The sequence below is a fragment of the Streptosporangium sp. NPDC048886 genome (genome assembly GCF_055586905.1).
In genome coordinates this window covers 1-52,363 of the sequence record NZ_JBVJHH010000022.1, presented here as the reverse complement: position 1 = coordinate 52,363, position 52,363 = coordinate 1, and the positions used below count along the sequence as shown (strand labels likewise).

Annotated in this window: 64 protein-coding genes and 2 pseudogenes (1 of these 66 cut by a window edge); 31 read left to right on the top strand and 35 right to left on the bottom strand. The window is 69.9% G+C overall.

What is annotated here, in order from left to right:
- A protein-coding gene (locus ACZ6R6_RS26515; RefSeq protein ID WP_470097626.1) for an SDR family NAD(P)-dependent oxidoreductase crosses the window boundary here: on the bottom strand, positions 1–299 show its beginning. It extends 658 nt beyond the left edge of the window; only the first 299 of its 957 coding nucleotides appear in the window; it begins with the start codon at positions 297–299; its stop codon lies beyond the left edge, outside the window.
- Between the two features lie 54 nt (positions 300–353).
- On the opposite strand from ACZ6R6_RS26515, the gene ACZ6R6_RS26510 reads away from it, so the two are divergent.
- On the top strand, positions 354–773 hold the full coding sequence (locus ACZ6R6_RS26510) for a MerR family transcriptional regulator (RefSeq protein WP_470097624.1): 420 nt from the start codon (positions 354–356) through the stop codon (positions 771–773).
- A 173-nt stretch (positions 774–946) separates the two neighbouring features.
- On the opposite strand, the pseudogene ACZ6R6_RS26505 reads toward ACZ6R6_RS26510, so the two are convergent.
- The 4 genes and pseudogenes from ACZ6R6_RS26505 to ACZ6R6_RS26490 form a co-directional block, all read right to left on the bottom strand.
- Positions 947–1,240, bottom strand: a pseudogene (locus ACZ6R6_RS26505) (transposase); the annotation flags it as partial.
- A 291-nt stretch (positions 1,241–1,531) separates the two neighbouring features.
- The gene (locus ACZ6R6_RS26500) at positions 1,532–2,407 is read right to left on the bottom strand and encodes a sigma-70 family RNA polymerase sigma factor (protein WP_470097622.1); all 876 of its coding nucleotides are present in this window, start codon (positions 2,405–2,407) and stop codon (positions 1,532–1,534) included.
- Entirely contained in the window at positions 2,404–2,796 is a 393-nt protein-coding gene (locus tag ACZ6R6_RS26495) for a VOC family protein (RefSeq protein ID WP_470097620.1), read from the bottom strand. Before ACZ6R6_RS26495 ends, ACZ6R6_RS26500 begins: the two co-directional genes overlap by 4 nt.
- A 484-nt stretch (positions 2,797–3,280) precedes the next feature.
- Entirely contained in the window at positions 3,281–4,186 is a 906-nt protein-coding gene (locus tag ACZ6R6_RS26490; RefSeq protein ID WP_470097618.1) for an AraC family transcriptional regulator, read from the bottom strand.
- A gap of 76 nt (positions 4,187–4,262) precedes the next feature.
- On the opposite strand from ACZ6R6_RS26490, the gene ACZ6R6_RS26485 reads away from it, so the two are divergent.
- Both ACZ6R6_RS26485 and ACZ6R6_RS26480 read left to right on the top strand, forming a co-directional pair.
- A complete protein-coding gene (locus ACZ6R6_RS26485) occupies positions 4,263–5,120 on the top strand; it encodes an alpha/beta fold hydrolase (protein ID WP_470097616.1) in 858 nt (285 codons plus the stop codon).
- 18 nt (positions 5,121–5,138) lie between these two features.
- Positions 5,139–6,419, top strand: a complete 1,281-nt coding sequence (locus ACZ6R6_RS26480; RefSeq protein WP_470097614.1) for an FAD-dependent monooxygenase — start codon at positions 5,139–5,141, stop codon at positions 6,417–6,419.
- Positions 6,420–6,605: 186 nt separating this feature from the next.
- Here the strand turns inward: ACZ6R6_RS26480 and ACZ6R6_RS26475 are convergent, their stop codons facing one another.
- On the bottom strand, positions 6,606–6,989 hold the full coding sequence (locus ACZ6R6_RS26475) for a YybH family protein (RefSeq protein ID WP_470097612.1): 384 nt from the start codon (positions 6,987–6,989) through the stop codon (positions 6,606–6,608).
- A 163-nt stretch (positions 6,990–7,152) separates the two neighbouring features.
- Between ACZ6R6_RS26475 and ACZ6R6_RS26470 the strand changes: the two genes are divergently transcribed.
- Together ACZ6R6_RS26470 and ACZ6R6_RS26465 are read left to right on the top strand one after the other, a co-directional pair.
- Positions 7,153–7,956 (top strand): hypothetical protein, encoded by an 804-nt coding sequence (locus ACZ6R6_RS26470; RefSeq protein ID WP_470097610.1) that lies wholly within the window; start codon positions 7,153–7,155, stop codon positions 7,954–7,956.
- Positions 7,953–8,330, top strand: coding sequence for a GntR family transcriptional regulator (locus ACZ6R6_RS26465; RefSeq protein WP_470097608.1), 378 nt, complete (start codon positions 7,953–7,955; stop codon positions 8,328–8,330). The genes ACZ6R6_RS26470 and ACZ6R6_RS26465 overlap by 4 nt, the downstream gene beginning before the upstream one ends.
- A gap of 70 nt (positions 8,331–8,400) precedes the next feature.
- On the opposite strand, the gene ACZ6R6_RS26460 is transcribed toward ACZ6R6_RS26465, so the two are convergent.
- Positions 8,401–8,643 (bottom strand): hypothetical protein, encoded by a 243-nt coding sequence (locus tag ACZ6R6_RS26460; protein ID WP_470097606.1) that lies wholly within the window; start codon positions 8,641–8,643, stop codon positions 8,401–8,403.
- Positions 8,606–9,277 (bottom strand): TetR/AcrR family transcriptional regulator, encoded by a 672-nt coding sequence (locus ACZ6R6_RS26455; RefSeq protein WP_470097604.1) that lies wholly within the window; start codon positions 9,275–9,277, stop codon positions 8,606–8,608. The genes ACZ6R6_RS26460 and ACZ6R6_RS26455 overlap by 38 nt, the downstream gene beginning before the upstream one ends.
- An 88-nt stretch (positions 9,278–9,365) precedes the next feature.
- Here ACZ6R6_RS26455 and ACZ6R6_RS26450 point away from each other — a divergent pair, with 88 nt between their 5' ends.
- Complete coding sequence (locus ACZ6R6_RS26450) at positions 9,366–9,812, top strand: VOC family protein (protein ID WP_470097602.1); 447 nt, start codon at positions 9,366–9,368, stop codon at positions 9,810–9,812.
- Entirely contained in the window at positions 9,809–10,819 is a 1,011-nt protein-coding gene (locus ACZ6R6_RS26445) for an aldo/keto reductase (protein WP_470097600.1), read from the top strand. Before ACZ6R6_RS26450 ends, ACZ6R6_RS26445 begins: the two co-directional genes overlap by 4 nt.
- On the opposite strand, the gene ACZ6R6_RS26440 is transcribed toward ACZ6R6_RS26445, so the two are convergent.
- Positions 10,764–11,426 (bottom strand): hypothetical protein, encoded by a 663-nt coding sequence (locus ACZ6R6_RS26440; RefSeq protein WP_470097598.1) that lies wholly within the window; start codon positions 11,424–11,426, stop codon positions 10,764–10,766. The genes ACZ6R6_RS26445 and ACZ6R6_RS26440 overlap by 56 nt on opposite strands.
- 18 nt (positions 11,427–11,444) lie before the next feature.
- Here ACZ6R6_RS26440 and ACZ6R6_RS26435 point away from each other — a divergent pair, with 18 nt between their 5' ends.
- A complete protein-coding gene (locus ACZ6R6_RS26435; RefSeq protein ID WP_470097823.1) occupies positions 11,445–11,732 on the top strand; it encodes a universal stress protein in 288 nt (95 codons plus the stop codon).
- 1 nt (position 11,733) lies between these two features.
- Here ACZ6R6_RS26435 and ACZ6R6_RS26430 read toward each other — a convergent pair whose 3' ends face one another.
- A complete protein-coding gene (locus ACZ6R6_RS26430; protein WP_470097596.1) occupies positions 11,734–11,931 on the bottom strand; it encodes a hypothetical protein in 198 nt (65 codons plus the stop codon).
- Positions 11,932–12,249: 318 nt separating this feature from the next.
- On the opposite strand from ACZ6R6_RS26430, the gene ACZ6R6_RS26425 reads away from it, so the two are divergent.
- Entirely contained in the window at positions 12,250–13,116 is an 867-nt protein-coding gene (locus tag ACZ6R6_RS26425; protein WP_470097594.1) for a universal stress protein, read from the top strand.
- Between the two features lie 207 nt (positions 13,117–13,323).
- Here the strand turns inward: ACZ6R6_RS26425 and ACZ6R6_RS26420 are convergent, their stop codons facing one another.
- The 7 genes from ACZ6R6_RS26420 to ACZ6R6_RS26390 all read right to left on the bottom strand — a co-directional run bounded on the left by ACZ6R6_RS26420 (position 13,324) and on the right by ACZ6R6_RS26390 (position 20,462).
- Positions 13,324–14,802 carry an AMP-binding protein gene (locus ACZ6R6_RS26420; protein WP_470097592.1) on the bottom strand — a complete coding sequence of 493 codons (1,479 nt, stop codon included), beginning with the start codon at positions 14,800–14,802 and terminating at the stop codon, positions 13,324–13,326.
- Positions 14,799–16,022 carry a cytochrome P450 gene (locus ACZ6R6_RS26415; protein ID WP_470097590.1) on the bottom strand — a complete coding sequence of 408 codons (1,224 nt, stop codon included), beginning with the start codon at positions 16,020–16,022 and terminating at the stop codon, positions 14,799–14,801. The genes ACZ6R6_RS26420 and ACZ6R6_RS26415 overlap by 4 nt, the downstream gene beginning before the upstream one ends.
- Positions 16,019–17,743, bottom strand: coding sequence for an N-acyl-D-amino-acid deacylase family protein (locus ACZ6R6_RS26410; RefSeq protein WP_470097589.1), 1,725 nt, complete (start codon positions 17,741–17,743; stop codon positions 16,019–16,021). Before ACZ6R6_RS26410 ends, ACZ6R6_RS26415 begins: the two co-directional genes overlap by 4 nt.
- A gap of 107 nt (positions 17,744–17,850) precedes the next feature.
- The gene (locus ACZ6R6_RS26405; RefSeq protein WP_470097587.1) at positions 17,851–18,681 is read right to left on the bottom strand and encodes an SDR family oxidoreductase; all 831 of its coding nucleotides are present in this window, start codon (positions 18,679–18,681) and stop codon (positions 17,851–17,853) included.
- On the bottom strand, positions 18,678–19,328 hold the full coding sequence (locus ACZ6R6_RS26400) for a nitroreductase family protein (protein WP_470097585.1): 651 nt from the start codon (positions 19,326–19,328) through the stop codon (positions 18,678–18,680). Before ACZ6R6_RS26400 ends, ACZ6R6_RS26405 begins: the two co-directional genes overlap by 4 nt.
- An 83-nt stretch (positions 19,329–19,411) precedes the next feature.
- Entirely contained in the window at positions 19,412–19,669 is a 258-nt protein-coding gene (locus tag ACZ6R6_RS26395) for a CoA transferase (protein WP_470097583.1), read from the bottom strand.
- Positions 19,670–20,009: 340 nt separating this feature from the next.
- On the bottom strand, positions 20,010–20,462 hold the full coding sequence (locus ACZ6R6_RS26390; protein WP_470097581.1) for a MarR family winged helix-turn-helix transcriptional regulator: 453 nt from the start codon (positions 20,460–20,462) through the stop codon (positions 20,010–20,012).
- A gap of 63 nt (positions 20,463–20,525) precedes the next feature.
- Here ACZ6R6_RS26390 and ACZ6R6_RS26385 point away from each other — a divergent pair, with 63 nt between their 5' ends.
- Positions 20,526–21,647 (top strand): FAD-dependent oxidoreductase, encoded by a 1,122-nt coding sequence (locus ACZ6R6_RS26385; RefSeq protein ID WP_470097579.1) that lies wholly within the window; start codon positions 20,526–20,528, stop codon positions 21,645–21,647.
- A gap of 221 nt (positions 21,648–21,868) precedes the next feature.
- Here ACZ6R6_RS26385 and ACZ6R6_RS26380 read toward each other — a convergent pair whose 3' ends face one another.
- Entirely contained in the window at positions 21,869–22,474 is a 606-nt protein-coding gene (locus ACZ6R6_RS26380) for a hypothetical protein (RefSeq protein WP_470097577.1), read from the bottom strand.
- A gap of 87 nt (positions 22,475–22,561) precedes the next feature.
- On the opposite strand from ACZ6R6_RS26380, the gene ACZ6R6_RS26375 reads away from it, so the two are divergent.
- Together ACZ6R6_RS26375 and ACZ6R6_RS26370 are read left to right on the top strand one after the other, a co-directional pair.
- Positions 22,562–23,611: a sensor histidine kinase gene (locus ACZ6R6_RS26375; RefSeq protein ID WP_470097575.1), complete on the top strand. Its 1,050-nt coding sequence runs from the start codon at positions 22,562–22,564 to the stop codon at positions 23,609–23,611.
- Positions 23,608–24,276: a response regulator transcription factor gene (locus ACZ6R6_RS26370; protein ID WP_470097573.1), complete on the top strand. Its 669-nt coding sequence runs from the start codon at positions 23,608–23,610 to the stop codon at positions 24,274–24,276. The genes ACZ6R6_RS26375 and ACZ6R6_RS26370 overlap by 4 nt, the downstream gene beginning before the upstream one ends.
- 373 nt (positions 24,277–24,649) lie before the next feature.
- Here ACZ6R6_RS26370 and ACZ6R6_RS26365 read toward each other — a convergent pair whose 3' ends face one another.
- The gene (locus ACZ6R6_RS26365) at positions 24,650–25,354 is read right to left on the bottom strand and encodes a ubiquinone/menaquinone biosynthesis methyltransferase (RefSeq protein WP_470097571.1); all 705 of its coding nucleotides are present in this window, start codon (positions 25,352–25,354) and stop codon (positions 24,650–24,652) included.
- Between the two features lie 222 nt (positions 25,355–25,576).
- Positions 25,577–26,152: a TetR/AcrR family transcriptional regulator gene (locus ACZ6R6_RS26360; RefSeq protein WP_470097569.1), complete on the bottom strand. Its 576-nt coding sequence runs from the start codon at positions 26,150–26,152 to the stop codon at positions 25,577–25,579.
- A 52-nt stretch (positions 26,153–26,204) separates the two neighbouring features.
- On the opposite strand from ACZ6R6_RS26360, the gene ACZ6R6_RS26355 reads away from it, so the two are divergent.
- From ACZ6R6_RS26355 to ACZ6R6_RS26345, 3 genes are all read left to right on the top strand, one after another.
- Positions 26,205–27,125, top strand: coding sequence for an alpha/beta fold hydrolase (locus ACZ6R6_RS26355; RefSeq protein ID WP_470097567.1), 921 nt, complete (start codon positions 26,205–26,207; stop codon positions 27,123–27,125).
- A gap of 106 nt (positions 27,126–27,231) precedes the next feature.
- Positions 27,232–27,360, top strand: coding sequence for a hypothetical protein (locus ACZ6R6_RS26350; protein WP_470097565.1), 129 nt, complete (start codon positions 27,232–27,234; stop codon positions 27,358–27,360).
- 37 nt (positions 27,361–27,397) lie between these two features.
- A complete protein-coding gene (locus ACZ6R6_RS26345) occupies positions 27,398–27,562 on the top strand; it encodes a hypothetical protein (RefSeq protein ID WP_470097563.1) in 165 nt (54 codons plus the stop codon).
- Positions 27,563–27,618: 56 nt separating this feature from the next.
- On the opposite strand, the gene ACZ6R6_RS26340 is transcribed toward ACZ6R6_RS26345, so the two are convergent.
- The 3 genes from ACZ6R6_RS26340 to ACZ6R6_RS26330 all read right to left on the bottom strand — a co-directional run bounded on the left by ACZ6R6_RS26340 (position 27,619) and on the right by ACZ6R6_RS26330 (position 30,121).
- Positions 27,619–28,215, bottom strand: a complete 597-nt coding sequence (locus ACZ6R6_RS26340) for a dienelactone hydrolase family protein (RefSeq protein ID WP_470097561.1) — start codon at positions 28,213–28,215, stop codon at positions 27,619–27,621.
- Between the two features lie 704 nt (positions 28,216–28,919).
- Positions 28,920–29,444, bottom strand: coding sequence for an RDD family protein (locus ACZ6R6_RS26335; RefSeq protein WP_470097559.1), 525 nt, complete (start codon positions 29,442–29,444; stop codon positions 28,920–28,922).
- A gap of 425 nt (positions 29,445–29,869) precedes the next feature.
- The gene (locus ACZ6R6_RS26330) at positions 29,870–30,121 is read right to left on the bottom strand and encodes a hypothetical protein (RefSeq protein WP_470097557.1); all 252 of its coding nucleotides are present in this window, start codon (positions 30,119–30,121) and stop codon (positions 29,870–29,872) included.
- Between ACZ6R6_RS26330 and ACZ6R6_RS26325 the strand changes: the two genes are divergently transcribed.
- On the top strand, positions 30,113–30,427 hold the full coding sequence (locus ACZ6R6_RS26325) for a rhodanese-like domain-containing protein (RefSeq protein WP_470097555.1): 315 nt from the start codon (positions 30,113–30,115) through the stop codon (positions 30,425–30,427). The two genes, ACZ6R6_RS26330 and ACZ6R6_RS26325, sit on opposite strands and share 9 nt — an antisense overlap.
- A 79-nt stretch (positions 30,428–30,506) precedes the next feature.
- Here ACZ6R6_RS26325 and ACZ6R6_RS26320 read toward each other — a convergent pair whose 3' ends face one another.
- On the bottom strand, positions 30,507–30,800 hold the full coding sequence (locus tag ACZ6R6_RS26320; RefSeq protein WP_470097553.1) for a metal-sensitive transcriptional regulator: 294 nt from the start codon (positions 30,798–30,800) through the stop codon (positions 30,507–30,509).
- A gap of 66 nt (positions 30,801–30,866) precedes the next feature.
- On the opposite strand from ACZ6R6_RS26320, the gene ACZ6R6_RS26315 reads away from it, so the two are divergent.
- The 7 genes from ACZ6R6_RS26315 (at position 30,867) to ACZ6R6_RS26285 (ending at position 36,791) form a co-directional block, all read left to right on the top strand.
- Positions 30,867–31,130: a rhodanese-like domain-containing protein gene (locus ACZ6R6_RS26315; RefSeq protein ID WP_470097551.1), complete on the top strand. Its 264-nt coding sequence runs from the start codon at positions 30,867–30,869 to the stop codon at positions 31,128–31,130.
- Between the two features lie 27 nt (positions 31,131–31,157).
- The gene (locus tag ACZ6R6_RS26310; RefSeq protein ID WP_470097549.1) at positions 31,158–31,598 is read left to right on the top strand and encodes a hypothetical protein; all 441 of its coding nucleotides are present in this window, start codon (positions 31,158–31,160) and stop codon (positions 31,596–31,598) included.
- A gap of 664 nt (positions 31,599–32,262) precedes the next feature.
- A complete protein-coding gene (locus ACZ6R6_RS26305) occupies positions 32,263–33,651 on the top strand; it encodes an MBL fold metallo-hydrolase (RefSeq protein WP_470097547.1) in 1,389 nt (462 codons plus the stop codon).
- Between the two features lie 173 nt (positions 33,652–33,824).
- The gene (locus ACZ6R6_RS26300; RefSeq protein WP_470097545.1) at positions 33,825–34,397 is read left to right on the top strand and encodes a rhodanese-like domain-containing protein; all 573 of its coding nucleotides are present in this window, start codon (positions 33,825–33,827) and stop codon (positions 34,395–34,397) included.
- Positions 34,394–35,290 (top strand): sulfite exporter TauE/SafE family protein, encoded by an 897-nt coding sequence (locus tag ACZ6R6_RS26295; protein WP_470097543.1) that lies wholly within the window; start codon positions 34,394–34,396, stop codon positions 35,288–35,290. The genes ACZ6R6_RS26300 and ACZ6R6_RS26295 overlap by 4 nt, the downstream gene beginning before the upstream one ends.
- Positions 35,291–35,772: 482 nt before the next feature.
- The gene (locus tag ACZ6R6_RS26290; RefSeq protein ID WP_470097541.1) at positions 35,773–36,042 is read left to right on the top strand and encodes a DUF6461 domain-containing protein; all 270 of its coding nucleotides are present in this window, start codon (positions 35,773–35,775) and stop codon (positions 36,040–36,042) included.
- Between the two features lie 251 nt (positions 36,043–36,293).
- Positions 36,294–36,791: a GNAT family N-acetyltransferase gene (locus tag ACZ6R6_RS26285; protein WP_470097539.1), complete on the top strand. Its 498-nt coding sequence runs from the start codon at positions 36,294–36,296 to the stop codon at positions 36,789–36,791.
- Between the two features lie 193 nt (positions 36,792–36,984).
- Here the strand turns inward: ACZ6R6_RS26285 and ACZ6R6_RS26280 are convergent, their stop codons facing one another.
- From ACZ6R6_RS26280 to ACZ6R6_RS26255, 6 genes are all read right to left on the bottom strand, one after another.
- Complete coding sequence (locus tag ACZ6R6_RS26280) at positions 36,985–37,968, bottom strand: glycoside hydrolase family 5 protein (protein WP_470097537.1); 984 nt, start codon at positions 37,966–37,968, stop codon at positions 36,985–36,987.
- Positions 37,969–38,544 (bottom strand): PadR family transcriptional regulator, encoded by a 576-nt coding sequence (locus ACZ6R6_RS26275; RefSeq protein ID WP_470097535.1) that lies wholly within the window; start codon positions 38,542–38,544, stop codon positions 37,969–37,971. It abuts the gene before it with no gap.
- A gap of 408 nt (positions 38,545–38,952) precedes the next feature.
- Complete coding sequence (locus ACZ6R6_RS26270) at positions 38,953–39,363, bottom strand: ATP-binding protein (protein ID WP_470097533.1); 411 nt, start codon at positions 39,361–39,363, stop codon at positions 38,953–38,955.
- Positions 39,266–39,670: an ATP-binding protein gene (locus tag ACZ6R6_RS26265; protein ID WP_470097821.1), complete on the bottom strand. Its 405-nt coding sequence runs from the start codon at positions 39,668–39,670 to the stop codon at positions 39,266–39,268. Before ACZ6R6_RS26265 ends, ACZ6R6_RS26270 begins: the two co-directional genes overlap by 98 nt.
- A gap of 115 nt (positions 39,671–39,785) precedes the next feature.
- Positions 39,786–41,330, bottom strand: a complete 1,545-nt coding sequence (gene istA / locus ACZ6R6_RS26260) for an IS21 family transposase (RefSeq protein WP_470097819.1) — start codon at positions 41,328–41,330, stop codon at positions 39,786–39,788.
- Between the two features lie 442 nt (positions 41,331–41,772).
- Positions 41,773–42,651 (bottom strand): helix-turn-helix domain-containing protein, encoded by an 879-nt coding sequence (locus ACZ6R6_RS26255; protein ID WP_470097531.1) that lies wholly within the window; start codon positions 42,649–42,651, stop codon positions 41,773–41,775.
- 41 nt (positions 42,652–42,692) lie between these two features.
- Between ACZ6R6_RS26255 and ACZ6R6_RS26250 the strand changes: the two genes are divergently transcribed.
- The 4 genes from ACZ6R6_RS26250 (at position 42,693) to ACZ6R6_RS26235 (ending at position 45,152) form a co-directional block, all read left to right on the top strand.
- A complete protein-coding gene (locus ACZ6R6_RS26250; protein WP_470097529.1) occupies positions 42,693–43,472 on the top strand; it encodes a phytanoyl-CoA dioxygenase family protein in 780 nt (259 codons plus the stop codon).
- Positions 43,473–44,038: 566 nt separating this feature from the next.
- Positions 44,039–44,401 (top strand): RNA polymerase sigma factor, encoded by a 363-nt coding sequence (locus tag ACZ6R6_RS26245; protein ID WP_470097527.1) that lies wholly within the window; start codon positions 44,039–44,041, stop codon positions 44,399–44,401.
- Positions 44,391–44,627, top strand: coding sequence for a sigma factor-like helix-turn-helix DNA-binding protein (locus ACZ6R6_RS26240; RefSeq protein WP_470097525.1), 237 nt, complete (start codon positions 44,391–44,393; stop codon positions 44,625–44,627). Before ACZ6R6_RS26245 ends, ACZ6R6_RS26240 begins: the two co-directional genes overlap by 11 nt.
- A gap of 48 nt (positions 44,628–44,675) precedes the next feature.
- Positions 44,676–45,152, top strand: a complete 477-nt coding sequence (locus ACZ6R6_RS26235; protein WP_470097523.1) for a peroxiredoxin family protein — start codon at positions 44,676–44,678, stop codon at positions 45,150–45,152.
- Here the strand turns inward: ACZ6R6_RS26235 and ACZ6R6_RS26230 are convergent.
- The 3 genes and pseudogenes from ACZ6R6_RS26230 to ACZ6R6_RS26220 form a co-directional block, all read right to left on the bottom strand.
- Positions 45,091–45,669, bottom strand: a pseudogene (locus ACZ6R6_RS26230) (transposase); the annotation flags it as partial. The gene ACZ6R6_RS26235 and the pseudogene ACZ6R6_RS26230 overlap by 62 nt on opposite strands.
- A 34-nt stretch (positions 45,670–45,703) precedes the next feature.
- A complete protein-coding gene (locus tag ACZ6R6_RS26225) occupies positions 45,704–45,961 on the bottom strand; it encodes a recombinase family protein (RefSeq protein ID WP_470097521.1) in 258 nt (85 codons plus the stop codon).
- 106 nt (positions 45,962–46,067) lie between these two features.
- Positions 46,068–46,502, bottom strand: coding sequence for an organic hydroperoxide resistance protein (locus ACZ6R6_RS26220; RefSeq protein WP_470097520.1), 435 nt, complete (start codon positions 46,500–46,502; stop codon positions 46,068–46,070).
- 63 nt (positions 46,503–46,565) lie between these two features.
- Between ACZ6R6_RS26220 and ACZ6R6_RS26215 the strand changes: the two genes are divergently transcribed.
- From ACZ6R6_RS26215 to ACZ6R6_RS26205, 3 genes are read left to right on the top strand one after another with little or no spacing between them, the layout of a single operon-like run.
- Positions 46,566–47,087, top strand: a complete 522-nt coding sequence (locus tag ACZ6R6_RS26215; RefSeq protein ID WP_470097817.1) for an LLM class flavin-dependent oxidoreductase — start codon at positions 46,566–46,568, stop codon at positions 47,085–47,087.
- Positions 46,991–47,908, top strand: a complete 918-nt coding sequence (locus tag ACZ6R6_RS26210) for an alpha/beta fold hydrolase (protein ID WP_470097815.1) — start codon at positions 46,991–46,993, stop codon at positions 47,906–47,908. Before ACZ6R6_RS26215 ends, ACZ6R6_RS26210 begins: the two co-directional genes overlap by 97 nt.
- 15 nt (positions 47,909–47,923) lie before the next feature.
- A complete protein-coding gene (locus ACZ6R6_RS26205; RefSeq protein WP_470097518.1) occupies positions 47,924–48,613 on the top strand; it encodes a winged helix-turn-helix transcriptional regulator in 690 nt (229 codons plus the stop codon).
- A gap of 206 nt (positions 48,614–48,819) precedes the next feature.
- Here ACZ6R6_RS26205 and ACZ6R6_RS26200 read toward each other — a convergent pair whose 3' ends face one another.
- The gene (locus tag ACZ6R6_RS26200) at positions 48,820–50,007 is read right to left on the bottom strand and encodes an FAD-dependent oxidoreductase (protein WP_470097516.1); all 1,188 of its coding nucleotides are present in this window, start codon (positions 50,005–50,007) and stop codon (positions 48,820–48,822) included.
- 64 nt (positions 50,008–50,071) lie between these two features.
- Here ACZ6R6_RS26200 and ACZ6R6_RS26195 point away from each other — a divergent pair, with 64 nt between their 5' ends.
- Positions 50,072–50,740 carry a TetR/AcrR family transcriptional regulator gene (locus tag ACZ6R6_RS26195; RefSeq protein WP_470097514.1) on the top strand — a complete coding sequence of 223 codons (669 nt, stop codon included), beginning with the start codon at positions 50,072–50,074 and terminating at the stop codon, positions 50,738–50,740.
- A 574-nt stretch (positions 50,741–51,314) separates the two neighbouring features.
- On the opposite strand, the gene ACZ6R6_RS26190 is transcribed toward ACZ6R6_RS26195, so the two are convergent.
- Positions 51,315–52,100 carry a hypothetical protein gene (locus ACZ6R6_RS26190; RefSeq protein WP_470097512.1) on the bottom strand — a complete coding sequence of 262 codons (786 nt, stop codon included), beginning with the start codon at positions 52,098–52,100 and terminating at the stop codon, positions 51,315–51,317.
- Positions 52,101–52,363: the final 263 nt, after the last annotated feature.

Sequence of the window (52,363 nt, the reverse complement as noted above, 5' to 3'; positions counted from 1 at the left end):
CCGGTCTCCAGGAACCGGTCACTGAACATCCGGATGCTGTCGAGGTCTGCCAGGTCGAGTTCCCGCACCTCCGTCCGCGGAATGCCGCACAGCGCCTCCGTCGCCACGGCAGGACGGCGAGCGGGCACGATGACGTGCGCCCCGGCGCGGGCCAGCGCGCTCGTGGCCTCCAGCCCAAGACCTGAGTAGCCGCCGGTGATCAGGACGTTCTTGCCGGACAGCTCGATGCCGGCCAGGACTTCGTCCGCCGTGCTGTGCGCGTTGAATCCCGAGCCGATCTTGTGTTGCGTGATTGCCATGGGGTCGACGTTAAAATCTAGAGTGCAATCTAGGTCAAGCTGTGGCGGTGTGGCATGAGCAGGAACGCGGACGGCCTCTCCATCGGAGACGTCGCGAAGGCGACCGGCCTGGGCGTGCACGCCTTGCGGTTCTTCGAACGTGAGGAGCTCTTCGTCCGTCCGATTCCGCGCACGGCCGGAGGGCAGCGCGTCTACGGACCGGCGGACGTGGAGTGGCTCCTGTTGTGCAACCGGCTGCGGGAATCCGGCATGCCCATCGCCGCCCTGAAGAGGTTCGCTCGGCTTGTCCGATCCGGTCCGGGCAACGAGGCGGAGCGGCTCGCGCTCCTGGAGGAGCACGAAAGAACCGTCCGGGACAGGATCGCCGATTTGACGGCCAGCCTGGAGATCATCCATGGCAAGGTCGTCACCTATCGCAAGCATGTCGAGGAGGGAACCGCGGCCGGACTCTGGTCGCCGACACCCTCCGCGTAGCCGTGGCCCAGCCCCCTCCCGCACCCGCTGTCCGCGCCAGCGGCTGCTCGTACCAGGTCAGGAGAGCCTGCAGCCCTATGATCCGAATCCTGACCGCTGGGCTTCGGACTGCTGCCGCGGCTGAAGGACATCGGCCCGGCGTGGCTGTATCGGCCGGGGACCGGCGAGGATCACGCGCGCGGGGCAGTCACCTCGGTCGCCCGGACGGCCAGGCGCTGCCGTACCGCGCAGAAGTCCCAGGTGGAGGCGGTGACGAACTGCTGCGGTCCCTGGTGATCCACGCCGAGGCGCTCGGCCATCGGCTGCATCGACTTGCGGCGGCCGTCCAGCAGCAGTCCCCGCAGGCAGGTCAGACCCTTGACCCGCTGGTCAGCGCGGGGTAAGGGGGTGAACACCTCAGTGGCGAACCTCTCCAGCCGCTGACGGATGTGCACGAGTTGTTCGGGGGCACGCCCGGATCGAACCACCACCCGGCCAACCCGACCAGCCACAGCAAGCTGACCTGACAGAGCACTACTAGGCCATCCTGGACCGGGTTGGCGCGGGAGCGGTCCGCACTCGCCCTGGCCCGGTTCCGAGTCTGGGCGCAGCAGGCGGGTGAGCGTGTTCATGCCGGACCTCCTGGGCCGTCCGAGGCGGCCCAGGAGGCGATCTCGGCGTCCATCAGCGCCGTCGTCACCGCGGCGGCCAGGGGTCCCCGCCGGTAGTGACGGCCCGGGACGGCTTGCGCATGCACGGGCGACCCTGACGACACCGGCTCAGGCCGGGGCGGGCAGATGGATCGAGGCGAGTTTGGCCGGGTCGACGACGATGTGGATGCCGGTGATCCGGCCTTCGGCGACTGTGAAGGCGATGACGGAGAGAGGGGTTCCGTCGGGGCGCCAGGACATGTGGCCGGGGATGCCGTTGAGCAGCACGGGTCGGTGGCGGGCGACCTCGCCGGAGAACATGCGGGCGCCGGCGGCGACCCTGGTGGCGCCGAGGGTGACGACCACGCCGTCGGGAGTGTCGACGGTCAGTTTCACGTTCGGGTCGAGGACACGCAGGAGCGCTTCGAAGTCGCCGCTGAGGGCGGCGGCACGGAATGCCTGGACGACCTCTCGGTGCTCGCGGCCGGGGCCCGCCAGCCGGTCCGTGGCTTGGACCTTGCGGCGGGCGCGGCTGGCGATCATTTTGGTGGCGTCGGCGGATTTGCCCAGGATTTGGCCGATTTCGTGGAACGGGACCGCGAACATGTCGTGCAGGACGAACGCCAGGCGCTCGCTCGGGGCGAGCGAGTCGAGCACGACGAGCAGGGCGAGGCCGACCGAATCGGCCAGCGCCACCTGCTCGTCCGGCGCGGGGTCGTCGGCCGGCGTCACCACGAGGTGCGCCAGCTCTTGCCCGTGGGCGGTTTCGGGGTGGGCTCGGCGGGATCTCAGGAGATCCAGGCTGATCCGGCCGACCACGGTGGTCAGCCAACCCGCCAGGTTGCCGATGGTCGCCTCGTCCTGGCGGACGAGGCGCATCCAGGCCTCCTGGACCACGTCCTCGGCGTCGGCGTGCGAGCCCAGCACGCGGTACGCGACGGCGCGCAGCCGATCGCGCTGGGCTTCGAACGCCTCGGCCACGAGGCCGGACGGGTGGGAGGTCACGGCTTTCGCTGCTGACGGAGCGAGATCCGGTTGCCGTCCGGGTCCACCGCCTCGATGCGGACCCCGAACGGATAGTCCTCGGGTTCGGACTGTTCGAAGACGACGCCGCGCCGGCGCAGGATCTCGAAGTCCTTTCGCAAATCGTCGGATTCGAGGATCAGCGGACCGGGCGCGGCATGCTGGCCCACGTCGCCCGGCTGTCCCGCGGCCGCCGCATGCGACCACAGGATGATCTGCACCGGGCTGTCGGGAACGCCGACGGTGAGGAAACGTCCGTCGGGCCCCGGGAAGTCGATCCGCTTTTCCATGCCGAGTCCCTCGGTGTAGAACCCCAGCGCGCGGTCCTGATCGGTGACGTAGATCGTCACGTACATGATGTCGGTCAGCATCCTGTTCTCGATTCACTCGTCGGTGCGACGACCGTTCGTATTCGGCCGTCGCACCTATGACGAGTGCCGTCGGGAGAAGGTAACAGGACCGGTCCGCCGGAGCGGTTACCGGGCGCATGCGGTGTGGCTCGGCAGCACGCGTCCAGGCCCGGCACATGATTCAGCCGATCGAAACGGAACATACCTCCGCCAGGGAGTACGGCTCCCAGCCGTCAGGATCGGTGGCCGCCCATCCCCAGGTCTTGGCCGTGTACCACCAGGTCCGGTCAGCCACTGCCGGCCTGGGGGCGGGGTGTCTGATCAGGCGTTGTTCGGCTGGGCCTGCGCGGTGGTCTGTCCGTCGTGGCCGCGGAGCATGCGCAGGACGGTGGCGGGTGACGGGTGCCGGCCCTTCTTGCCTGTTCGCCTGTGGCGATGACGAGCCGGGCGGCGATGACCGCTGAGCGGCGCCGGACCCGCCCAGCGCAGGTGACCGCGGCGACGTTCACAGCGGTAGCCGTCTCACCTCCGGCCGGCGACCGAGCCGGAGATCCCTGGAGACGTGAGGCTTGGTGGGTGTTCCGCGGCCGGGCCATGCGATGTCGTCAACGGCGAGAAACGGCTCGCGGGCCACGGTCGCGGGGGTCGCCCCGGTGAACGCCATGACGTCCCGATGCAGGTGGGACTGGTCGGCATAGCCGGCGTCGGCCGCGACTCGGGCCGCGCCTTCACCCGCGACCAGGCGATGGGCGGCATGGTCGAAGCGGACCAGCTTCACGGCGCGCTTGGGCGGCAGGCCGAGCTGCGACCGGAACCGGGACCACAGCCGCTTACGGCTCCACCCGACCTCGGCCGCGAGTCCGTCGACCCGGGCCAGGCCACGGCTGCCGACGATCCGGTGCCAGGCCCAGGCCACCTCCGGGTCCACCGGCGCCCCCGCTTCATGCCGGCGGGCGAGCAGCGCGTCCGTCAACGCGAAGCGATCCTGCCACGACGAGACATCACCCAGTTGCTCACGGATCCGTGACGCCTCCCGGCCCCACAGGTCCTCGAGGGGCACCACGGCGCCGTCGAGGTCGGCGGGGGAGACGCCCAGAACCGCGCCTGCGATCACCGGGGACAGGCGCACCTGCACGCACTCGACGTTCTCACCCCGCGCCCAGAGCGCACCTCCGGACCCGATCCCGGGCCCGGCCACGACACTTCCCCGCTGCTGCCGCCCGGCGGCGTCGTCCACGACGGGCGAACCGGCGCCGAACTCCAGAAGCAGCATCACGGCCGGGTGCGGGACCATCCGGAGCGCGTCCAGGTCACGGACACGGAACCCGGCCATGGTGACACCGGCCACCCGGCTGGGCCGCCGCGGGCACGCGACGCCCCACACAGCCGCATCATGGACGAACGTCCGCACCGTCCCATGCTAGCGAGCTGACGGAGGGGAACATTTGTCCAATCCGCCGGCGCGTACCGGCGGCGACAGTGGGCTCATGACTGTTTCTGACGGCGGACCGCACCTGAACGGCGGCGCCGAGACCACCGAGAGCTCGACCCTGCCTATGGACGACGGCGACATCTACGTGTGCCAGAACGGCCCCCGCGACGCCCCCGCACTCCTGCTCGTCCACGGGTCCGCATCCTCGACCCGATCGTGGGACCCGATGGTTCCGCTGCTGACCGGATCTCACCGCGTCATCCGGATCGACCTGCTCGGGCACGGCCGGTCGGCCAAACCGGCCGACCGTAGTTACGCGCTCCCGGACCAGGCGCGCAGGGCCGGCGCGGCGCTGGACCGGCTCGGCGTCGAGCGCGTCGTAGTCGTCGGCCATTCCAGCGGCGGCGCGGTCGCCACCGCCCTCGCCGAACAGCGGCCCGATCTGGTGACCGCGCTCGCGTTCATCAACACCGGCCCCAGCCTGGACGCCTTCATCGCACCGGAGTCCGCCGCATTCGGACCGTCGCAGTGGCCGCCGACCGACGAGCAGCTCCGTCAGTTCGCGAGCACCGGTTTCAGCCGCGCGGGCTACCAGATCCCACAAGAGCTCCTGGACGAGGTGCGCGCCATGACCTACCACACGCTCACCACGACGATGCAGGCCACCCGCCACTACATGGAGCAGCAGGCGCTCCCGGATCGGCTGGCGGTCCTGGGCAGGCCGCTACTGGTGATCTTCGGTGAGGACGACCGCAGATGGCGATCCTCATCCGCCTCCGACTACCGCGCTGTTCCGGGGGCGAAGGTCGAGTTGCTGCCCGGTCTCGGGCACTCGCCCCTGCTCGAGGATCCACCGCGGACCGCCACCCTCCTGCTGGCCTTCACCGCGCTCCACGCCGCACGGGTGGTCTGAATGACAAAGAAGGGTGCCATGCGGATTCTCGTCTCCGGCGCCAGCGTCGCCGGTCCGGTCCTGGCCTACTGGCTCACCAGGCACGGCTTCTCCGTCACCGTCGTTGAGCGCGCGCCGACTCTGCGCAGGACCGGCGGCCACGCGGTCGACCTGTTCCGGCCCGCGATGAACATCTCGGAGAAGATGGGCGTGCTCCCGCGCGTCGAGGAGCGGGCCACCGGCACCAACCGGATGACCGTCTACCGGGAGGGCGCACGGCGTCCCGTCCGGGTGGACCTCGCCAAGATCTTCAGCGCCACGTCCAACCGGCACGTCGAGATCATGCGCGACGACCTGAGCGAGATCTACTACGACGCCGCGCGCGACGACGTCGAGTACGTCTTCGGCGACTCGATCACCGCGATCTCGCCCGACGGGGAGGTGCGGTTCGACAACGCCGCACCGCGCCGCTTCGACCTCGTCGTCGGCGCGGACGGGCTGCACTCCAACGTGCGCCGCCTCGTCTTCGGCGACGAGTCCCGTTTCAGCGCCTTCATCGGGGCCTACCTCGGGGTGCTGACCCTGCCGAACGTCTCCGGCCTCGACGGCGAGCTCCTCATGCACGTCGGCGTCGGCCGCACCGCCGGCATGTACGGCGCGCGGCACCTCGGCGACGCGCGGGCGTTGTTCCTGTTCCGGAGCGAGCGCGAGCTCGACTACCACCACCACGACGTGCCCCGGCAGAAGGAGCTGCTGCGCGGTGCGTTCGACGGCATGCACCCCGACGTGGACCGCTGGCTGGACGAGCTCGACCGCACCCCGACGTTCTACTTCGACTCGATCACCCAGCTCCGCATGGACACCTGGTCGCGGGGGAGGGTGACGCTCGTCGGCGACGCGGGCTACTGCCCCGGCCCGGCCGTCGGCGGCAGCACCAGCCTGGCCGTCGTCGGCGCGTACGTCCTCGCCGGGGAGCTGGCGCGGGCGGGCGGTGACCACGAGCGCGCCTTCCCCGCCTACGAGCGCGCGATGGCGGAGCACGTGCGCGGCGGCCACGCGGCCGCGCTCAGCGCGGCGAAGACCCTGATCCCCACCTCACGCCTCGGCGTGCGGGGACTGGCCCAGGGTGCCCGCCTGATCTCCGCCCTGCCCGCGGGGCCCAGCCGCGCCCTCCTCCGCCTCACCGCCAAGAGCGCACGCCTCTACAACTCCATGACCGTCGACGACCACCCGCCTCGGAAGGGGACTGGAGCCTCTCCGAGGTCACGGGATGCGGAGTCTCGGGAGTCCAGCCTGGAGATGACTTCCGAGATCGGCTGATCCCGGAAGTCGGGGCGGCGCCCAGCCCTGTGCGCGCACTGTCGTCTGCCCAGGTCGGCGCCTTCAGGATCCGTCCATGGCCGGTATTGCCGGTATCTCGGCTGGACCCGCGCTCGGGCCGGCGTCATCGGGGGAGAAGTGGCGCTGAGTGACCGGAGCTCCCGGGCTGGTTGACACAGATGACCGTCAGGGCCTGATGGCCGTGCCCTGGGCGGAGACCAGGCGCCACGTGCCGGAGGCGTCGGCGGCGAAGACGTGGGTGTAGCGGCTGCCCGCGCTGAACGTCGTCCCGTCCGGGTTCTCGAAGGTCATGCTCGTTCGGCCGACGACCAGGCCGACGTCACCGACGCGGCGGACGATGGCCTCTTCGGGGAAGGAGTCGATCTCCGGGAAGCGGAGGGCCCCGCTGGTGATCAGGGTGAGCAGGGCGGCCTTGTCCGCGACCGCGCCGTCCTCGATGCCCACCAGGACGAAGTCCTCGGCAAGGAGCGCGTCCAGCCGGGCGGCGTCGGCGTCCATCAGGGCTTGGAAGAAGTGCTGGTCGTGCTTGAGCAGGGTGTCTTTGGACATAGGCGCCAGCGTAAAGGGTGCCACCGGTGTCAAGGTCAAGCCCGGCAGGGTCCTCTCGGCAGGATCGATTGGCAGGCGCTGTCGGCTCCGTCAGGGGGCGTTGACTTTGTCGCAAGGTATGACGCACCATGTTGCTACAAAGCTTGCGACAAAGGGAGGCGCTATGACCCGTGAACCGTTACCGGACGCCGGCCCGCCGACGTGTGCGACCGAGCTGCGAATAGCGGGCGAGTGGCTGGTCCGGCACGACCTGGCCGACGCCCACCCGACCCCGCTGCTGGCCAGCCGGCTGACGGTCCGCAGACGCGCCCGCCTCGCCTCTTACGTCATCCTGGCCGTGCTGATCATCGCGAGCGCGCTCGCCGCGATTTCCGCCTTCGACGGTCGCCCGCTGCCGCTGCTGGCCCTGACCGCGCTGCTGGCCGGGCTGCTGCTGGCACAGTCGCTGCTCGACCGGTGGGTGCGACGCGTCGACCAGCGGGCGGGCGCGACGCTGTCGCGCAGGGCCGCCCATCTGGTCCAGCCCGGCTGGCGGGCCGTGCTCGGCCGGCCGTACGCCGTCTTCGCACTCGCCACGTTCACCGGCGCGATGGCGCTGACCGCAAGCGCCCTGGCCGTCCCCGACCCCACCGTGCGGCAGCTGGCCGTTGTCGCGCTGATCGGCCTGCTCGGCGCGACGGCCATCACCGCCATGCAGCTGCGCCACCTGATCAGGTGTCCGGTCGTGGCGGAGGACGAGGAGTCGCTGACCGCCGACGTCATCATGCGCGTCGAGGACGCCCGCGAGCTCGTCACGCCGAACGTGCAGTGGTCGCTGCCCATGGTGCTGCTGTTCGGCACCGCGCCCGGCTGGTGGGGCGCCGCCGCGATCGCCTGCCTGATCCTGGGCCTGGCCGCGCTCACCGCGCTCCACACCAGGACGCCGTCGAGCGCGACGGTGGCCCGGCGGGTCATGAGCGTCCGATGATCGTCATCGACGCGGCCTCGCCGGTGCCGCCGTTCGAGCAACTGCGGGCCCAGCTCGCCCGGCAGATCCAGGACCGCACGCTGGCCGTGGGCGCCCGGCTGCCGACCATCCGCCACCTCGCGGCCGACCTCGGCCTGGCCGTCAACACGGTCGGCCGGGCCTACCGGGAGCTGGAGGAGGCGGGGCTGATCGAGACGCGCGGACGGGCGGGATCGTTCGTGTCGGCCGCCGGCGAGGAGGGCCGGGAGCGGGCCCGCCGGGCCGCCGCCGACTACGCGGCCGTGATCGCCAGCGTCGGCATCGACGCGGGCGAGGCGATCCGCATCGTACAGGCGGCTCTGACGTCCGGCCCGGCGGCACCGGCCTCGTCATGACCGCGACCCGGCCGCGGGGTCACGTCGCCGGACGCACGAGGCCGGCGTAGCGGCCGATCAGGCACGTGAGTCACGGCAACTCCTTTCCTGGACGATGCTGTCCGCAGATCACCGCTTGGGGGATGGGATCGTCCTTGGCCGGTTCGGTCGTGCGGCGTGCCTCGGCGATCTCCTGCCAGCGTCGATCGGAGAAGTCCGGGACCGCGGAGCCGCGGTTGTGCGGCCGCACCGCGATGCCCTCACCGACCAGCCGTACCAGGGCCTCGCCGACGACCTCAACGGCGACGGCCGGGCTCCCGGACGGTGTGGTCACCGAGGCGGTGGCCGTAGAGCAGTGAGGTCCACGCATGGGTGAGGACGTCGATGAGGACCTGCTCGTCGTCGAAGGGCGGCACCCCGGCCGCGGCGAGGTAGTAGAGCCGTTCCCCCATCCAGGTCAGCGAGGCGGCCACGGCGCGCACGTCCGCCTCGCCGAGGTGCCGGAGCGCCTCCGGGTCGGATCGGATGCGGGCCGCGGCGGCCTCGGTGAACAGATCCATCTGTTCGAGCCACAGGGTGCGCAGCCCGTCATCGGAGCCCCAGCTCTCCGTGATCGCCATGAGGACGCCCGCGTTGGCGCGCCACAGCCGGGCGCCGTCGCTCACACCGGCCCGGAGTGCGTCGGCCGGATCCTGCTGTCCGCCGATCCAGGGCTCCGCCGCCTGCTGCCCCCGCGACACGGCCTCGCGTACCAGCTCGCCGAGCACGGCCTGCTTGCCGGCGAAATAGAAGTAGAAGCTGGCGCGGGACACCTCGGCGGCGGTCAGGATGTCGGCCACGCTCAGGGTGTCGAAGCGGCGTTCCCGCAGCAGCTCACGCGTAGCCGACAGGATGCGCTCCCGCAGCTCTGCGGAGGCCGGCTCGGCGCCGGATCGGCGGGCGGACGGGGCGGGACGCTTGGGAGACATGCGATCCAGCATACGACGGCATGTATGGACGTGCCGTACAGACATTCTGTATGGACTTGCTGTCCATACAGAGTGTATGGTCATGGTCATGACGCGCATTGCCATCCACTTAGTCGTCACCGACCCCGACGAGGCCGCCACCTGGTACGCCGAGGCCCTGGGCGCACGCGAGACGGACCGCATCACCCTGCCCGGCGGCCGTACGCTGACCGTCGACCTCCTGCTCGGCGACACCCTCCTCGCGGTGGCGGGGGAGATGCCTGACCGGGGCATGCGTTCGCCGGCCGCGCTCGGCGGCACCTCCGCCGCCCTGCACCTACCGGTCCCGGACGTCGACGCCGCCTGGGATCGAGCGCTGAAGGCGGGGGCCACGGTCTTCGAGCCGGTGCACGACGCCTTCTGGGGCCAGCGCACCGGCCAGTTGCTCGATCCATTCGGGCATCGTTGGGCGCTGGACCAGCACATCCGGGACGTGCCGCACGAGGAGATCGTTTCCCGGGCCGCGGAGCTGTTCAGCGGATCGGCGACGGCATGAGATACCGGACACTGGGCGCGAGCGGCCTGCGGGTCTCCGAGCTGATCCTGGGCGCCATGACCTTCGGCGAGCAGGGCGGCGTCGGCGCGCCGCTGCCGGAGTGCCGACGCATGCTCGACCTGTACGCCGAGGCCGGCGGCAACATGATCGACACCGCGGTCAACTACCGTGACGGGGCCAGCGAGCAGATACTCGGGGAGCTGCTGGAGGGCCGGCGCGAGTCGTTCGTCCTGGGCACGAAGTACACCGTGTCACGCGACCGCTCCGACCCCAACGCGGCCGGGAACCACCGCAAGAACCTGCGGGCGTCCCTGGAGACCAGCTTGCGCCGGCTGCGTACGGACTACCTGGACGTCTACTGGGTGCACATGTGGGACCGCGACACCCCGATCGAGGAGACCATGCGCGCGCTGGACGACGCGGTCCGGGCCGGCAAGGTGCTGTACGTGGGGATCTCCGACGCCCCCGCCTGGGTCGTGTCCCGGGCCAACACGCTGGCGCAGTGGCACGGGTGGAGCCCGTTCATCGGCCTCCAGGTGCCGTACAACCTGCTCCAGCGCGACATCGAACGCGAGCTGCTGCCGATGGCCGAGTCGCTCGGGCTGGGCGTCACCGCCTGGAGCCCGCTGGGCGGCGGCGTGCTGTCCGGCAAGTACACCCGCCCCGGCGGCCCCGCGGCCGGTGGCCGGCTGAACGCCGAGTCGCTGTCGTCTCATGACCACGCGATGGCCCAAGTGGTGCAAGAGGTCGCCGACGACCTCGGCGCCACGCCCTCGCAGGTGGCCATCGCCTGGACCGCGAGCCGGTCCCGCGCGATCCACCCCATCGTCGGGGCGCGTAGCCTCGACCAGCTCCGCGACAACCTCGCCGCCGCCGACCTCACCCTGCCGCCGGAAAGCATCGCCCGCCTGGAGGAGGCCACCGGCTTCGCGCTCGGATTCCCGGCGGACTTCATCGCCCAGACCTCCCCGTGGGTGTTCGGCTCGGCACTCGTCGCCCCGCGCTGACGCCCAGCCCGCCTCTCGCCAGGACGGACGCACCGCTGCCACGAACCCCTGCCGGTCGATGGCGTCGGTACGGACCACAGCGCCGGTACAGGATGCGTTCACCAGCCGCCTGCTGGTCGCCAAGCCGACATGGTCTGGGCCCGGACGCGAGGAGTCGGTTTCGTGGAAGACCAGGTCGCCTGGCCGAACCTCGGATCGTGTACGGCCCGGCGGCGAACTTCAGCGCGGCAGGGTCGCCCAGGTCCACGTGCGCGGCCTTGCCGTCCATGAGCAGCGCGGTCTCCGCGTGGCCGGCCGCGCCCGCGACCGGAACCAGCTCGCGGTTGGTGAACGGGCACGTTCCAGGACTGCGCTCGAACACCGCGTCGCGGTACTTCGGGCCGGGGCTGGTGTAGAACCGCGTGCCCTGGGTGTTGAACCAGCCGTCCGCGCCGCGTTCGACGTTGAAGGAGTCGACGCGCCTTGTGGCCTCGTTGTGCGCGAACAGCTGCCACCGCCACATCTCGTTCGTCGCGGTCGGCACCTGCACCGCCGTGAACCGGCCCTCCTTCAGGTTCCGGATGAAGGACAGCTCCAGCGTCGGCTCATAGAACGGCCGCCCTTCCATTGGCGATGATCTGAAGCAATCGATGGGTCAATCGATCAACGTGGCCGCATCTGGTCATCCCCGGCCACCGGATACGCCCCGCTCAAGCACCTCTGGGACGGGAGCATCCGGAAGGGACCTCCTCTCTCCAGCGTCAAAATCCGGTCCGATCCTCCCCGAAGGCCGACTCTCGTGGCCGCCTCGGCACGAGCCGACCTGCTCGTCGTGGGGTCCGGCGGCCTCGGCGCCGGCGGATCGGTTCTTCTGGGCTCAGTCAGCCGCGGGGTGCTCCACCACGCTCACTGCCCCGTCGCGGTCGTCGGATGAATCAAATCAGCCCGCCCGGGGCCGCGTTGTGAGCTTCTTGCGGTGCCGGCAGGAGCGCTGACGGGCGCTGCCGATCTCGGATCCGCAGAAAATCGATCCCGGCCTGGCCTGCCAGCTGCTCCTGGCTGAGGCCCAGCTCCTTGCGCCGCGAGGCCAGCCGGCGGCCCAGGTCGCCGGGGGCCGTCATGTGTCCGCTCATGGAAATCTCCTGATGGGAAAGCAAAGACGATCACAGGCGTGAAACCGTCGGGTGCTGCGCACCGTCGAACGACCACGTGCGGACCGCTCTGATGCCGCCGGCTTCTCATCAGAAGGAAGACAACGTCCAGCAGGTCAAGAGCGCGGTCGCGGGCCGGCCTGCCTTCACGGATGTTGTTCTCCATGTCCTGCATTCCACTCCGGACGAAGCCTGATGGCAGGAGTCGGAAGTCCCTGATGCCCGGGTCCTTCGGCCGCTGTGGAGAACGCCGGGAGGCGGTCGGATGGGAACAGAAGGGGAAAGCCGGAGGAGGACGACATGACAGCGCATGTAGTGGTGGGCGTGGACGGCTCACCTTCCTCGCAGGCCGCGGTCGAATGGGCCGCCGACGACGCCGCGCGGCGCGGATGTGCCCTGCGGATCGTCCACGTGTGCGAGCCGTGGGTTTACGACATCCCGCTGCAGACCCCGCCGGGCTTCCGCGACTCGGTGACCGAGTCCTGGCAGGGCGTGCTGGAGAACGCGGCCCGCTCGGCGCGCGAGCGCGCCCCGGGAATCGAGGGCGATACCGTGCTGGAGACGGGCCGCCCGGTCGAGATTCTCCGGCGTGAGGCCCAGGACGCCGAGCAGGTGGTGCTGGGCAGCCGGGGTCGCGGCGGGTTCACCGGGCTGCTGCTCGGCTCGGTCTCCCTCGCCCTGGCCGGGCAGGTGCCCGCGCCGGTCGTGGTCGTCAGAGGGGCCCAGGAGCGGACCTACGATGAGGTCGTCGTCGGCTTCGACGGCTCGGCCCACGGGGCGGCGGCCCTGGGGTACGCCTTCGAGGAGGCCGCCCGGCGCGGCGCCCGGCTGCAGGCGATCCACACCTGGCAGATGCCCGTCCTGGGACAGGGGGCCACCCTTTACGCGCCGCTGGTGGAGGAGATCTTCGCCACCGAGGAACGGGTCGCGGCGGACGTGCTCCGTCCCTGGCGGGAGAAGTACCCGAAGGTCGAGGTCGAGGAGACGGTGGTGTGCGGGCACCCCGTCGCCGTCGTCTGCGAGGCCTCGCAGACCGCGGACCTGGTCGTCGTCGGCTCGCGGGGGCAGGGCCGGCTCGGCTCGGCCGTGCTGGGGTCGGTCAGCCACGGGGTCCTGCACCACGCCCACTGCCCCGTCGCGGTCGTGCGGGCCCCGGAGGAGGCGTGATGGACGTGCGGAACCTCACGGTGGCGCGGGTGATGAGCCGGGCGCTGGTCGCCGTCGACCCCGAGGAGTCCCCGCTCATGACGTAGGAGATCGCGCGCCGCGCGGGTGTCCACCACCTGCCGGTCGTCGAAGCGACAAGGCCGCGGTCCGCCTGGCCAAGCCGGACGCCTCGGGCCTCCGCCTCCACGACTCGATCACGCCGAAGGACTACGCGAACAACGTCCGCGCCCACGCGTAGTCGAGCTTGCCCACGGGCGTCCGCTTGATCTCGGGCACGATCCGCAGCGCTCGCGGGATCTTGTAACCCGCGAGCCGCCCGCGGCAGTGCTCGGCCAGCTCCTCCAGCGTCACCTCACCCGCGACCACTGCTGTCACCCGCTGGCCGAATCGCGGATCGGGCGTGCCGACCACCAGCGCGTCGTACACCTTCGGGTGGCTGCGCACGGCGATCTCCACCTCCTCGGGGAACACCTTCTCCCCGCCGGTGTTGATCACCATCGAGCCCCGGCCGAGCATGAGCGCGGTGCCGTCCTCGTGCAGGATCGCCTGGTCGCCCTGGAGCGCCCAGCGGGTCCCGTCCGGCCCGGTGACGAAGGTGCTCGCCGTCTTCACCGGATCCTTGTAATAGCAGAGCGGGATGTTTCCTGATCTGGCCAGCACCCCCTGCTCGCCCGGCCGTACCGGCAGGTGATCGGGACCGAGCACGGCGAAGCCGGGACCCAGCGCGAACCTGGGCCGCTCCTCCTCGGCGGCGGCCCCTACCGCGCCCGTCTCCGACCCGCCGTAGTTGTCGACGATCATCGCGTCGGGCAGCACCGCGCGGATCCTCTCGCGCGTCGTCGCCGACAGCGGCGCCCCGCCCGACCCCACCGAGAAGACCTCCAGCTTGTACGGCCGGCGCCCCAGCTCGTCGGCGACCGGCCTGGCCATGCCGTCCCCCGCGAACGACAGCACCTGCGACCGCTCGCGCTCGGCCAGCTCCAGCACCGCGGCCGGATCGAAGTGCCGCCCCGTCCACAGGACCACCGTGCCGCCCGCCGACAGGCAGATCCAGGTGCTCCACTGCCCGTTGCCGTGCATCAGCGGCGCGTGCACCTGGAAGCGCGGCCCCTCGGGCCCGAAGCGCAGCTCCGAAACATCCTCGACAGGCCCCGAGTAGACGCTCATCGCCGCGAGGTAGATGTCCTCCGAACGCCACAACACGCCCTTGGGCAGCCCGGTCGTGCCGCCGGTGTAGAGGATGTACGGGTCGTCCCCCGACCGCGGCCCGAAGCCCCTGCCGCCCGGTACGCCCGCCAGCGCCCGCTCGTACGGCTCGCCGAAGGCCAGCACGGGACCGTCGAAAGGCGCCCTGGCCAGCAGGTCGGCCTCGCCCAGCAGCGCCACGCAGTCGGCGTCGCCGAGCAGATGGGCCAGCTCCCGCTCGAGGTAACGGTAGTTGACGTTGACCGGCGCCACCCTGGCCTTGAAGCAGCCGATCATGCTCTCCAGCCATTCCGCGCGGTTCCAGGACAGAATGCCCACGTGCTCGCCTGGCCGTACCCCTTGGGTCCGGAGCCAGTGAGCCACCCGGTTGGCGCGCTCGTCCAGCTCGCGGTAGGTCAGCCGGACCTGGCCCGCGACCAGGGCGAGCCGGTCGGGCACCGCGTCCGCGGCGCGTTCGAAGACGTCCGCGAGGTTGATCACCGCGCCTCCAGGACGATCGGGAAGGACGTGACGCCGCGCACGAACGAGTTGCGCATCAGCCGCGGCCCCTCCGCGTCGGCCCACGCGGCCGAGTCGACCCTGGCCACCCACTCCTCGAAGAAGATCTTCAGCTCCAGCCTGGCCAGCGCCGCGCCGAGGCAGAAGTGCGTGCCCAGGCCGAAGGCGATGTGGCCGCCCGGCTTCCTGGTCACGTCGAACACGTCGGGGTCGGCGAAGACCGCCGGGTCGCGGTTGGCCGAGCCGTACATGAGCAGGACCTGTTGGCCCTTTCGGATGGTGTGGCCGTGCAGCTCGGTGTCGCGGGTGGCGGCGCGGCACATGTTGAGGATCGGGGTGGTCCAGCGGATGAACTCCTCGACCGCGTTCTCCGTCAGCGACGGGTCCTCGCGTAGCAGCCGCCACTGGTCCGGGTGCCTGATCAGCGCGTCGATGGCGGTGGCGATCACCGTGCGGGTGGTCTCCGCGCCGCCGTCGAGCAGCAGCAGCGCCTCGTTGGCCAGGCGCTCGTCGTCGTAGTCGGGCCGTGCCGACCACAGCGACATGAGGTCGTCGTGCGGGCACTTGCGGCGCTCGGCGGCCAGGTCGAGCACGGCCAGGCCGAACTCCCCGGCGGCGACCGCGGCCTCGTGAGTGACATAGCGCAAGCCGCCTCCCGCCGCGATCGTCGTCTCCGACCAGTGCATGAGCTTGGGCCAGTCGGCGTCGGGGAAGCCGAGCAGCCAGCCGATCATCCGGGCGGGCAGCGGCGCGGCCAGCGCGGGCACCGCGTCCACCGTGCCCTTCTCCAGCGCCTGGCCGATCTGCTCGACCACCACCGCCCTGATCCGCTCGGCGTAGCGTCCGTGCACGTGGCGTGGGGTGAAGCGGCGGTAGACGAGGCGGCGGCGCTCGGCGTGCTGCGGATCGTCTATGCCGATCATGGAGGGGTCGGACGGCAGCTGCGGGCGGTAGCCGCCGGTGCTGGTCCAGAGCTTGGGATCGCGCTCGATGGCGGAGATGTCGGCGTGGCGGGAGATGCCCCACAGGTCGTTCGCCTCGTCGTGGTGGACGGGGGAGTGCTCGCGCAGCCAGGCGTACAGCGACCAGGGGTCGTCCGCGTACATGTCGCCGTCGAGCAGGTCGATGCCGGTCCGGTGGCCGGCGGCCGTGCCCTTCCTGTCCGCGATCGCCGCTTCCGTGGTCCTGAACAGTTCGCTCATGCTCCGCCCCTGATCAGCCGGCCGGGCAGTGCTCCGGTGTGCTCACCGTGAGAGAAGGTCTGGGTGCCGCCGACGAAGGTGGCCACGTAGCCGCCGGCCCGCTGGATGAGCCTGCGTCCGCCCGCGGGCAGGTCGTGCACCATTCGCGGGCGGTGGTTGCCGACCCGCTCGAAGTCGATGAGGTTGAGGTCGGCCTTCATGCCGGGGGAGATCGTGCCGCGGTCGTGCAGGCCGTACAGCCGGGCGGTGTCGCGTGACATCAGCTTGACGACGTGCTCCAGCGGCAGCCGCGCACCGCGCGAGCGGTCACGCGCCCAGTGGGAGAGCATCGTGGTGGGCATGGAGGCGTCGCAGATGAAGCCGCAGTGCGCGCCGCCGTCGCCGAGCCCGAGTACGGCCTGCGGGTGCAGCAGCATCTCGCGCTGGGGATCCAGATCGCCGTTGGCGTAGTTGAGTATCGGCAGCAGGAAGATCGCCTGGCCGTCGTCCTCCAGCATGAGGTCGTACAGCAGCTCGAGCGGCTCGCGGCCCTGGCGTTCGGCTTGGGCCTTGACGGAGGTGCTGGGGTGCGGCTCGTAGTCCGGGTTTTCCGGATCCAGCGGATAGAGGCGGTCGGTGAAGCCGCGGCAGAGGGCCGCGAGCATGTCCTCGTCCTTCGGGACCTCGTGGAGGATGCGGTGCTTGACCTGGGGGTCGCGCATGCGGTGGACACGCTCGTGGCGCGGCAAGGTGGAAATTTCCTGGTATGAGGGGTGGTCGGCGAAGGCATGCAGCGCCTCCAGGCCGATCAGCATCCCGAACGGCCGGCAGGCCACCTGCGGGTGCAGCCGCGCCACCTTGGCCGACTCGCTCAGCAGCTCACGCCACAGGTCGGGCACCGAGTCGATCTGCAGCAGCGCGAAGGTCACCGGCCGGTCGATCGTCTCGGCCAGCCTGCTCATCCAGGCGACCTCCTTCATCGGCGCGTTGACGTCCTCACCCGCGGCTCCGGCCGGTGCGATCTCGTAGACGCCCCTGCCGAGCTCGCGTAGTGCCTCACCGATGCCGAACAGCTCGTCCTCGGCCGCGAACGTGCCCGGCACGGGCTCGCCGTCGATCGCCCTGTGCGCCAGCGTCCGGCTCGTCGAGAACCCCAGCGCCCCGGCTTCGATACCCTCCTTGACCATCTGTTTCATCCTGGCGACGTCGTCGGGTGAGGCAGGTTCGTTGCGCGCGCCGCGCTCGCCCATCACGTACGCGCGCAGCGCCCCGTGCGGTACCTGGGTGCCGATGTCGAGCGCGTGCGAGTGCCGCTCCAGCGCGTCGAGGAACTCGGGGAAGCTTTCCCACTCCCAGGCGATCCCCTCGGACAGGGCGGTGCCGGGAATGTCCTCGACGCCCTCCATGAGGCCGATCAGCCACTCGCGCCGGTCCGGCCTGGCAGGGGCGAAGCCGACGCCGCAGTTGCCCATGACCACGGTGGTGACGCCGTGCCAGCACGAGGGACCGAGCAGCGGGTCCCAGGTGGCCTGGCCGTCGTAGTGGGTGTGCAGGTCGACGAAGCCGGGCGTGAGCAGCAGCCCGTCCGCCTCGACGGTGCGCCGGGCGCGCCCCGGCAGGTCCGCGCCGTTCCGGCGGGCGACCTCGGTGATGCGGCCGTCCGTGACGGCGACGTCGGCGGTGTACGGCGGGGCGCCGGTGCCGTCGACGACGGTGGCGGCGCGAATGACAAGATCGTGCATGGTCAGCTCCGGTAGGGGAGTGTCACGGAGCCGCCGCATCGCTCGCGCCGACGATTTGGCGGTCATGCCGAAATTTCCTGATATGTCCGGCGCTGGCGCCGGACATATCAGGAGGGGGTCTGGGTGGGTGTCACCCCTCTCAGGCCGTCGCGGCCGTAGGCGGGTTCGAGCCAGGGGGAGAAGTCGGGGCCGCGGCGCAGCGAGTGGCCGCCGTCCACGTTGACGACCTGGCCGGTGATCCACGAGGCCTCGGGCGACAGGAGGAAGGCCGCCAGCGCGGCCACGTCCGCCACCTCGCCCACCCTGGGCAGCGGGGTGCAGGCCTGGTAGTCGGCCAGGACCGGGTTCTCCGCGTCGGTGATGATCGACACCATCTCGGTGCGGATCAGGCCGGGACGGATCGCGTTCACCCGGACGCCGCTGGGACCGAGCTCGTCGGCGGCCAGCATGCACAGGTGGTCGATGCCCGCCTTGGCCACGCCGTACGGGCCGAACCAGCGGTGGGTGTTGGAGGCGGCGATCGAGGAGATCGCCACGAACGAGCCGCCGCCCGCCGCGGCCATCAGCGCGGCGGAGTGCTTGAGCGCCAGCATGGTGCCGGTCAGGTTCGTCGCGATGACCTTCTGCCACTCCTCGATCGGCAGCCGGGTGATCGGGCCCAGCCAGCCGGAGCCGCCCGCCGAGGCGACCACCCCGTCCAGGCGGCGGCCCGCGTGCTCCCACGCCCGCCGTACGGCCGCCGCCATCTGCTCCTCGTCGGCCACGTCGGCCACCACGTAGCTCGCCTTGCCGATCTCCGCGCAGGCGGCGGCCAGCCGGTCCTCGGTGCGGCCGCAGATGGTCACGGCGGCGCCCGAGGCGGCAAGGCGCTTGGCGACGCCCAGCCCGATGCCGCTGCCGCCGCCGGTGACGAGCACTCCCTGGCCGCCGAGGTTCATGGCTGCTCCCTCCACAACGGTCCGTCGACGGTGAAGCCGACCGGGTCGCCCCACCGGTTGCGGTAGCTCACCAGATGCGCCGGGCGGCGGGGCGCGACGCCCCAGCGGCCGGTCGGGTAGCCGAACGTCACCGTGCACGCCAGCCACCAGCCCTCGCCCTCGGGCACGCCGAGCACGCTCAGCGTCTGCTTGGGGTGGAAGATGCCGAGAATACTGGTGAGGGCGGTGCCGACGGCGTGCGCGCGGGCGGCGAGCTGGGCGTTCCAGACGGCGGGGAAGATCGAGCCGCCGCTGCTCGGGTCGTGCTGCGCGAAGGCGAACAGCATCAGCGGGTAGTTCTCGAAGTTGTCGGCCAGGTGCTGCGCCGAGGCGAAGACGCGGCGGGCCTGATCGTCGGCCTGGTCCAGCAGCGGCCTGTAGTAGCTGTCGAACAGCTGGCGCAGCCCGTCGCGGTAGAGCGGGCCGAGCTCGGCCTTGACCTCGGGGGAGTCGACCAGCATGAAGCGCCAGTTCTGCTGGTTGCCGCCGCTGGGGGCGCGCACTGCGGCGTCCAGGACGGCGCGCTGCACCTCGAGCGGGATCGGGTCCGGCTTGACCCGGCGCATCGCGCGCGTGGTGTAGAGAGCCTCGAAGACGTCCATGCTCATTGGTCGCTCACCATTCCTCATTCGCTCCATCGGGCCAGCACCCCCGCCTCGCGCAGCTTCCGCGCCTCCTCCCCGTGCAAGCCCTACGGCAGGTCGGTCAGCCGGGTCGCCGGGGACAGGCCGGGCAAGGCGGCCACCCCGTCGGGGAACTTCAGCTCCAGCCCGATCGTGTGCTTGCCGCGGCCCATGACGTCGGCGCACGGCTTGTCGGAGACCGCCTTGACGCGGTCGACGCGCAGCACCTCGGCGCCGTGGTCGGCGAGCATCATCCCGGCGAACGGGCCCGAGGCGAGCCCGGCCGGCTCCAGCACCCGCACCCCGGCCAGAGGACCTTCAGGCATGGACATCTCCTCGACTCTAAGTCCGTACGGCCGCCACAAGCAAGCGCTTGGTAACGTGTTGTTCCGTCACCCTTAACGGAACAACATTCGGTCGCCTGGCGCAAGGGTCACCCGGTGCCCCCTGCCCGGGGCCGGCGGGCCCGAGACACGTCGTACACCGCGAGGGGAACCCTGCGCACGGCCGCCGAGGCCGCGGTCCGCCAGGCGCTGGAGACCGACTCGTCGAAGAGCGGGGGGGCCATGGGCGCCCACCGCAGGGCGGCGACCGGAGGCGTCCCCGGCCGCGAAAGCGAAAACCTCACGCTTGCAGAGCCATGAATGGAGTGTTCACCGCGGCGCTTCAGCCGGACTGCTCGCGCAGTTCCCTGGTCGCCGAGCGGTAGGCCCGGGCGACGCCGGTGAGGATGCCCAGCATCAACGGCACCTGCTCCGGCGTGTAATGCCCGCGGATCTCTCCCAGGTGCCGCTCGGAGGTGATGCGGGTGGCGTGGTAGTCGGCCATGCCACCTTCTATCAGCTCCACGGTGACCATGCGCCGGTCGCGCTCGCCGCGCACCCGCCGCACATAGCCGGCCTTCTCCAGGCGGTCGATGAGCCGGGTCGCGGAGGCGGACGGCAGCCCCAGTTCCTCGGAGATGACCCCCACGGGGAGCGGGCCGCGCATCTCCAGCAGGATGAGGGCGGCCACGTCCACATGGTGCACGCCGAGCCGGTCGGCGATCGCCTCGATGTGCAGCATGACCGCGATCAGGAACTCGCGGAAGACGTCCTCTTCTGGGTGCTTGTCGGTCACTCGACCCAATGTACTTCGTATCGATGTATCTTTAAAACGAAGTTACTTCGATTTGGAGAGAAAATGGATGTTCTTGTCATCGGCGCCGGCGTGGGCGGCCTGGCCGTCGCACGGAGCCTGCTGGCCGCCGGGCACCGGGTGCGGATCTATGAGCAGGCGCCGACCATGCGGACGGGCGGCGCGGGACTGAGCATCTTCAGCAACGGCGCCGCCGTGCTGCATGATCTCGGTGTCAGCCTTGACGGCGTCGGCGGCCGGTTCGACCGGATCGACGCCCTGACGGCGGACGGCCGGCTACGGCTCAGCTCCGACATGGCCCATGCGGCCACGCTCTACGGTTTCCCGAACAAGTCGATCTCCCGCCGCCTTCTGCTGGAGCGGCTGTCCGAGGGGCTGCCCGGCGACCTGATCAGCTACGGCACGGGCTGCCGGAAAGTGACCCAGGACGGCGACCGGGTCACGGCGACCTTCGACGACGGCTCGGTGATCACAGGGGACCTGCTCATCGGAGCCGACGGCCACCACTCGGTCGTCCGGCGCGAGCTGTGGGGCGACGTCCCCATCCGGACGGCCACCTTCGGCACCTGGCAGGCCCTGAGCCGGATCGACATCGACCTCGCCCGCACCCACCTCCACCTCATGATCACCGGAAGGGAGGGTGCGTGCGGGATCATCCCCGCCGGGGACGGCAAGCTCCAGTGGTGGTTCGACGTGCGCTGGTCTCCCGGCGAGCCGCGCCCTGCCGCGCCCCTGGCCGAGCTGAGGCGCCGCTTCGGCCACTGGGCGTCCCCTGTCCCCGAGCTGCTCGCCCAGGCGTCCGAGGACGATCTCGACTTCTTCGGCCATCACTGGCAGAAGGTGCGCCGGGAGTGGGGCAAGGGCCGCGTCACCCTGCTCGGCGACGCCGCCCACCTCATGCCGCCCACCCTCGGCCAGGGCGCCAACCAGACCCTGGAGGACGTGTGGGTGCTCGGGCGCGAGCTCGCCAAGGGCGGCGACCCGGCGCAACGGCTACGCGCCTACGAGCGGGCCCGCTACCCGCACGTCAACCTGGTGTCCAGGCTGGCCAGGCGCAGCCCCGCCAACTGGCGGATCCCCCCGCTCATCGGCCGGATGGTCTCCGAGACGTCCCAGAGCGGGATGCTCGCCCGCTTCAGCAACCGCCTCACCGCCCTCTCCCACTGAGAGCGGGCGCCGGAAGACGGCGGCTTGGCCGATCAGGACGCGTCGTAGTCCAGGCGCGATCCGCACCTCGCCCGGGGCGGGAGGCTCAGACGGTCCCGGCTGCGAGGGCCAGAACGAACGAGTAACCCGATGCACCTGTCCCCACGTCGTTTGAGGAACGCAAGCGGATGCGTTCACATAACGCGCCAGGGTGTTGGGGCACGGTGTTGTGCCGACGGGGTTCACTGGTTCCGGCGCCGGTGGTAGGCGTAGGTGACGGCGGCGAGCAGTGGTCCCCACAGCAGAAGCGGAAGGTAGCAGATGTAGAAGATCGCGGCCTCCCAGCCGCCTGCTTGCGTGGGGAAGTCCGCGGGAGTCGGCTCGCCGCGGAGGGTCACTCCGGCGAACTCGGTCACGAAGGCGGCGGTCCACAGCACCGTCAGGATCACGGCGCCGAGTGCCGCGGGAATGACGGCGGCCGGCGTCGGCACTCTGCGACCACGCAGCCCAGGGATCCAGCGAGGGAACCGCTCTCCCCACGCGGCGACCAACCCGACGGCGGTGAACGCCACCAGCTCCGACAGGATCGACAGGAAGACGATGTACGCCCGCTCGCCGAGCCCGATCCCATCGTCGAACACGGCAGGCAGCCGCCAGAGGCTGGATGGCAGCACGGTGAACGGCACGGCGTACGCGGCAGTCCGTGCCCAGCGGGAGACCCCGGCCACCGGGGCGTGGGCGGCTCTCCACACTGTACGCAGCCGCCCGCCGGTCACCGGCGATCCTGCTGTTCCGGCGATCACGGCGAGCGAGGGCGTAGCGCCGCGTGACCGATCAGTTCTCGTCATGGCGCTCACGCTAGGAACGACCGGGCCGTGCCACCTCCCCCCGGCGGGGGAGTGCACCCCTCGAGGGGTCGGCTAACGTCGATCCCCGTGAAGCACCATCTCGCCCGGGCCGTGCGGGCCGGGGTCTACCAGTTACTGGGCGCCGCGCTGCTGGCTCCGGTCGCCGCGGCGCTCGGCCTGTTGATCCTGGCGGAGCTGACGCCGGGACGCCTGCTGGTGCTGTGGGCGGCGTGCCTGCCCGCCTCGGTGCTGCTCGCGATGATGCCGCTGACGCGGCGCCTGGAGGTGACCGCGCTGTCGGATCTGCTCGACGTCGACGTGCCCGAGCGGGGCGACCGCCTCTACCTGGTGGCCCTGACCAGCCTGCACCTGTACGTCGGCGCGACGCTCAGCGCGGCCGTGCTGGCGCTGTCTCCCGGGCTGCTCCCGCGGGCGTGGCGCGTGGCGCCCGGCGAGGTGGCCGAGGTGCTGCTGCTCGCCGCCGTCATGCTGGCCGCGATGGTCGCCACGGGTTTCGGCCAGCGCTGGGTCGCGCGCCGGCTGCTGCGCTCCGAGCCGTCCCGCCTGATCGACGAGCTCGGCCGCCGGCAGTCACTCGCGCTGGAACTGCACGACTCCGTCGGCCACGCCCTCAGCGTCGTCCTGGTGCAGGCCATGGCGGCCGAGGCGGCGCTGCAGCGCGCCGCCCCCACTCTCGTCGCGCAGTCGCTCGGGCACCTGACGACCACCGCCCGCGACGCTCAGCAGGAGCTCGACGTGCTGCTCAGCGTGCTCGACGACGGCGTAGCGGGCGAGACGCCCACCCTGGAGGCGCTCGGCTCGCTCACCCGCGGCCTCGACGTCCGGGTCAGCGTCGACCCCCTCGGCAAGGTGCCCCCCGCGACGTCGCGGGCCGCCTTCGCGATCGCCAGGGAGGCGCTCACCAACGCCCTGCGCCACGGGCACGGCCCGGTCACGCTCGGCGTCGCCGTCGGCACCGACCTGACCCTGACCATGGACAACGCGACCCTGGGCACGCCCGGGGAGCCGGGGCGCGGCCTGACCGGCATGCGCATGCGGGCCCGCCTCGCAGGCGGGACGTGCACCTGGGAGGAGGTGGGCGGAACGTGGCGCGTCCGGGCGAGCCTGCCGCTGTGATCCGGGTCGTCCTGGCCGACGACGAGAAGCTGATCCGCTCGGGTTGGGCGACCATGCTCTCCCTCCACGACGATATCGAGGTGATGGCCGAGGCCGCCGACGGCCGTACGGCGGTCCAGGCCGGCACCGGCGCGGACGTCGTGCTGATGGACATCCGCATGCCCGGCATGGACGGTCTGGCCGCGACCCGGGAGCTCGCCCGCCGCTCCCCGAAGACGCGCGTCATCATGGTCACCACGTTCGAGAGCGACCAGCTCGTCTGGGGGGCCCTGCGCGCAGGTGCCGCCGGCTACGTGCTCAAACGCTCGCCCGCCGGCGAGCTGGTGGAGGCCGTCCGGCTGGTGCACGGGCGCGACGCGGTGCTCTTCCCCGACGCGCTGCGCCGCATCGCCTCGCCGCATGTCGGCACCGCTCGGCAGCGCGTGCCGGTCGAGCTGACACCGCGCGAGCTGGACGTCCTGCGGCACATCGCGCTCGGGCGGAACAACGCGGAGATCGCCTCGGCGCTGCACGTCACCAGGGAGACGGTCAAGACGCACGTCGGCAACCTCCTGGACAAGCTCGGCGCCCGCGACCGCACCCAGGCGGCCGTTCTCGCCTACGAGCTCGGCCTCGCCGGCACCGGCGTCGTGGGGGTGACGAACAGCCGCCGGCATCGAGAATGATCCTGCGAGTCCCTTGCGTTTCCATGGTGCACTCGTGGCGCTTGGCTGTCGTGCGCGCGGCGGGGGGATATCCAAGGAACCCGCACAGCCGGTAGCGAGCCAAGAGGCCCGTCCGAAGGCTCGGACGGCGACATCGGGCGCTCCCGCGTGAGCCGACGATCGGGAAAACGATCAATTCGCTCCGCGCCGGGTGCCGCCGCGCGCCGGGAATGATCGAGAGCCTGGCGCTCATGACGCTGGCTGGCCTGACTACCCCGTACGCGCCGGCTCGGCGGCCGCGGCTCGGTCGCCGCCGGCGGCGGGCAGAACCACCCTCTCCCGGTAATCCACAGCTCTCCGGCATCGCTCCCGTTCCGCCGGGCGCACGGAAGGCTTACCGCTTTTCGGCCGAGATGATCATGTGGGTGCCGAAGAACCTCTTCCGCCACGCTATGGAGCCGAAGCCGACCCGGCGGAGAAGCGCGGAGACCTCCTGTGGAGTCATGAAGCCGAGCGTGGATTCCTGCAGATACGCATACGACTCCCGATCGCGTGCGACCATCTGGCCGAGAAGGGGAATCACGATCCGGACCCCCAGCTCCACCGGGTAACGGAGCGGTCCGCGCGGCGGGCAGGTCTCCAGGATGACGACCCGGCCTCCGGGTTTGAGCACGCGGTACTGCTCTTCGAGCACGCGCTCGACATTCTCCACGTTCCGCAGGAGATAGCCGTGCGTGACGGCGTCGAAGGACCCGTCGCCGAAGGGCAGGTCGTTCGCGTCCGCGTACTGCCACGTGATGGCGGAGGCCCCCGGTTTGCTCGCCGCCTCCGCCAGCATCCGCTCCGAGAAATCGACGGCGTGGACGGTCGAGTCCGGATATTTCTCCCGTGCGGCAAGAGCGATGACGCCGGTTCCGGTGGCGATGTCGAGCATGCTCCCACCTGAGGGGACCTTCGCGCCCTCCGCGATCTCACGGCACCAGGCGGCATGCCGCCCCAGCGTCATGAGGCGATTCATCAGGTCGTAGTAGTCAGTGATCTTGTCGAACGTCCGCTGGACCTCCTGGCCCTTGGACGACGGCGTTCCCTGTGCTGGCATCTGTGTGCGGCTCCTCAGTCAACTGCCATTGTGCCGGGGCCGTCACCGGCCCTCCTCCCCCGTCCGGGGGATCCCGGGGCGGGGGAATCCGGCGCCGTACGGGTAGCTGCCGCTCCCCGCCTGGTGCGCGAGATCGGTAATGATCCGATCTGGCCCTGTGGAACATCCTGGATCTCACTCCGGGAGGTGCCTGGAGACCGAGAGCGGGCCGACGAGGAATGTTCAGCTCGCCGAATCCGCGATGAGACGGCTCAACTGCAGATCGAGTACCGCGATGGCCGCACTGGGGCTGATCTCGCCCAGCATGCGCGCGTCGGCGAGTGCTCCTGCCACGCCGAGCAGGATGCGCGCCTCCGCCTCGGCGGCGACAGCCGAACCGCAAGCCTCGGTGACAAGTCGCGCGACAGCGGCGGTCGCAGCGGACGACCCCTCTTGGTAGAGCTGGCGAAGCTGGGGGTCCGCAGCGGCGGAAGAGAGAAATGCGTGGCCTGCCAGGATCTGTTCAGTGCCGAGATTCACCAGTGCCAGAAGGACCTGACGCAGCGCCGCACGTGGTGGCTCATCCAGGTGTACGGCTGCCGCGACGGCGCTCTCGATGTCGCGCCGTTGCATGGTCGCGGCGAGCTGCAACAGCGCCTCCTTGGTGGCGAAATAATGCTGGACCAGGCCCTTGGAGATCGCGGCCTCCGCCGCGACGCGTCCGATGGTTACCGATGCCAGGCCCTCACGCACGCACAGCCGAAGCGCGGCCCTGGCGATCTCTTCACGACGCGCATCATGATCCACGTGTTTCGGCATCGCCCCTCCCGAGCCTTTACAATACGAACGTATAGTAAACGAGAGGGTTGCCATGGACACCATCGCACCGAACATCGGGGCGGCATTCAGGGCAGGCAAGCTCGGCCACTTCCGCGACGCCGCCGCCTACGCCAGATATCGGCAGGCTTACGACCGCGCGATTGCTGGCCTGCCCGCGCCGAGCGCGACGCTGAATGTGTCGACCGACTTCGGCACCGTTCGCGTCTACCGGTTCGGACCCGCCGACGGGGTGCCGCTGTTGCTTCTGCCCGGTCGCGCAGCGGCTGCGCCCATGTGGGAGGCCAACCTGGCCGGCCTGGCGAAAAACCGCCCGGTGTATGCGATAGACCTCATCGGAGAGCCAGGCCTGTCGGTGCAGACCTGCCGGTTGACCTCCTCCGAAGACCAGGCGGCCTGGCTCGCGTCGCTGATCGACGGCCTGCCTGAACAGGCGCTTCACGTGCTGGGTCTGTCGATCGGCGGCTGGTCCGCGCTCAATCTCGTCGTTCGTCGGCCGGCCGGAGTTCGCTCGCTCGTCCTGCTCGAACCGGCCGCTACCTTCGGCGGCATCACCTGGAAGGTCGTCGTCGTCTCTCTGGGGTCGGTGCTCCCCATGCCCCAGGCCGTCCGGCGGCGCCTGTTGAGCTGGATCTCCGGTGGCGCCGACGCCTCCGAAGACGGCCCTGTCGCCGCGCTGATCGCCTCCGGCATGCGTGACTTCACTGCCAGCCTTCCCCGGCCCACCTACCCCACCGACGAGCAGATCGCCGGGATCGATCTGCCCACGCTGGTGATCCTCGGCGGCCGCAGCATTATTCACGCTCCCAGCAAGGCCGCGGCACGGGCACGCCGCCTGCTCCGGCACGGCACCGTCGAACTCTGGCCGGAGGCGTCGCATGCCATCAACGGTGAATTCCCCGAGCGCATCGAAACCACTGTCAACGCCTTCCTGGCCAAGGTCGAGGCGACCTAGATCCGCGTCAGGCCACGTTCTTCTTGACCATGCGGCGTAGGCGAGGGTTGTCGGTGTTGCGGTTTCGCCAGGCGATGTAGCGGCGGATCATGCTGCCCTGCTCACGGTGGCCGGCATGGTCGGCGCCGTCGCGGACGAGTCCGGTGTTCAGGTGAAGGACACTCCGTGGGCGCGCGAGATCGAGCTGCGTGATCCTGACGGCAACCGGCTACGGGTGGATACACCTACGGAATGAACGCTCCCGGCCGGCGCCTGGCAGCGAAACTGTACTGGTGAACGTCACCTCGGCGATCTTCGCCACGGGCATGCCCTGCGCGGACGGCGGCACCATCTGGGCCCGCCGCCAGGTCACCATCGATCCGCTGCAGCCGCCGACCCTCGTCATCGTCGATCTCCCGAACCTGAACTGTGTCGGCCACGCCGACCGGTGTTGCTGATCGCGCCGATCGGGAACGGATCCCGATCGGCGCGTCGCGGACTGCGGACGGCGGTATCAGCCGAGGTGCCGGGCGGAGAACCGTAGCGTGCTGTCCAGCTCGAACGCCGGGATCTCCCCGTGCCTGCCGGGGTTGGCGTGCAGCGTCTTCTGGGCTGAGGCCAAGGCGTTGAACAGCGCCAAGCCCTGGGCCCGCGGCACCCGCTCATCATCCCACTGCGGCAGGCACTCCACCGGGACGGTGATTCTCGCGGCGGCCTCCGCCGATGCCAGCGCCCCGCCCAGGCCCAGCACCGCCGCGCGGACCCGGGGTTCGGCGGCAACGAACGGAACGCCGAGTCCGCAACCCAACGACACGCCCCAGTAGCCCACCGGACCAGCCCCGACGTGCTCGAGTCGTTGAACCGCGTCCAGGACCGTCTGCCATTCCAGGACGGTCTGGCGGGCTACGAGCGCCTGGAACCCAGCGATCAGCGGAGCCGGCTCCTCTCCGGCAACCGCACGAGCCTGGTTCTCGGTCGCGATCCGGTTGTACTCCTCGTCCTTCGGCCGGTCGCCATGGCCGGGCACGTCGACCGCCACCACCGCGAACTCGCACCCGGCCACGGAGCGGCGCGCACGGGCCACGATGCCGGGGGCCTTCCGGCCCCTCACACTCCCCGGCCGCAGACCAGTTCGCCCGACACCGCGTCGATCCTATGACTGGATAGAACACATGGTTCGTCGCCGTGAACTGACCGATGACGCGTCGACCTCGGGTGGAGTGCGGCTCGGGGTCCGACGAGCATCGGAACTGTGATTCTTGACCTACGGCCCGGTTGGGCCTGTCACGCTCGAGGCTGGCATTTGTATGACCCGCATTCGGAACCGGCGCCCGATATGGCGCTGCCTTGTTTTCGAGATGTCCACCGGGTGCCGGCGTCGGCCTGGCCCACCCCGTCGGCTTGATCGGCGGCTCGTCCGCGGTCTTCGGCGTGACTCGGCCGGTTCGCTGGGAGCCGTCCTCGCCCATGCTGAGGCGACCACCGACGCCCACGGCTGTCGCCGGCTCCGGAAGTTCGCCCAGGAGCACATCCCCACTCGCCGCCACGGGGCTCCTGAAGGAGCCGGTAGCTACGGTGCGGGCCTGGCCACGTTCCTGGAGGCCTCCGGCGAAAAGGGCGGTGGAGGTCTGCCGTCCCGAACGACCGGCTCAACGTGTCTGTCGTGACGGTTGGATCTTCGAACTGAACCAGATAGCGGATTCGCCCTACTTCCTGGGCCTGTGCCAGTTGAGGTGTTAAGTGATGCCGAGGCGGCCTCGTACGGCCAGTTTCCCGGCGCTCCGTCGCAGGCGGAGCTGGAGCGACCGAGCTGCCCTAAGCTCTGACGACCCTGGTGGCGCAGAGCCGGTCGTAAGGGGTCCGGCCCGAGCCCAGGAACAGGGTGAGCCCATACAGGCCGAGCAGCCCGTAGGTGACGACGGCCAGCGTCAGGTCGCGCGGGCCGAACTCGCCCTTCGGCCACGCGAGCTGATCCCAGACCATGGTGTGGGCCACCTCCCACGGCAGGAGCACCTTGAGCGCTGTCCGGGCGAGGGCCACCGGCCTGCTCGGACGTGCGCCCGAGAGGGTCTCCACCTTGAGGCCGAGCAGGCGCTTGCCGGGTGTCGCCTGCCGTGCGGACCATTCCCGCGAGGCCAGCCAGACCGTGCCGGGGACGGAGAGGATCGCCGCTGCGATCACCTGGGCGAGAATCCTGCTCCCGAGGCCGTCGATGACGGGGATCAGCGTGATCCCCGCGAAGTAGAGAGGGACACAGACTGCCGCCACCACGCCCGCGTAGGCCATGATCAGGCCGTAGTCGATCACTGTGGCCGCTACTCTGCGCAAGGCCGCGGCCATGCTCGTCTCCAGGGTCCGGGGGGTCGCTGGAGACACCGTATCCGGCGTCATCGACTGTGCAACCTGCGGTACCGCTCATCGAGATGGCCCCGCAGGTCAAGCCTGCGGCGGGTCAGGCCGCTCTCCAGCCGTTCCCCTGTTGGCCGGGCAGCGAGGGGCGCGGGGCCTCCTCCATGTGGCGCCAGCCGCGGACCTCCATCTGACGTACCCGCGAGCTGCTATCAGCTGCAAGCCAGAACCCGTTGACGTGGACTGGACCCCTAGGAGCCTGGATCTCCGCAGGCCGGAGACAGGTTCGTTGGATTTTCCGCCATCGCTACCGGACCCCGCCAGAGACCGAGCGCGTCGGGAGGCGGCGCGGCCTCACGCGGCGGAGGTGTTCGCGCAGGGGATCGTCGCAGGCCCCGCAGCCAATCGTGCCGCGCTCAGGGCGCCTGATCGCGGTCCCGGCCGGGGCGCTGCGCTGAGCCGAACGGCGGGTGGTCCTCCAGGACTTCGGGCACCTTCACATCCTCGGCGTGCAGCATCACGGCCACGCCCAAGTCCAGGTTCGTCGACCAGGTGTCGCGGCGGACCCCGTGGCCGGCGGGCCCGGCCTGGACCATCTCCACGATCTCGCCGACTCGGAAGGTGCGCGGGTTGCCCTCCGGGGGAGTGGAGCGGACCTCGTGCAGCACGCGGAGCCGGACCCGCCGGAACCAGGACCGTTCCGCGAGCTGCGCCGCCGTCTCGGCGAGGCGCCGCCCGGTGTGGTGTGGGTGCACTGCGCCGGCGGGGTGCGGGCGGCGATCACGGCCTCCCTGCTGGACGCGGCGGGGCGGGACGTGGTCATCTGCCGATCCGGCAACCGCTCGCGCACCGCCGCGGACCTCCTGTACCGGCGCGGCGTCGAGGCCGTGGACGTCACCGGCGGCATGACCGGCTGGGCCGGCCAGGGCCTGCCGGTCGTGCGGGGCGACGACCGGCCGGACTCCGTGGCGTGATCACACTGATCTGGCGTCCGGGCGCGTAGGTCGGGCTGATCGGCAGTGTGCTCGGTGGAGGCCGAGGCTCGGCCAGGGATCAAGCCAGCGAGAGGAAGAGCTTCTCCAGCCGGGCCCGCATCGCCTCACGGTCGCCGTCGGACGCCATGTTCGAATCGGTCAGGCAGTGCTGTAGACCCGTCGCGATGATCGCGAAGCCGGCCCGGTCCAGTGCCCGGGATGCGGCTGAGAGCTGCGTGACCACGTCCTCGCAGTCCCGCCCTTCCTCGATCATCTTGATCACTCCCGCGATCTGACCCTGGGCCCGGCGTAGCCGGTTGACCACGGACTTCAACTCGTCGGCCGCCATCGCCAGTTCCACAATCCACTCCATTCGACGTGCATACCCCTGTGGGTATCCTACCTCAGGTGCCGATACCGGTAGGAAAGGAAAAACCCCATGTCCGCCATCGCCCTCACTCCTGAGCAGGCCCACGCCTGCCTCGCCTCCGTTGATGTCCGCACCCCTGGCGAGTACGCCTGGGGCCGCCTGCCCGGCGCCCGCAACGTGCCCCGCGAGCGGCTGGACCAGGCATTGGGCGCCCTCAGGGCGGCCGCCGGCCTCCGTGATCCCCTCTTGGTGTGCGCCTTTGGGGTCCGCTCCGGACATGCCCGCGAGCGCCTCGCCGCCGGCTCCCTCACCATCGCTGCGCTCAAGCGCTAACGGCCGATCGAACCATCAGGACCCACCATGCCCCTTCCCGGCACCGCACGCACCGGCCGCCACCCTGACTCCGGCGATGGCGCCACCGCGTCGCGCTCCGTACGGCTCGGCCTGCGGGAGAACTTGCCGCAGTTCACCCTGCTCGTCGTCGTCAACGTCCGCGTCGGCGCCCTTGTCGGGCTCGAGCGCACCACCGTGCCGCTGATCGGCGCCGAAATCTCCGGCCTGACCAGCGGCCTGGCCGTCTTCTCCTTCATCATCGCCTTCGGTCTCACCAAGGCCCTGACCAATCCCGCCGCCGGCGCGCTGACCGCCCGCTTCCGCCGCAAGCAGCTGCTGGTCACGGGCTGGCTGATCGGCGCGCCTGTCCCCTCCGTTCCGGCCTGGGCGCCTACCGTTTCCGGCGCGACATCGGCTACGCCGCAGGCGCCCTCGTCGCCGGCGTCCTCACCGACACGCTCGGGCTGAACGCCACCGTGATCGCCGCCGCCGTCCTGACCGCGGCCTCCGGCCTGCTCGCCGCCCGCTGGATCACAGCCCGTCCTGCCGCCACCGTGGCCACGGCCGGTACAGCACCCGGAGCGTAGAGAGCTTCGTCGGGATCGTCATTGGCCCCGGCCGTCATCGCCGTCACCCGAGCCTGCTAACGGACTCCGGAACGCCGACTCCGCCGTCAACGACATGGCGCGCGGCTCCGGCGCGCGCTGGACATCGCCGTTCTCGGCAGTCTTCTGACCGCCGCCTACCGCGACATCTCCGCCTCACCGGTGTCCCGCCGCAGGTAGCCAAGGCTGGACAGCTGGGTTTGGGGTGGACGGGACACCGGCTGACTGTAGGGTCCCACCGCATTCAGATACCCCCCCAGGTATTTGACAAAAGGGGCGCCGGCTTCCTATCGTCGATGACGTAATACCCCCCTAGGTATACCTGCCGCCAGGATGGGCGCCCGGCCTGTCGTTGGCGGCGCTCGGAGTCGGGTCGGCGCCGGCCGTCCGGTCGTGACGGGGTCCGTCGCCCTCGGATCCTCATGACCCTGCCGCTCGTACTCGACCCGGCCTTCCCGAGGCGGGCCACTCTTTGACCTCGCTTATACCCCGATGGGTATATGCGTCATGCTGTTACGGAGGTTTCCGTGTTCTTCGCCCAGTACTACCTCGACTGCCTCTCGCAGGCGTCGTACATGATCGCCGACGAGGCCGCCGGCCAGGCCGTGGTCGTCGACCCCCGCCGGGACGTGTCCGAATACCTCGCCGACGCCGAAGCCCGCGGCTTCACCGTGGTCGGCGTCATCAACACCCACTTCCACGCCGACTTCGTCGCCGGGCACCTGGAGATGGCCGCCCGCACCGGCGCGTGGATCGGCTACGGCCGCCGGGCCGAGACCGAGTACCCCATTCGCAAGCTGGCCGAGGGCGAGATCATCAGCCTCGGCGACGTCACCCTTAAGATCATGGAGACGCCCGGCCACACCCCGGAGTCGGTCAGCGTGCTGGTCCATGAACACAGCGACGACACCGTCCCGTACGGCGTGCTCACCGGCGACGCCCTCTTCATCGGCGATGTGGGCCGGCCCGATCTCCTGGCCTCCGTCGGGGTCACCGCCGAGGAACTCGGCGCCATGCTGCACGACAGCGTCCAGAACAAGCTGATGAGCTTGCCCGATGAGGTCCGTGTCTTCCCCGCCCACGGAGCCGGCTCCGCCTGCGGCAAGAACCTGTCCACCGAGAGGCGGTCCACGATCGGAGAACAGCGCGCCACCAACTACGCGTGCGCGCCCATGAGCCGGGAAGCGTTCGTCGCCCTCGTCACCGCCGGCCAGTCCGCCGCTCCCGGCTACTTCGCCTACGACGCGATCCTCAACCGCAAGGACCGTGAGCTGTTCGACCCGGCGGCCGCGCCGCGTCCGTTGACCAACGCGGAGTTCACGGCCCGGCGGGTCGCGGGCGCCGTGGTGGTCGACGCCCGCGACCCGCAGGAATTCGCCGCCGGTCACCTGCGCGGAGCGGTCAACGTTCCCGCCGACGGCCGGTTCGCCGAACAGGCCGGCACCGTCCTGCCGGTGGACGCGGACCTGCTCGTCGTCGCGCCGCAGAACCGCGAGGAGGAGATCGTCACCCGGCTCGCCCGGATCGGTTTCGACCGTGTGGCCGGATACCTGCGCTCTCCCGACGACGCGCTCACCACGATGGCCGACGAGGTCGCCCCTGCCGGCCGCCTGACCGCCGCCCAGCTCCGGGCCGCGCTGGCGAGCGAGAATCCGCCGGTCGTCATCGACGTCCGCAATTGCGGTGAGCGCGGTGAGAACGGGTTCATCGAGGGAGCCCTGCACATCGCGCTCGGCGAGCTCCCGCGCCGTCTGGACGAGATTCCGCGCGACCGGCCCCTGGTCCTGCACTGCGCGGGCGGCCACCGCTCCTCCATCGCCGCCAGCCTGCTGCGCCACCGCGGCTTCCAGGGCGTCTCCGACGTCCTGGGCGGCTACGCCGCCTGGGCTCTGCTGAACACGCCCGCCGCCGCCTGACCAGGCGGGCCGCTCCGGTCGGCAGGCCCGCGATCCGACCGGCCACCGGTGCACCCGCGACGGGGGACTCTCATGCCCCTGACAGCCCTGGTGCGGGTGCACCGGCTCCTTCTCCCTTCACGCATACCCTGCCCCGTATTTTCACGGATGCGCATCACCACGACGGAGTTCTCATGACAACCGACGCCTCCCTCACGCCCACCGCCCTCCAGCGGCTCGTCAAAGACGGACGCGGCCCCTGCATGCTGGACGTGCGTACTCCCGGAGAGTTCCAGACCAGCCACATACCCGGCGCCTACAACGTTCCCCTGGACACCTTGCGCGAGAACCGCGCCGAACTGCGTCACCACCTCGACCAGGACGTGGTCCTGATCTGCCGTTCCGGCGCCCGCGCCGCCCAGGCGGAACAGGCGCTCGCCGAGGCCGGCCTGCCCAACCTGCGCGTCCTGGACGGCGGCATGATGGCCTGGGAGGCAGCCGGAGCCCCGGTCAACCGGGGTCCGCAGCGCTGGGATCTGGAGCGCCAGGTCCGCCTCATCGCCGGCTCCGTCGTTCTGCTCACCGGTGTCGTGGGCATGTTCGTGCCCGGAGCGCACCTCATCGGCACCGCGATCGGCGCCGGGCTGACGTTCGCCGCGCTCAGCAACACGTGTGCGATGGGCATGCTGCTGTCCAAGCTGCCCTACAACCGCGGTCCGCGCACCGACATCCGTACCGTCATCGCTTCGCTGCGGGACCGGTCGTGATCACCTTCGTCCTGGCCGCCTCCGTACTGATCGGCGTCAGTCTGGGCATCCTGGGCGGCGGCGGTTCCATCCTGACCGTGCCGATCCTGGTCTACCTGGCCGGCCAGGACAGTAAGGAGGCCATCGCCACGTCCCTGTTCGTCGTCGGTGTCACCAGCCTGATCGGACTCGTCCCGCACGCCCGCGCGGGCCGGGTGCGCTGGCGCACCGGATCGGTCTTCGGCGCGGTCAGCATGGTCGGCGCCTACGGCGGCGGACGCCTGGCCGAGTACATCCCCGGCACCGTCCTGCTCGTCGCGTTCGCTCTGATGATGCTGGCCACCGCGGCGGCCATGCTCCGCAAGCCTCGCCGGTCCGCCGCGCACAGGCCCGCCCACAGCGAACTCCCCATGAAGCACGTGATCGTGGAGGGCCTGGTCGTCGGCGCGGTCACCGGCCTGGTCGGCTCCGGCGGCGGTTTCCTCGTCGTCCCCGCGCCCACCCTGCTCGGCGGACTGCCCATGAGCGTCGCCGTCGGCACCTCGCTCCTTGTCATCGCCATGAAGTCCTTCTCCGGACTCGCAGGCCACCTCGCCGGGGTCCAGATCGACTGGGGCCTCGCGCTGACGGTGACCGCCGCGGCCGTCGTCGGCAGCCTCATCGGCAGCCGCTTCGCCGGACGCATCCCCCAGGACACCCTGCGCAAGGCGTTCGGCTGGTTCGTCGTCGTCATGGGCATCTTCATCCTCAGCCAGCAACTGCCCCACACCGTCTGGACCAGCACCCTGACCTGGACCGGCGCCGCACTCACCGCCACAGCTGCCGCAACCTGGGCCACCGTACGGACACGCCGGGGGCCGACCGCCGCGGACGCACCCCCCGGGGGCTCCCAGAAGCCGAGCACACGCTTGTGAACCAGACACCCCGGGGCGCCGCCGCCTCCTCGGCGGTCAGCCCGGAGAGCCGCGGCCCGGCCCGTGAACGCCAGCGGCCCACCAGGGGCGGGGCGCCTTGAAAAGGTCGTAGAGCAGGTTCTCATCCGATCTTGATCAACAGAGCCGGGTCGGTCCTCAGCCTCCGCTGTCGACGGCTGGGTGTCATCCCATCGAACCTTTTCATCCCCTGGCGGCGAACTGCTGGTCACAGTATGACCGCAAGGCCGGTGTTCGCCTGACGACGTAGAGACCCCTGGTAGACGGGTTGATCGCGACAATCATGTCCGTCACAACCAGGGGCTTCGGATGCTGTTCCATCGTGCTGCTGTCGATGTGTCGCGTTCAACGCTGAACTACGTCGCCGGCCTGAAAGGCCATCGCCGTCCAAAACCACCGTGTCGCACAGGCCGCCTGGGGATGAGAAGGTTCATCGTGTCGGTCGGCGCTGCGAGCATGACGAAATGATCGCGACCCCTGGCGACTACGGCTGGTTCTCCTACGAGCGCTTCCCCGAGCTGGCGGATGCCTACTGCTTCACCTACGTCCGCGGCCTGACGTCCGAGCAACCGGTGGTCCGGCTCGGTGGCCGGCCGGAGGATTTCACGCCCATGACGCTTGAGGAGCTGGTCGAGACTCGCCACAGGAGCAGCTACGACACCGCGTTTCTCGGCGCCACGAGCATCCTGGAGGGGTCCACCTACCTGTGCGGAGTCATCCCCGAACCGAGGTGAGCAGGATCCATCGCAAGCCACCAGGATGAAAAAGCTTCATTGGAGCGTCCCAGAGCCGTCAGGCCGCTGAACGGCTGTCCAGCCTTCCGGCCAGAAGTGCGTGCCGTCCGGCTCCAAGATCCGAACACCTCCGAACCGAAAATTCCCGGTGAAGATCGCCCTGCCGAATACGGCGTCCCTGGTGAAGGTCGCCTTTTCGAAGTGCCCATGACTGTTTTTTCGGGAGGGGTTCCGGTGTCAGACTGCCGATCATGAATAGTGGAAAGGCCGCTGTCGTGATCCGGCCCTACCGAGATGACGACCGTGACGCCGTCATCACGCTGGCCCCACGCCTGACCGAAGGCGTCGCGGCCTGGCGGGACACCGACGCCGTCGCCGTCGCCGTGGGCGGCTGGGTTACCGCTTCCCTGGACCGCGATGGCAGGGATGGTCACGGGGTGCTCGTGGCGGTCCACGATGGCTGTGTCGCAGGCTTTGTCACCCTGGCCACCCGGCGGCACTTCACCGGCCACGTGGACGCCTACATCGGCGAACTCGTCGTCTCCGCCGAGGTGGAGCGTATGGGCATCGGGCGCGCTCTGGTGAACGCCGCCGAGTCCTGGGCACGCGAACGCGGTCTACAGCGCATCACGCTGGAGACCGGCGCGGCCAACGTCCGCGCCCGGAGCTTCTACCAGGCGCTGGGATATGCGGAGGAGGAAGTACGGCTGAGCAAGCCGGTACCGATTGATGATCAGACAGGTCAGTAGTGCCTGCTGTCACCACCTTTGAGCTTGGCCGATCGGTCGATGCCGGGAACACTGTGAGTTCGTCGTAGACCTTGCGGTCCTGCAGGCAGTGATAGAGACAGCCGAGCATCCGGTTTGTGGGCGGCCACGATCTTGTCCAGGTAGGCGGCCAGCCTAACCCAGGCTGGCGGCCATGAAATCTCCAGGCTGGCGGTCACTTGGGGTCTTGCTGGACAGTCAGGCCAAGGGCCTGGAGCAGTGTGGGATCCCACATGCCGGCGCGCTCGTCGTACAAGGCGAAGGTCGGCCCGAACGACCAGTAGCCCCACGAGAAGCCGTGCTCCTCAGCCAGCTGCCGGTTGAAGGAGGCCCAGCGCACGCGTGAGCGTGGGTCGGCGTTGTTGGAGGTGCCGAACTCGCCGACGAAGATCGGCCTATCGTGCACGCGTGCCCATTCGGCCAGGCTGGCGAAGGCCTCGGACAGCACGGAGCGTTCCTCATGGTTGCCTTGCCAAGTCGTGCCCAGCCAGGAGGCGGGGTCGCCGAACGGGGTGTCGCTGCCGAGCCAGGTTTCACCTTGCATGGTGAAGGTGGTCGGCCAGTACTGGTGGACCGTGACGATCAGGTTGTGGTCGTCCTGTGGCAGCTGAAGGTCGGGCAGGCGGCGGATGTTGTTGTAGGAGGCCGGACCGATGACAACGGCTCGGGCGGGGTCGGCCTCGCGCACAGCGGTGAGGATCTGTCGCAAGTAGTCGTTCCAGAGAGGATCGAGAGGGCCGCGGGGTTCGGCCAGGGGTTCCAGCATTACCTGGGCGGGGCGGTCGGAGAAGCGTTCGGCGATCTGGTGGGTAGTGGCGAGCAGCCGGTCGAGGTGGCGGGGTGGGTCGGCGTTCAGGTCGGGGTCTTGGAGGTTGTTCAAGACGACGCTCAATCCGCGTTCGGCTGCCTGGTCGAGGAGAAGGTCGACGCGGTCTAGAACCGCCGGGTCCACGGCAAATCGTCCCTGGAACTCGGTCGTGTGCGCGGCCCAGCATGTCGCCAGCCGGATGGCGGAGAATCCGGCCTCGTGGCACAAGTCGAGATGATGCGGGCCGAACGGGACGGTCCATCCTTGTTCCAGTTCGGCGCCGAAGTCGGCGCCGATATTGATGGTGCGGGCCAGGAGGCGGTTGGTCTCGTGGATGGAGGAGGTGTTCATTTAGCTGCGGTCTTTCGTCGGGGCGTCGGAACCGTGGCCGGGCCAGTGGGTGGCTGGGTCGCGGAGTTGGGTGATGAATGCGCGTAGCCAGTCGAGTTCGGCGCGGCGCAGGGCTTGAGGAAAGGCGTGGTCGGCTAGGAACACCGGCGCGACACCGGCTTGGCCGGCGGCGTTCAGCGCGTGGCCGGTCTCGTTGACATGCTGCTCCATTCGCTCGGCGCGGCGTTCGAGGAGGGTGATCACCTCGGTTCGGGGCAAGGCGAACATGAACATCAGCGCGACTGTGAAACCGGAGGTGTCGTCTTCGGGGCCATCGAGCAGTTCGCGCAGCCAGTCTCGTAGGCTCGAGCAGCCTGCCTCGGTGATGCGGTAGATGGTTCGCTCGGGCCGGGCGCCCCCGCGAGTCGTCTCGCCTTGCGTGATCAGGCCCGCGTTGACCAGGCGAGGCAGGGCGTCGTAGAACGACGCGTTCTTGATCTTCAGAGTGCGGTCGTGGCCGCGTTCGCGCATCTGCATGCGCATGTCGTAGACGTGACGCGCGTGCTCGGCCAGCAGGCCGAGCACGGCCACGGTCATCGGGGTACGCAAAGGGCGTGCCGGCATAGAGAGCTCCTAGACGAACTCGACTAGACGAACTCGACTATATCGGAGGTCTGCTGCGCATTGGCGTTCCTTCTTCTCCAGCTCGGGCGAGACGCCGGAGGCAGCGCCGGGCCCACGCCGGGTAACGAGTGCGGATATCTGCGCCAGGCCGCCATCGCCGCCGCCCAGTTCGCCATGGGACGCTCGCGAGAACTCTGCAGCCAGGAGGCTAAAATGGACATCACGACCGATGAGCAGCCTGGCTGACGCCAGTACCGCCGGATGGCGTGCGCAACGGGGAATGTGGACAGTCAGGGATCTCTCCAGGTAGGCGGCCGGCCTGATCCAGGCTGGCCACTACGAGTTCTCCAGACGGCGCATACACAGGGTCTTGCCGGGCGGTCAGGTCAGGGGGATGACGCCCTTGCCCGCGAGAGCTTCGGCCAGGCGGTGGGATTCACCGCTGGTCTCGACCATGTGCGCGTGATGCATGAGGCGATCGACGGTGGCGGTGGCCATGGACTTGGGCATGATCGTGTCGAAACCGGAGGGGTGGATGTTGCTGGTGACGGCGAGGCTGCGGCGTTCGTAGGCGGCATCGACCAGGCGGTAGAAGGCTTCGGCGGTCTCGTGGCTGACCGGGAGCAGGCCGATGTCGTCGACCACGATGACGTCGGATCGGCAGATCTTGGCGATGGTGCGGGCGACGGAGCTGTCAGCTTTGGCCCAGCCGACGGTGACAGCCAGCGTTTCCAGGGTGAACCAGGACACCCGCAGATCGGCGTCGATGGCCTCGTGGCAGAGGGCCTCCATGAAGTGGGTCTTGCCGGTGCCCGAGGGGGCCAGAGATCACGCAGTTCTCGCGGCGGCCGGCCCATTCCAGGGTGCGCAGGGCGTTCTGGGTGGCTTGCGGGATGGACGACAGCTCGCTCTGCCAGGAGTCGAAGGTCTTGCCGTTGGGCAGGTTGGCGCTCTTGCGGCGGCTGGTGCGAGTGGCGTTGTCGCGGCCGACGGCTTCCTCGGCGAGCAGGACGCGCACCACTTCGGCGGGGTCCCAGCGCTGGGAGCGGGCGGTGGCCAGCACCTCGGGGGCGGCTTTGCGGGCATAGGGGAAGCGCATCCGTGTGAACAGGGCTTCCAGTTCGGCTGGGATGGGCGGGGCCTTGGGCAGGCTGACAGTCATAGGTGATCTCCAAGCAGGTGGTTCCAATAGCAGGTCTGTAGGTTGAACGCGGTCAGCCGCGGGGTTGCTTGCCGTCGGCGGGAGTGGCGCGTCCGCGGACGGCGGCCCAGGAGGCGGTGCCGGGCTGGGCCGAGTGCTTCTCATCGGCCACCGCAGTCGGGCCGCCGGCGGCGGAGCTGCGGGCCAGATGGTCGCAGATGGAGGCCAGGTCGTTCTCACCGAAGCGGCCGTGGATGGCGGCCAAGCCGAGCGCGGCGTCGACCCGGGCTGCTCCCACCAGCGAGGCGAGCTCGATCGCGCGAGCCATCTTGGCCCGGATGCGGGCCACCCCGGTGGCCGCAGCCTCGATCAGCCATGCCTCGGCGCCTGGGCCGATGGCCAGGAAACGCTCCTCGGCTTTGGTCTGCGGACGCGGCCTGGGCTGGCGGGGCCCGTTGCCGCCAGGATGATCGGGGTAGTGTGCCTCGACGATGCGCGGCCGGCCCGGAGTGGACAGCTGGTAACGCCACAACTCGGCCAGCCCAGCACCGCCGGTCTGCTGCTCACCCGGACCGCCGTGGACCCGCCGTCCGACGATGACCAGTTCGTCCCCATGCACGCGACACCAGACCTTGCGGCCTTCGTGCCCGGGCGGCACGGAGTAGCGGACATCGCCCCAGCGGACGGTGCGGTCGTCACCGACCAGGCGTTCCTCACCCAGCGCAAGCGCATAGGGGGCGGCAGGCAGCGGGTGCAGGTGAGCAAGCTCCTCTTCCAGCATGTGAGCGGGCAGCCGGTGGGTGGCCCGGTGCATCCGATGGTTAATCTGCTCGGCCCAGCGGGCGCAGGCGTCCTCCAACTCGGCGAAGCTGCCGTAGCTGGAGCGCAGGTTGGTGGTAGTGGGCACCAGATCGGCTTTGGCGATCTTCACGGTGTTCTCCACGCCGCCCTTGGACTCGGGATCGAACGGCTCGCAGGTGTGCACCACGCACCCGTAGTGGCGGCCCAGATCGACCATCTGCGGGTGCCGGACCGGCACCTTGGCGATGTGCCCGACGGTGACCGTCCGGGGATTGTCGGTCAGCAAGTAGGTGGGGGCGCCACCGATGGTGCGCAACGTCGCGTCCAGGCACGCGGTAAGCGAGCCCAGAGTCTGGTCCCAGGACGGCAGCACCACCCGGAACCTCGACCACGCCAGCCAGGCGCAAAACAGCTGCGTGCGGCGGCCGACGATACGCGGTCCCTCGCCCCAGTCCCACTGCAGCCACATGCCCGGCTCGGGGATCCAGGGCCGATAAACACGCCGCTGGCCCGCCCGCCAGGACTCCTTGATCGCGGCGACGGCCCGCCTGGTCGTCCGCTCCGAGCCGCGAAAGCCCATTGCCACCAGGTCCTTGTGCACCACGTCGGCGCGGACCTTGCCGCTGGACCGCTCGACCTTCTCCTCGATCTTCGGCAGGAACGGGTCGATCGACCTGGGCCGCGGCGCCCGCTCGTAGGGATTGCCGCCCGCCGCGCGTACGGCGATATAGCGCTGCACTGTCTTGATGTCGCACCCGGCCAGCTGCGCCGCTGACCAGGCACATCCGGTCAGGTCGTAGGCTCCGAAGATCTCCATCAACTCTGCGTCGGACTTGGTCACAAGCCCACTCCCCGGTCTCAATAGCTGGTTGAACCACCTGCCACTCAAACCGGGCGAACGCACCGCAACGGAACCGGACACACCAGCAAGATCAAGAGATTACGTGGCCATCGACCAGGATTTCCCGTGTCCGCCCATCAGGACCCATATGTCCGCCTGCCTGGACTCACGTGACCATCGACCTGGACTTTTACATGGCCGCACACACGGTTGAAGGTGTTGCGTAGCGCGCTGGAGTGCCGGTCGCCTTCGCTCCAGCGGTGGTCGTAGTGAGCTCGGGGGCATCGGCTCTGCTTCTCACCGACGTAGCCAGCACTGGGACCACGGATGGACTACTACAACACCCAACGGCGTCACAGCGCACTCGACGGTCTTCCACCGATCAGTCGACTGTCACCGACGTCATGACCAAGTACAGCTAGCTCGGCGGGCGCAGGCGGGTGCGGTAGTCGCGGGGCGGCATGCCGTACTCCTGCCTGAAAGCCCGGCTGAAGTGGAACGGGCTGACGAAGCCGGACGCTGCGGCGACCTGCCCGATGTCGAGGTCGGTCACCTCGAGCAGCCGGGCCGCGTGCCGGATCCTGGCCTCGCGTACGGCCTGCATCGGGGTGCGTCGGGTCTGCCCGGCGAAGAGGTGGGCCAGCCGGGAGGGCGACAGCGCGACGGAACGCGCCAGCGACGCGACCGAGTGCCGGGCGCCCGGCTCGGCGGCGATGAGCGCGAGCACCCGCTCCACCCTCGGGTCGCCGCCCTGCTCCGCCTGGCGCGCGGAGGCGGTCGCCAGCACCAGCACCTCCTCGACCGCGCCCAGCACCAGCTCCCGCGCCGCCGTCGTCACGGCCACGGCGGGCCCGGCGCCCGGCTGAGACGGCTCGTCGGGGCCCGGCGGGATCCAGCGGGTGTCCTGAAGCGCGCGGCCGAAGGCCCGGTCGATCCGGTCGTGAACGGTCGCGGGCACGCCCTCGACCAGATGGCACCCCGCCGCCAGTGTGTACGGCCCGAGCCAGGTCAGCCAGGACGGGCGCGGCTGGAAGTGCACCCACCAGAACCGCCACCGGTCACCGCCAGGCGCCACGCGGTAGTGGTGCGCGGCATGGGAGCCCAGCACGACCAGGTCCCCAGGCCCGGCGGTGAACGAAGCCCCCGCCTGCTCGACCAGCCCGGCGCCCGCCTGGGTCCACATCAGCAGCCAGCTGGGCGATCCCGAGGCGCGGCGGGTGGCGTAGCCAGGCCCCCTGTCGTAGTGGCCCACGATCGTCAGGTCGGCAGCAGGAACAGACAGGTCCTCAGCCGTCACGGGCATACCCTTCGCCGGTCGCGCTTCCTACCGTGAAGGGTATGGGATTTCACGACTTCCACGATCAGGGCTACGTCCTCGTGCCCGCCCTGCTTTCTCCCGCCGAGGTCGCCGAACTGCGGGAGGAGTTCATGGCCCTGCACGCCAGGGGTGCCGTGCCAGGCCATTTCACGCCGACGCCGCAGGAGCCCGGCCAGCCGTACGACATCCTGCGCGACTATCCGCGGGTCATGCATCCGCACCAGATCAACGATGCGGCGTTGCGCTATCTGCTCGACAGCAGGATCGCGACGATCCTGCGCGACCTGCTCGGCGAGGAGCCGATAGCAGCCCAGAGCATGTTCTACTTCAAGCCGCCCGGGGCGCGGGGCCAGGCGCTGCACCAGGACAACTTCTATCTGCGGGTCGAACCGGGCACCTGCGTGGCGGCGTGGATCGCGCTCGACCGGGTCGACCGGGCCAACGGCGGCCTGGAGGTGGTGCCCGGCACGCACAGGATGGACCTGTTCTGCCCGGAGGACGCCGACCCGGGCGTCTCCTTCACCAGGGAATACGTCCCGCCGCCGCCAGGCCTGGAACGGGTGCCCGTCGACATGGACCCGGGTGACGTGCTGTTCTTCAACGGCAGCCTGGTGCACGGCTCGGAGCCCAACAGCACGGCCGACCGGTTCAGACGCAGCTTCATCTGCCACTACGTGGGGCGCTCCGCCGAGCGGATCTCCGGTTTCTATTCCACGCTCACCATGTCGGGCGAGCCGGTCCACCTCGAGCCCGCCACCGGTGGCGGCCCATGCGGGACGGAGGCCGCGGGCCCGCACTAGGGGTGGCTGAGAAGCTGGCGGTCGCGTAGCTGTTCAACTGCCTGGCGGTGTGCGCTGCTGGGCGTGGGAGGCCCCCATGCCCGCCCCCCCCGAAAGTCATGCGGTAGCAGCCGCCGGGCGCAGCCGGCCCGCGGCCGGGAGATCGCGTTCACGATCTCCCGGCGCGCGTGCACCACCGGGCGTCCGCGTGGCGTAGCCAGAGGATCAAGGACGTGATGACGGCGCCGGAGAGATAGCGGCCGGCGAGCTTGTCGAAGCGGGTAGAGACGGCGCGCCGTCGCTTGAGCTTGGCGAAACACCGCTCCACCACGTCGCGCCCCTTGTAGGCGACGGTGTCGAAGGCGGGCGGGCGGCCTCCGCGGCTGCCCTGTTTTCCCCGCCTCGCCGTGATGGGTGACCGATTTCGTATCGTGGCGCGTCGGTGGCGCGCAGATAGAGGCTGCTCGTCTCCTTGTCGGGCTCCCGGCGGTGTGGGCCGACTGCCTCCGGACCGGGGGTGAATCCTTTCGTGGTCCCAGGGACTCTTATGGACGTTACCGGGACGCCAGGAGGGAGAAGCGGGATGGATGCGCCGCGCCGGTGCGGAGGTGGCCGTGGTCGACCGCGGTTGGGCGAGCAAGCAGCTGATCAAGGCCGTACAGGGCGGCGACGCGGACTCGATCGCCGCGGCGGTGCACGGCGCGCATCCGCACCTGCGGCACTTCGCCCAGCGCCTGTGCGCATTTCCGCAGGATGCCGAGGATGCGGCGCAGGAAGCGCTGATCGTCCTCCATCGCAAGATCGGTACCCTGTGCGCCTCGGCGGCGCTCGCCTCCTGGATGTTCCGGATCATCAAGCACAGGTGCCTGCGCCGTGTCCAACGGCTGCTCGACCACGATGCCGAGCTCGGCATCGGCCGAGGACGAGGTCCTCACACGCTTGGAGGCTGAGCGCGTCGCGCAGGCGATCCGGGCGTTGCCGGACCTCCAGCGCCGCGTGCTGATCATGCGTGACGTGCTGGGCCCCCCGGGACGGACGGCCGCCGAGACGCTCGGTCCGAGCATCCCGGCGATGAAGTCCCAGCTGCACCGGGCCCGGACCGCGCGCTGGCTCAGCCTGCGGGATGCGGCCGAGGGCGACGAAGACCTCCTCGGCGCCGCAACCACGCAGGTGTGACCCGAACCGACCGTTCTTTGCAGTCCCAACGTGAAAGGAAGCTCCGCCATGCTCACATCCGGATCACCTGCCCCGCAGATGGTGTTGGAGGACACCACAGGGCAGATCGTCCGCCTCTCCGACTACCAGGGCAAGCACGCGGTGCTGCTCTACTTCCTGCGGTCGACGTCCTGCCCCGTGTGCAATCAGCATGTCCGCGGACTCTCCAAGATCGGTGAGGAGTTGGCGGCCGCCGATGCCCAGGTGCTCCTTGTGGTGCCCGAGGACCGGGAGACGGCGGCCGCGTGGAAGGCGAAAAACCGGGTCCCGTTCACCGTTCTCACCGGCCGCAGCGGGACCCCGCACGAGACGATCGGCCTGAGCAGGAAGGTCTTCGGCTCGATGCAGCAGTCCGGCACTGTCCTGATCGACTCTCAGGGCATCGTCCGCCACGCCCACGGCGCCACCATGCCCACCAACGGCCTCAACAGGAAAGCAATCGCCGCGGCCCTTGTCTCCCTCCGCGTTCCGGGGCGGAGGGAGTAGGGCGATGGCCGCGCCGGACATCTCCAACCGGGCAGCGCTGCACCGGACCGGTGAGGATGACGGCATCGGTGTGCCCGGTGGCCGGCAAAGCGCCCCGCGGGAACCGTTGAAGCCGCTCAGGCAACGTTTGCCCCTTGACGACCTCGCGTAGGCGTCCGTCGGCAGCGTGGCGGTTGCGCCAGATGATGTAGCGGCGGACCATGCTGCCCCGCTCTTTGTGGCTGGCGTGGTCGGTGCCGTCAAGGGTGAAGTAGCGCAGGGCGGTGAACTGGGCCTCGATGCGGTTCAGCCGGGAGCTGCTGGTCGGGGTGTAGGTGATCTCGACGTTGTTGGTCTGGGTCCGGTCCGCCACGCGGCGGCCCCGCTTGGTGGTCGGGTGTGGAGAGTAGTCGTCGCACACGATCACCAGGCGGACCGTCGGCGGGTAGAGGGTACGCAGGTAGCGGCAGAACTCCAGGAACTTCGAGCGGTTCCTGGTCTTCTTGATGTGCCCGTAGAGCTTGTCCTTGGCCAGGTCGTAGGCCGCCCGTGGGGGAGTGTCGGAACCGGAATCAGCGGTAGCGGCTGACGCGGTGCCGTGTCTTGCCCTTGCGGGAGGCGGTGTCGAGCCCTTCCAGCGTCGACTCCCGGATGTTCTCCCGCTCGGTCTCCGCCATCGCCGCGAAGAACGCGAACAGCAGCTTCCCGGGCCCGGTGGGGTCGTAGAGGCCGGGCAGGGGTCCGGCGAGCATCTCCAAGACCAGGCCGTGCGCGGTGAGGTGGTCAGCGAGCGCGGTGAGTTCGGCGGCGTCGCGGCCCAGCCGCTTCATCTCGTACACCGTGATGATGACCTGGCAGTGCGGGCATGCGCCTTGATCTCCCGGGCGGTGCGGAGCGCTTCCTCGAGCTGCGGGCGCCCCCGTACGCGGCGGTGTGTCACAGCTGTGTGCCGTTGACGACCAGCGCCACTTCGATGTTGCCGCGGGTGGCGTTGGAGTAGGGACACACCTGATGCGCCACCCGCACCAGGTCGGTGGCCTGGGTGAGGTCGGCGATGGACGGCAGGCTGATCTCCAGTTCGACGCCCAGCTTGAAGCCGCCGTTGCCGGCGGGGATGAGCATGACCTTCGAGTCGATCGCCGCGTCGTCGGCGCGCAGGTGCTTGCGCTGGCCCACCAGGGCGAGTGAGGTGGCGAAGCAGGCGGCGTAGCCGATGGCGAACAGTTGCTCGGGGTTGACCCCTTCGCCGTCCCCGCCCAGTTCCTTGGGCTGCCTGAGCTCTACCTCCAGCCTGCCGTCGACAGTGCGTCCGTGGCCGTCGGCCCGGCCTCCGACGACGTGGGCCTGGGCGGTGTAGAGCGTGTCCGTCATGATGGTCTCCTTAGCGAGTCGGCTACTCGAAAAAGAATCTTAAACTTCAAAAATAGGAAGTCAATGGTTAATATTCGAGAACCTGACAGCGACAAGAGGGATCACATGGCCTCACTGAAGATCGGCTACCTGTTGTCGACGCGCGATCAAGCCGTACGCGGCGATCACGACCTGGGGCAGTTGGCCGAACAGGCGCGACGTGCCGGAGCGCTGGGTTTCGACTCCGTGTGGGCCGGCGACAGCCCTCTCGCCAGGCCCCGCGCCGGCCCCCTGCTCCTGCTGTCGGCCGTAGCTGCCGCCGCCCGCCGCATCACGCTCGGCACTGCCGTACCGCTGCCCGCGCTCCGTCATCCGATCCTGCTGGCGCACCAGCTCGCCACCTTGGACAGGCTCGCCGGCGGGCGCCTGATCGTCGGCATGGGCGGCGGATTTCCCAACCGGGGCACCGAGCTCAGTTCACCGCGTTCGGCGTCTCCTTCGCGCGCCGCATCAGCCGCCTTGAGGAGTCGATCGAGGCGATGCGTCAGCTGTGGAGCGGCCGGGAGGTCTCCTTCACCGGCCGGCACTTCGACTACCACGGCGTGACGCTGGCCCCCCGCCCGCTCGTCCAGCAGGCCCGCCGATCCGCCTGGCCGCCGACGACCACCACGCGGCCCTGGAGAACTTCGCCGGCCGCGTCCTGCCCCTGCTTCGAAAGGAACAGCATGACCACCTTCGTTCTCGTGCACGGCGCCTGGCACGGCCCCTGGGCCTGGGAGCGCCTCACCCCGTTCCTGCACCGGGCCGGGATACGCACCCTGACCCCCGCCCTCACCCTGGAAGGCGACGCCGGCCTGGACGTCCACGTCGATGAGGTCCGCACCTGTCTGGACGTTGCCGCAACGGCCGGTGAGGACGTGGTGCTGGTCGGGCACAGCTACGCGGGCCTGATCGTCCGGCAGGCCGCCGATCAGCGACCCGACCTGGTGAACCACATCGTCCTGATCGACGGCTGGGCCGGTGGCGACGGCGCGAGCATGTTCAGCCTGGCGCCCGACGCCTTCGTCAACGCGATGCGCGCCGCCGCCCACGCCACCGCCGACGGCCGCTACATCCCCGCCCCACCCCCGGCGAGCTACGGCATCACCGACCCCGACGACACGCGCTGGCTCGCCCCCCGTCTGCTGCCACAACCTCTGCGCACCTTCACGGAGGCGACCCGGCTGAGCGGAGCCGTCGACCAGATCCCCGGCACCGCCGTCTACTGCCGCCCGCAGATCTTCCCCTTCGACCGGTTCGCCACGGCGATCGGATACCGGACCGTCCCCATGGACGGCCCGCACAACGTGATGCTCACCCACCCGCAGCCGCTGGCCCGGCTCCTCCTGGACGCCCATACCAATCAGTTCAATAACAAGAAGCTCTAGGATTAGAATGGAGAAGTGGAACAGCGGAACTACAACCAGTACTGCGCGACCGCGCGCACCCTCGACCTCGTGGGCGAACGGTGGACTTTGCTGCTGATCCGTGAACTGCTGACCGGCCCCAAACGCTTCAGCGACCTGCAACACAGCCTGCGCGGCCTGGGCACCGGCCTGCTGGCGGCGCGGATGAAACACCTGGAACGCGAAGGACTGGCACACAAGGTCACCCTCCCGCCGCCGGCCCGCACCCCCGCCTACGCCCTCACCCCAGCCGGTGTGGACCTCGAACCGGTGGTGCTGGCCCTGGCCCGGTGGGGGCTGACCTGGGCCATGGACGAACCCCGCGACCAGGAGAACTTCCACCCCGGCTGGGCCGTGCTCGGCCTGAAGGCATGCTTCGACGCCGAGGCCGCCACCGGCCTGCGGGCACTGTATGAGTTCCGCGTAGAGGATGAGGTCTTCCACGCCCGCATCGACGACGGCGCGATCGAAACCGTGCACGGCCCGGCCCAACACCCTGACGTGATCATCACAACCAGCAGGGAGACTTTCCGTGACCTCGCCGCCAGCAGGTCGACCCTCGGTGAAGCGATCAGTAGCGGCGCCGCCTCCGCCTCCGGCGACCGGCAAGCCCTGCGCCGGCTCCACCACCTGTTCCGCCTGCCGCTCCCGCAAACCCGATCCGCGGCTCCGGCCTCCGAGTCATGACGGGAGCGCGTGCTCCCTCTTGGCGCGGCTGAAGCCGTGGGAGGTCGGCGACGAGCTGTGAGCGGTCATCGAGCCGTTGCTGCCCGAACATCAGCGGAACGTTGAGACCGGGTTGACATGTCCGAATTACTCGGAATGTGCGAGGACGTCTGTCGTACGTCCGGTCTTCCCGGCCCAGGGCGATCCACGGACGGGCGGGAGGCGGGTCACCCCTTGAGCGTTGGGCCTTCGAGCGATACCGGTGTCCAATCAGCGGTTCGGACCAGTTCCCTCAGCCCGACGCTTGCCGGTAGGAGCCGCATCGTGGTGTTGCGCGCCAGGATGACCAGCCTGTTCTCCAGCTGTGGCCCCATCCGCCCCACCCGGCGGGCGTTACGCGCGACGGCCTGGGTTCGCGGTCGCCGCGCGTGATCGTAGCGGGTGAGCGCGGAGGCCGGATCGGGTCCGGCTCGCAGCTCGGCGGCAAGGACGACGGCGTCCTCGAGCGCCATGCCGGCCCCCTGCCCGAGGTGTGGCGGCATCGCGTGGGCCGCGTCTCCGATCAGGACCGTCCTGCCGTGGACGTAGCTCGGCAGAGGGTCGACCAGATGGAAGATGTCGTGGCGGAGCACGGCCTCGGGCGGCGTGGCCGCGAGCACGGCTGGGATCGGATCATGCCAGGAGCCGAATCGCACCCGTACTTCTCCGAGTCCGTCGGCGTACCGCGTGCCACGTGAAGCATTGGCCAGGGCGTGCCACTCTATCCGCCCGCCGGTCAGCGATGAGAAGCCGAACTCCATGCCACGGCCCCAGGTCTGATCGATGCCCTGCGGGGATTCGACAGGTTCGCTCGTCACGCCCCGCCAGACGGTCGCGCCGCTGTAGACCGTGCCAGAATGCTCCGGCCACACCTGTGACCGCACCCAGCTGTTCAGCCCGTCGGCGCCGATGACGATATCCGCGTCGAGTACGGCATCGCCGTCCGAGGTGGTGAAGTGGACGCGGGCTCCCGTGCCGTCCTGCTCCAGCGCCCTGATCAGCGCGCCCGGCACCAGGGCGTCGGACGGCAGGGCCTGGGCCAGCACGTTGTGCAGCTCGGGACGGAGAAACGAGTAAACCGCCGTCCCTAGCCGGTCCTCGATGGCGGCGCCATCCATGGGTGTCAGCAGCCGGCCTGATGGGACGGAGATCTTGCCTCCGGGCTGGCGGCACCCGACGTCGCGTACGGCAGCGCCCACTCCCAGCGTGTCGAGCGCGCGCAACCCGTTGGCCAGCAGCGAGATGCCCGCCCCGATCGCCCCGAACGCGGGAGCCCTCTCCAGCACCGTGACCTGCCATCCGATGCGCCGCAGCCCGACGGCGACGGCCAGCCCCGCGATACCGCCACCGACGACAACCGCCGATCTCTCGCCCATGACACTCCCTTCTACATTTGTAGAAGATCATACTACGCATGTAGAAGACAAAGGAAGGCAAGAGATGATGGAGCACCGGGATCGCCGCGCCGTACTGGCCGACGCGGCCATCGAGCTAGTGGCCGCGCGCGGGATACGCGGGCTCACCCATCGCGCGGTCGACGCCCAGGCGGAGATGCCCCCCGGCACCACCTCGGCCTACTACCGGACGTGGAAAGCCCTGCTCACCGGGCTGGTACGGCGACTCGCCGACCTGGACAGGATCGACCTGGAACGCCGTGCCCTGGCGGCGGAAGGACCACTCCTGGGGGGGCCGCAGGACATTCCCGTGACCGAGGACATTCCCGTGACCGCCGCCGAGGTGAACCGTCTGGCCGAGGCCACGGCCGCGGTCATCGACCACTGGCTCAGCGCGGGCCGCACCCGCACACTCGCTCGCCACGTCTGCATCCTTGAGGCCGCCCATGACCCCGAATTGCGTGAACTGCTGGCCCCGCACAACGACGCTGCGCGAGCATCGGCAAGCGCGTTCCTGGCTCGTGCCGGAGTTCGGGACACCGACCGCCGCGGTCGCGACTACGTCGCATGCGTCGACGGACTGATCCTCGACCGCCTCGTCGGCGTGGGAGCGTCCATCGCGCCACCCCCCGGCACCCAGGAGAGCAGAGACGAACTCCACCAGAGCATACGTTCGCTGTTGGAGGCCATGATCCGGCCGGAGGGAAGTCGATAGGCGAGGAGCCGTCCTCGGCCTGACCGAGGACGTGCGCGCCCGCGAGTGCGCCCGGGTCTACAGGGCGCGCCACGTCCACCTGCAGCTCAAGCGCGAGGGCACCGTGGTGGCCCGGTGCACTGTCGTGCCTCTCATGCGCGCACGCCTGCACGGGGTCATCCGGGGCCGCAAGCGGCGCACCACGATTTCCGGTGATCAGGAACGCCCGGTGCCGTTCGACGGTGCGGCCGCTCCACTCGTAAAAGCCGAGCGAAGCGGCGTCGACCTTGAGCCGGCGGGCGACGGACTTCACCGCGTCGTCATGCGGTTCGGTCCGGCCCCGGGGGGACCGCCCGAACCGGCCGTAGAACTTCAGCGGCAGCGCGGACCCGAGCTGTGTGTCGCGGCGCTTGACCGCGACCAGGTCCTGCCCGGCACCGACCAGCGTCCAGCGCTCAACCAGGTCCCTGGATGCAACGAGGATCGATTCACAGCCGCAGATCAGCACAGCGGTCACAACCCCGGCGACAGCCCCCAAAGCATGATCAAATATTTGGCGGCGGATGTCACGGTTCTTTCAACACCCCGTGACGGGTCAGGCATCGACCCGCTGCACGGTGATCTCATACTGGTCCACAGCACCCTCCCACCGGGCCACCAGTGCGCCGCCCTCTTCTCTGGACTTGCGCATGTCGTGAAGACAGAGGGCGAGGTCGTCGGAGTAGGGGTCGCAGAACGCGCCCAGGTGCGCTCGGATCCCAGCGTGTTCCACGGCCGCGATGGCCGCCTCCGTCTCCGCATCGGTCCTTTCACGCGGCACGAGGCCGTCGAAGTCTTCGCCCATGCCGGTGGCGACCCGAAGGGCGTCGACAAGTGTGCCGTCCGACGCGATCCTGGCCTGCGTCACGCACCAGGTCTCTTCGGGCAGGTCCGGCGAGGTGAGGTCGACCCCGTGGCGCGCCGTCAGGCGCGCCAGATCGACACCCCTGACCCAGGGCATCTCGCCGGGACCGGCCAGATCGACAGCCGCCAGGTCTTCCTTGAAGGTGGCCGGGAACTCCGCCGCGTAGATGTTGATCTCGAACACCGACCGGCTCGCGTCGAACCGAAGCTCCGGGTAGCCCACCTCGTCGAGCAGCAGCAGGTTCTCGTTGGTCATCGTCTCCCGGCCGGTGAGAACAGCCGGCTTCAGCCACGCGGGATCCCTGGAGGACCCGGTCTCGTAGAGCCAGTTGCCGCTGTAGTAGGCCGCGTATTCCGCGCCGGCGTCGAAGTCCGAGAGGGGGCGGCCCAGCAGGACACCGAAGGCCTGCGCCAGTGACGACTCCCAGTCGTCACCGGTGGTGGGGGAGAGGCTGGACATCACGTTCACGCCTTTCACGAGTTGGGACCGTGATGGTGGTGAACGGGATCCACGGTCCGGAGCAAAAGATCGGGACTGACTGTAGGACCACCCACTGACATCGCCCCGCGCCGTCGTGAAACTTCAGTGGTTTCTCTGGTTCAGCTACGTAGTTCTACTGAGGCCGACTCGGGGCATGACGAGCATCGGAACTGTGATTCTTGACCTACGGCCCGGCTGGGCCTGCCACGCTCGACGCTGGCACCTGGTATGACCCGCATTCGGAACTGGCGCCCGATATA

Excerpts from the sequence above, each read along its gene's own strand:
- ACZ6R6_RS26310 (WP_470097549.1), top strand. The coding sequence starts at position 31,158 with ATGCCCCTTCCCGGCACCGCACGCACCGGCCGCCACCCTGACTCCGGC.
- ACZ6R6_RS26275 (WP_470097535.1), bottom strand. The coding sequence starts at position 38,544 with ATGACCGTGGCCGTGCTCGGCCTGCTGGCCGAGCACGCGCGTCACGTC.
- ACZ6R6_RS26485 (WP_470097616.1), top strand. The coding sequence starts at position 4,263 with ATGACTGTTTCTGACGGCGGACCGCACCTGAACGGCGGCGCCGAGACC.
- ACZ6R6_RS26380 (WP_470097577.1), bottom strand. The coding sequence starts at position 22,474 with ATGACGAGAACTGATCGGTCACGCGGCGCTACGCCCTCGCTCGCCGTG.
- ACZ6R6_RS26335 (WP_470097559.1), bottom strand. The coding sequence starts at position 29,444 with ATGGCCGCGGCCTTGCGCAGAGTAGCGGCCACAGTGATCGACTACGGC.
- ACZ6R6_RS26245 (WP_470097527.1), top strand. The coding sequence starts at position 44,039 with ATGCGCCGCGCCGGTGCGGAGGTGGCCGTGGTCGACCGCGGTTGGGCG.
- ACZ6R6_RS26215 (WP_470097817.1), top strand. The coding sequence starts at position 46,566 with ATGGTTAATATTCGAGAACCTGACAGCGACAAGAGGGATCACATGGCC.
- ACZ6R6_RS26410 (WP_470097589.1), bottom strand. The coding sequence starts at position 17,743 with ATGCACGATCTTGTCATTCGCGCCGCCACCGTCGTCGACGGCACCGGC.
- ACZ6R6_RS26225 (WP_470097521.1), bottom strand. The coding sequence starts at position 45,961 with ATGAAGCGGCTGGGCCGCGACGCCGCCGAACTCACCGCGCTCGCTGAC.
- ACZ6R6_RS26320 (WP_470097553.1), bottom strand. The coding sequence starts at position 30,800 with ATGGAGTGGATTGTGGAACTGGCGATGGCGGCCGACGAGTTGAAGTCC.
- ACZ6R6_RS26465 (WP_470097608.1), top strand. The coding sequence starts at position 7,953 with ATGATCGTCATCGACGCGGCCTCGCCGGTGCCGCCGTTCGAGCAACTG.
- ACZ6R6_RS26415 (WP_470097590.1), bottom strand. The coding sequence starts at position 16,022 with ATGAGCGAACTGTTCAGGACCACGGAAGCGGCGATCGCGGACAGGAAG.
- ACZ6R6_RS26200 (WP_470097516.1), bottom strand. The coding sequence starts at position 50,007 with ATGGGCGAGAGATCGGCGGTTGTCGTCGGTGGCGGTATCGCGGGGCTG.
- ACZ6R6_RS26265 (WP_470097821.1), bottom strand. The coding sequence starts at position 39,670 with ATGCGCTTCCCCTATGCCCGCAAAGCCGCCCCCGAGGTGCTGGCCACC.
- ACZ6R6_RS26385 (WP_470097579.1), top strand. The coding sequence starts at position 20,526 with ATGGATGTTCTTGTCATCGGCGCCGGCGTGGGCGGCCTGGCCGTCGCA.
- ACZ6R6_RS26430 (WP_470097596.1), bottom strand. The coding sequence starts at position 11,931 with ATGAGCGGACACATGACGGCCCCCGGCGACCTGGGCCGCCGGCTGGCC.
- ACZ6R6_RS26270 (WP_470097533.1), bottom strand. The coding sequence starts at position 39,363 with ATGGAGGCCCTCTGCCACGAGGCCATCGACGCCGATCTGCGGGTGTCC.
- ACZ6R6_RS26400 (WP_470097585.1), bottom strand. The coding sequence starts at position 19,328 with ATGAGCATGGACGTCTTCGAGGCTCTCTACACCACGCGCGCGATGCGC.
- istA (WP_470097819.1), bottom strand. The coding sequence starts at position 41,330 with ATGGAGATCTTCGGAGCCTACGACCTGACCGGATGTGCCTGGTCAGCG.
- ACZ6R6_RS26315 (WP_470097551.1), top strand. The coding sequence starts at position 30,867 with ATGTCCGCCATCGCCCTCACTCCTGAGCAGGCCCACGCCTGCCTCGCC.
- ACZ6R6_RS26290 (WP_470097541.1), top strand. The coding sequence starts at position 35,773 with ATGATCGCGACCCCTGGCGACTACGGCTGGTTCTCCTACGAGCGCTTC.
- ACZ6R6_RS26365 (WP_470097571.1), bottom strand. The coding sequence starts at position 25,354 with ATGCCAGCACAGGGAACGCCGTCGTCCAAGGGCCAGGAGGTCCAGCGG.
- ACZ6R6_RS26220 (WP_470097520.1), bottom strand. The coding sequence starts at position 46,502 with ATGACGGACACGCTCTACACCGCCCAGGCCCACGTCGTCGGAGGCCGG.
- ACZ6R6_RS26440 (WP_470097598.1), bottom strand. The coding sequence starts at position 11,426 with ATGGAAGGGCGGCCGTTCTATGAGCCGACGCTGGAGCTGTCCTTCATC.
- ACZ6R6_RS26355 (WP_470097567.1), top strand. The coding sequence starts at position 26,205 with ATGGACACCATCGCACCGAACATCGGGGCGGCATTCAGGGCAGGCAAG.
- ACZ6R6_RS26395 (WP_470097583.1), bottom strand. The coding sequence starts at position 19,669 with ATGCCTGAAGGTCCTCTGGCCGGGGTGCGGGTGCTGGAGCCGGCCGGG.
- ACZ6R6_RS26445 (WP_470097600.1), top strand. The coding sequence starts at position 9,809 with ATGAGATACCGGACACTGGGCGCGAGCGGCCTGCGGGTCTCCGAGCTG.
- ACZ6R6_RS26300 (WP_470097545.1), top strand. The coding sequence starts at position 33,825 with ATGACAACCGACGCCTCCCTCACGCCCACCGCCCTCCAGCGGCTCGTC.
- ACZ6R6_RS26425 (WP_470097594.1), top strand. The coding sequence starts at position 12,250 with ATGACAGCGCATGTAGTGGTGGGCGTGGACGGCTCACCTTCCTCGCAG.
- ACZ6R6_RS26280 (WP_470097537.1), bottom strand. The coding sequence starts at position 37,968 with ATGAACACCTCCTCCATCCACGAGACCAACCGCCTCCTGGCCCGCACC.
- ACZ6R6_RS26360 (WP_470097569.1), bottom strand. The coding sequence starts at position 26,152 with ATGCCGAAACACGTGGATCATGATGCGCGTCGTGAAGAGATCGCCAGG.
- ACZ6R6_RS26405 (WP_470097587.1), bottom strand. The coding sequence starts at position 18,681 with ATGAACCTCGGCGGCCAGGGAGTGCTCGTCACCGGCGGCGGCAGCGGC.
- ACZ6R6_RS26455 (WP_470097604.1), bottom strand. The coding sequence starts at position 9,277 with ATGTCTCCCAAGCGTCCCGCCCCGTCCGCCCGCCGATCCGGCGCCGAG.
- ACZ6R6_RS26450 (WP_470097602.1), top strand. The coding sequence starts at position 9,366 with ATGACGCGCATTGCCATCCACTTAGTCGTCACCGACCCCGACGAGGCC.
- ACZ6R6_RS26195 (WP_470097514.1), top strand. The coding sequence starts at position 50,072 with ATGATGGAGCACCGGGATCGCCGCGCCGTACTGGCCGACGCGGCCATC.
- ACZ6R6_RS26250 (WP_470097529.1), top strand. The coding sequence starts at position 42,693 with ATGGGATTTCACGACTTCCACGATCAGGGCTACGTCCTCGTGCCCGCC.
- ACZ6R6_RS26480 (WP_470097614.1), top strand. The coding sequence starts at position 5,139 with ATGCGGATTCTCGTCTCCGGCGCCAGCGTCGCCGGTCCGGTCCTGGCC.
- ACZ6R6_RS26495 (WP_470097620.1), bottom strand. The coding sequence starts at position 2,796 with ATGCTGACCGACATCATGTACGTGACGATCTACGTCACCGATCAGGAC.
- ACZ6R6_RS26285 (WP_470097539.1), top strand. The coding sequence starts at position 36,294 with ATGAATAGTGGAAAGGCCGCTGTCGTGATCCGGCCCTACCGAGATGAC.
- ACZ6R6_RS26510 (WP_470097624.1), top strand. The coding sequence starts at position 354 with ATGAGCAGGAACGCGGACGGCCTCTCCATCGGAGACGTCGCGAAGGCG.
- ACZ6R6_RS26470 (WP_470097610.1), top strand. The coding sequence starts at position 7,153 with ATGACCCGTGAACCGTTACCGGACGCCGGCCCGCCGACGTGTGCGACC.
- ACZ6R6_RS26235 (WP_470097523.1), top strand. The coding sequence starts at position 44,676 with ATGCTCACATCCGGATCACCTGCCCCGCAGATGGTGTTGGAGGACACC.
- ACZ6R6_RS26475 (WP_470097612.1), bottom strand. The coding sequence starts at position 6,989 with ATGTCCAAAGACACCCTGCTCAAGCACGACCAGCACTTCTTCCAAGCC.